Source organism: Bacillus chungangensis, assembly GCF_030812995.1.
Lineage (GTDB): Bacteria > Bacillota > Bacilli > Bacillales > Bacillaceae_C > Bacillus_CF > Bacillus_CF chungangensis.
Map to the genome: position 1 here is coordinate 57,672 of NZ_JAUSTT010000006.1, position 57,671 is coordinate 115,342.

Annotated in this window: 56 protein-coding genes, 2 pseudogenes and 3 other annotated features (2 of these 61 cut by a window edge); of the genes and pseudogenes, 34 read left to right on the forward strand and 24 right to left on the reverse strand. The window is 36.3% G+C overall.

The window, feature by feature from the left end:
• The 3 genes in view from J2S08_RS06265 to J2S08_RS06275 are tightly spaced (at most 15 nt apart) and all read left to right on the forward strand, a layout consistent with a single transcriptional unit that may run on beyond the window.
• Window positions 1-802 carry the 3' portion of a tetratricopeptide repeat protein gene (locus tag J2S08_RS06265; protein ID WP_307227741.1) on the forward strand. It extends 401 nt beyond the left edge of the window, so the window shows 802 of its 1,203 coding nt (coding positions 402-1,203); its start codon lies off the left edge, out of view; its stop codon occupies window positions 800-802.
• Between the two features lie 15 nt (window positions 803-817).
• Entirely contained in the window at window positions 818-2,059 is a 1,242-nt protein-coding gene (locus J2S08_RS06270; RefSeq protein WP_307227743.1) for an MFS transporter, read from the forward strand.
• Window positions 2,060-2,073: 14 nt separating this feature from the next.
• Window positions 2,074-3,327, forward strand: a complete 1,254-nt coding sequence (locus J2S08_RS06275) for a tetratricopeptide repeat protein (protein ID WP_307227745.1) — start codon at window positions 2,074-2,076, stop codon at window positions 3,325-3,327.
• 210 nt (window positions 3,328-3,537) lie between these two features.
• Here J2S08_RS06275 and J2S08_RS06280 read toward each other — a convergent pair whose 3' ends face one another.
• The 3 genes from J2S08_RS06280 to J2S08_RS06290 all read right to left on the reverse strand — a co-directional run bounded on the left by J2S08_RS06280 (window position 3,538) and on the right by J2S08_RS06290 (window position 5,908).
• Entirely contained in the window at window positions 3,538-3,885 is a 348-nt protein-coding gene (locus J2S08_RS06280) for a hypothetical protein (RefSeq protein WP_307227747.1), read from the reverse strand.
• A gap of 473 nt (window positions 3,886-4,358) precedes the next feature.
• The gene (locus J2S08_RS06285) at window positions 4,359-5,453 is read right to left on the reverse strand and encodes a DUF1648 domain-containing protein (RefSeq protein WP_307227749.1); all 1,095 of its coding nucleotides are present in this window, start codon (window positions 5,451-5,453) and stop codon (window positions 4,359-4,361) included.
• Window positions 5,454-5,521: 68 nt separating this feature from the next.
• A complete protein-coding gene (locus tag J2S08_RS06290; RefSeq protein ID WP_307227751.1) occupies window positions 5,522-5,908 on the reverse strand; it encodes a GntR family transcriptional regulator in 387 nt (128 codons plus the stop codon).
• A gap of 643 nt (window positions 5,909-6,551) precedes the next feature.
• Here J2S08_RS06290 and J2S08_RS06295 point away from each other — a divergent pair.
• From J2S08_RS06295 to J2S08_RS06345, 11 genes are all read left to right on the forward strand, one after another.
• On the forward strand, window positions 6,552-7,604 hold the full coding sequence (locus J2S08_RS06295; RefSeq protein ID WP_307227754.1) for a DUF4179 domain-containing protein: 1,053 nt from the start codon (window positions 6,552-6,554) through the stop codon (window positions 7,602-7,604).
• A gap of 319 nt (window positions 7,605-7,923) precedes the next feature.
• Window positions 7,924-8,226 carry a sigma factor gene (locus J2S08_RS06300; protein WP_307227755.1) on the forward strand — a complete coding sequence of 101 codons (303 nt, stop codon included), beginning with the start codon at window positions 7,924-7,926 and terminating at the stop codon, window positions 8,224-8,226.
• A gap of 57 nt (window positions 8,227-8,283) precedes the next feature.
• On the forward strand, window positions 8,284-8,991 hold the full coding sequence (locus tag J2S08_RS06305; RefSeq protein ID WP_307227757.1) for a DUF4179 domain-containing protein: 708 nt from the start codon (window positions 8,284-8,286) through the stop codon (window positions 8,989-8,991).
• A gap of 590 nt (window positions 8,992-9,581) precedes the next feature.
• The gene (locus J2S08_RS06310) at window positions 9,582-9,971 is read left to right on the forward strand and encodes a MerR family transcriptional regulator (RefSeq protein ID WP_307227759.1); all 390 of its coding nucleotides are present in this window, start codon (window positions 9,582-9,584) and stop codon (window positions 9,969-9,971) included.
• A 17-nt stretch (window positions 9,972-9,988) separates the two neighbouring features.
• Window positions 9,989-10,669, forward strand: a complete 681-nt coding sequence (locus J2S08_RS06315) for a zinc metallopeptidase (protein WP_307227761.1) — start codon at window positions 9,989-9,991, stop codon at window positions 10,667-10,669.
• A 324-nt stretch (window positions 10,670-10,993) separates the two neighbouring features.
• Window positions 10,994-11,668: a response regulator transcription factor gene (locus tag J2S08_RS06320; RefSeq protein WP_307227763.1), complete on the forward strand. Its 675-nt coding sequence runs from the start codon at window positions 10,994-10,996 to the stop codon at window positions 11,666-11,668.
• Window positions 11,661-12,698: a sensor histidine kinase gene (locus J2S08_RS06325; protein ID WP_307227765.1), complete on the forward strand. Its 1,038-nt coding sequence runs from the start codon at window positions 11,661-11,663 to the stop codon at window positions 12,696-12,698. The genes J2S08_RS06320 and J2S08_RS06325 overlap by 8 nt, the downstream gene beginning before the upstream one ends.
• A gap of 169 nt (window positions 12,699-12,867) precedes the next feature.
• Entirely contained in the window at window positions 12,868-13,194 is a 327-nt protein-coding gene (locus tag J2S08_RS06330) for a DUF1093 domain-containing protein (protein WP_307227767.1), read from the forward strand.
• Window positions 13,195-13,412: 218 nt separating this feature from the next.
• A complete protein-coding gene (locus J2S08_RS06335) occupies window positions 13,413-14,180 on the forward strand; it encodes an ABC transporter ATP-binding protein (protein WP_307227769.1) in 768 nt (255 codons plus the stop codon).
• Window positions 14,167-16,098: an FtsX-like permease family protein gene (locus tag J2S08_RS06340; protein ID WP_307227771.1), complete on the forward strand. Its 1,932-nt coding sequence runs from the start codon at window positions 14,167-14,169 to the stop codon at window positions 16,096-16,098. The genes J2S08_RS06335 and J2S08_RS06340 overlap by 14 nt, the downstream gene beginning before the upstream one ends.
• A 186-nt stretch (window positions 16,099-16,284) precedes the next feature.
• Window positions 16,285-17,370 carry a DUF418 domain-containing protein gene (locus J2S08_RS06345; RefSeq protein WP_307227773.1) on the forward strand — a complete coding sequence of 362 codons (1,086 nt, stop codon included), beginning with the start codon at window positions 16,285-16,287 and terminating at the stop codon, window positions 17,368-17,370.
• 114 nt (window positions 17,371-17,484) lie between these two features.
• Here the strand turns inward: J2S08_RS06345 and J2S08_RS06350 are convergent, their stop codons facing one another.
• The 4 genes from J2S08_RS06350 to J2S08_RS06365 all read right to left on the reverse strand — a co-directional run bounded on the left by J2S08_RS06350 (window position 17,485) and on the right by J2S08_RS06365 (window position 20,650).
• The gene (locus J2S08_RS06350) at window positions 17,485-17,862 is read right to left on the reverse strand and encodes a CPBP family intramembrane glutamic endopeptidase (RefSeq protein ID WP_307227775.1); all 378 of its coding nucleotides are present in this window, start codon (window positions 17,860-17,862) and stop codon (window positions 17,485-17,487) included.
• Between the two features lie 48 nt (window positions 17,863-17,910).
• Window positions 17,911-18,126: a hypothetical protein gene (locus J2S08_RS06355; protein ID WP_307227777.1), complete on the reverse strand. Its 216-nt coding sequence runs from the start codon at window positions 18,124-18,126 to the stop codon at window positions 17,911-17,913.
• Between the two features lie 260 nt (window positions 18,127-18,386).
• Entirely contained in the window at window positions 18,387-19,613 is a 1,227-nt protein-coding gene (locus J2S08_RS06360; protein ID WP_307227779.1) for an MFS transporter, read from the reverse strand.
• A complete protein-coding gene (locus tag J2S08_RS06365; protein ID WP_307227781.1) occupies window positions 19,610-20,650 on the reverse strand; it encodes an ArsR/SmtB family transcription factor in 1,041 nt (346 codons plus the stop codon). Before J2S08_RS06365 ends, J2S08_RS06360 begins: the two co-directional genes overlap by 4 nt.
• Before the next feature lie 717 nt (window positions 20,651-21,367).
• On the opposite strand from J2S08_RS06365, the pseudogene J2S08_RS06370 reads away from it, so the two are divergent.
• From J2S08_RS06370 to J2S08_RS06400, 7 genes and pseudogenes are all read left to right on the forward strand, one after another.
• A pseudogene (locus tag J2S08_RS06370) lies at window positions 21,368-21,697 on the forward strand (VOC family protein).
• A 181-nt stretch (window positions 21,698-21,878) separates the two neighbouring features.
• Complete coding sequence (locus tag J2S08_RS06375) at window positions 21,879-22,361, forward strand: hypothetical protein (RefSeq protein WP_307227783.1); 483 nt, start codon at window positions 21,879-21,881, stop codon at window positions 22,359-22,361.
• Window positions 22,362-22,394: 33 nt separating this feature from the next.
• On the forward strand, window positions 22,395-22,556 hold the full coding sequence (locus J2S08_RS06380) for a hypothetical protein (protein ID WP_307227784.1): 162 nt from the start codon (window positions 22,395-22,397) through the stop codon (window positions 22,554-22,556).
• Between the two features lie 435 nt (window positions 22,557-22,991).
• Window positions 22,992-23,318 carry an ArsR/SmtB family transcription factor gene (locus tag J2S08_RS06385; protein WP_370875642.1) on the forward strand — a complete coding sequence of 109 codons (327 nt, stop codon included), beginning with the start codon at window positions 22,992-22,994 and terminating at the stop codon, window positions 23,316-23,318.
• A 58-nt stretch (window positions 23,319-23,376) separates the two neighbouring features.
• Window positions 23,377-24,264, forward strand: a complete 888-nt coding sequence (locus J2S08_RS06390; RefSeq protein ID WP_307227965.1) for a permease — start codon at window positions 23,377-23,379, stop codon at window positions 24,262-24,264.
• Between the two features lie 172 nt (window positions 24,265-24,436).
• Window positions 24,437-25,603, forward strand: coding sequence for a methyltransferase domain-containing protein (locus tag J2S08_RS06395; RefSeq protein ID WP_307227786.1), 1,167 nt, complete (start codon window positions 24,437-24,439; stop codon window positions 25,601-25,603).
• 359 nt (window positions 25,604-25,962) lie between these two features.
• Window positions 25,963-26,118: a hypothetical protein gene (locus J2S08_RS06400; RefSeq protein WP_307227788.1), complete on the forward strand. Its 156-nt coding sequence runs from the start codon at window positions 25,963-25,965 to the stop codon at window positions 26,116-26,118.
• A gap of 132 nt (window positions 26,119-26,250) precedes the next feature.
• Here the strand turns inward: J2S08_RS06400 and arsC are convergent, their stop codons facing one another.
• From arsC to J2S08_RS06415, 3 genes are read right to left on the reverse strand one after another with little or no spacing between them, the layout of a single operon-like run.
• A complete protein-coding gene (arsC, locus tag J2S08_RS06405) occupies window positions 26,251-26,670 on the reverse strand; it encodes an arsenate reductase (thioredoxin) (RefSeq protein WP_307227790.1) in 420 nt (139 codons plus the stop codon).
• Window positions 26,671-26,688: 18 nt separating this feature from the next.
• Window positions 26,689-27,984, reverse strand: coding sequence for an arsenic transporter (locus tag J2S08_RS06410; RefSeq protein ID WP_307227791.1), 1,296 nt, complete (start codon window positions 27,982-27,984; stop codon window positions 26,689-26,691).
• Between the two features lie 28 nt (window positions 27,985-28,012).
• A complete protein-coding gene (locus J2S08_RS06415; protein ID WP_307227793.1) occupies window positions 28,013-28,345 on the reverse strand; it encodes an ArsR/SmtB family transcription factor in 333 nt (110 codons plus the stop codon).
• Window positions 28,346-28,513: 168 nt separating this feature from the next.
• Between J2S08_RS06415 and arsD the strand changes: the two genes are divergently transcribed.
• The 4 genes from arsD to J2S08_RS06435 all read left to right on the forward strand — a co-directional run bounded on the left by arsD (window position 28,514) and on the right by J2S08_RS06435 (window position 31,675).
• Window positions 28,514-28,861 (forward strand): arsenite efflux transporter metallochaperone ArsD, encoded by a 348-nt coding sequence (gene arsD, locus J2S08_RS06420; protein WP_307227795.1) that lies wholly within the window; start codon window positions 28,514-28,516, stop codon window positions 28,859-28,861.
• 18 nt (window positions 28,862-28,879) lie between these two features.
• A complete protein-coding gene (gene arsA / locus J2S08_RS06425) occupies window positions 28,880-30,658 on the forward strand; it encodes an arsenical pump-driving ATPase (RefSeq protein ID WP_307227797.1) in 1,779 nt (592 codons plus the stop codon).
• Entirely contained in the window at window positions 30,658-30,939 is a 282-nt protein-coding gene (locus tag J2S08_RS06430) for an iron-sulfur cluster assembly accessory protein (protein WP_307227799.1), read from the forward strand. Before arsA ends, J2S08_RS06430 begins: the two co-directional genes overlap by 1 nt.
• A gap of 349 nt (window positions 30,940-31,288) precedes the next feature.
• On the forward strand, window positions 31,289-31,675 hold the full coding sequence (locus tag J2S08_RS06435) for a serine hydrolase (protein ID WP_307227801.1): 387 nt from the start codon (window positions 31,289-31,291) through the stop codon (window positions 31,673-31,675).
• A 782-nt stretch (window positions 31,676-32,457) separates the two neighbouring features.
• On the opposite strand, the pseudogene J2S08_RS06440 reads toward J2S08_RS06435, so the two are convergent.
• Window positions 32,458-32,955: pseudogene (locus J2S08_RS06440) on the reverse strand (O-acetyl-ADP-ribose deacetylase).
• Between the two features lie 186 nt (window positions 32,956-33,141).
• Between J2S08_RS06440 and J2S08_RS06445 the strand changes: the two are divergent.
• Window positions 33,142-33,579, forward strand: a complete 438-nt coding sequence (locus J2S08_RS06445) for an NUDIX hydrolase (RefSeq protein ID WP_307227803.1) — start codon at window positions 33,142-33,144, stop codon at window positions 33,577-33,579.
• Window positions 33,580-33,668: 89 nt separating this feature from the next.
• Here J2S08_RS06445 and J2S08_RS06450 read toward each other — a convergent pair whose 3' ends face one another.
• The gene (locus J2S08_RS06450; protein ID WP_307227804.1) at window positions 33,669-34,796 is read right to left on the reverse strand and encodes an MGDG synthase family glycosyltransferase; all 1,128 of its coding nucleotides are present in this window, start codon (window positions 34,794-34,796) and stop codon (window positions 33,669-33,671) included.
• A gap of 146 nt (window positions 34,797-34,942) precedes the next feature.
• On the opposite strand from J2S08_RS06450, the gene J2S08_RS06455 reads away from it, so the two are divergent.
• The 4 genes from J2S08_RS06455 (at window position 34,943) to spoIIP (ending at window position 38,891) form a co-directional block, all read left to right on the forward strand.
• Window positions 34,943-35,506 carry a YkoP family protein gene (locus J2S08_RS06455; protein ID WP_307227967.1) on the forward strand — a complete coding sequence of 188 codons (564 nt, stop codon included), beginning with the start codon at window positions 34,943-34,945 and terminating at the stop codon, window positions 35,504-35,506.
• Between the two features lie 77 nt (window positions 35,507-35,583).
• The gene (locus J2S08_RS06460; protein WP_307227806.1) at window positions 35,584-36,399 is read left to right on the forward strand and encodes a metallophosphoesterase; all 816 of its coding nucleotides are present in this window, start codon (window positions 35,584-35,586) and stop codon (window positions 36,397-36,399) included.
• Window positions 36,400-36,765: 366 nt separating this feature from the next.
• Complete coding sequence (locus J2S08_RS06465) at window positions 36,766-37,110, forward strand: hypothetical protein (protein ID WP_307227808.1); 345 nt, start codon at window positions 36,766-36,768, stop codon at window positions 37,108-37,110.
• Window positions 37,111-37,778: 668 nt separating this feature from the next.
• On the forward strand, window positions 37,779-38,891 hold the full coding sequence (gene spoIIP / locus J2S08_RS06470) for a stage II sporulation protein P (RefSeq protein ID WP_307227810.1): 1,113 nt from the start codon (window positions 37,779-37,781) through the stop codon (window positions 38,889-38,891).
• A 316-nt stretch (window positions 38,892-39,207) separates the two neighbouring features.
• Here spoIIP and trpA read toward each other — a convergent pair whose 3' ends face one another.
• The 8 genes from trpA to J2S08_RS06510 form a co-directional block, all read right to left on the reverse strand.
• A complete protein-coding gene (gene trpA, locus J2S08_RS06475) occupies window positions 39,208-40,002 on the reverse strand; it encodes a tryptophan synthase subunit alpha (protein ID WP_307227812.1) in 795 nt (264 codons plus the stop codon).
• Window positions 39,995-41,200: a tryptophan synthase subunit beta gene (trpB, locus tag J2S08_RS06480; RefSeq protein ID WP_307227814.1), complete on the reverse strand. Its 1,206-nt coding sequence runs from the start codon at window positions 41,198-41,200 to the stop codon at window positions 39,995-39,997. Before trpB ends, trpA begins: the two co-directional genes overlap by 8 nt.
• Window positions 41,178-41,831 carry a phosphoribosylanthranilate isomerase gene (locus J2S08_RS06485; protein ID WP_307227816.1) on the reverse strand — a complete coding sequence of 218 codons (654 nt, stop codon included), beginning with the start codon at window positions 41,829-41,831 and terminating at the stop codon, window positions 41,178-41,180. The genes trpB and J2S08_RS06485 overlap by 23 nt, the downstream gene beginning before the upstream one ends.
• 22 nt (window positions 41,832-41,853) lie before the next feature.
• Complete coding sequence (gene trpC / locus J2S08_RS06490; protein ID WP_307227818.1) at window positions 41,854-42,627, reverse strand: indole-3-glycerol phosphate synthase TrpC; 774 nt, start codon at window positions 42,625-42,627, stop codon at window positions 41,854-41,856.
• A gap of 1 nt (window position 42,628) precedes the next feature.
• Window positions 42,629-43,654, reverse strand: a complete 1,026-nt coding sequence (trpD, locus tag J2S08_RS06495) for an anthranilate phosphoribosyltransferase (RefSeq protein WP_307227820.1) — start codon at window positions 43,652-43,654, stop codon at window positions 42,629-42,631.
• Window positions 43,620-44,237, reverse strand: coding sequence for an anthranilate synthase component II (locus J2S08_RS06500; protein WP_307227822.1), 618 nt, complete (start codon window positions 44,235-44,237; stop codon window positions 43,620-43,622). Before J2S08_RS06500 ends, trpD begins: the two co-directional genes overlap by 35 nt.
• Entirely contained in the window at window positions 44,234-45,640 is a 1,407-nt protein-coding gene (trpE, locus tag J2S08_RS06505; RefSeq protein ID WP_307227824.1) for an anthranilate synthase component I, read from the reverse strand. The genes J2S08_RS06500 and trpE overlap by 4 nt, the downstream gene beginning before the upstream one ends.
• 134 nt (window positions 45,641-45,774) lie before the next feature.
• Window positions 45,775-46,033, reverse strand: a binding site (T-box leader).
• A gap of 58 nt (window positions 46,034-46,091) precedes the next feature.
• Window positions 46,092-46,380 (reverse strand) — a binding site (T-box leader).
• 52 nt (window positions 46,381-46,432) lie between these two features.
• Window positions 46,433-47,077, reverse strand: coding sequence for an MOSC domain-containing protein (locus J2S08_RS06510; RefSeq protein ID WP_307227826.1), 645 nt, complete (start codon window positions 47,075-47,077; stop codon window positions 46,433-46,435).
• Between the two features lie 166 nt (window positions 47,078-47,243).
• Between J2S08_RS06510 and J2S08_RS06515 the strand changes: the two genes are divergently transcribed.
• Entirely contained in the window at window positions 47,244-47,393 is a 150-nt protein-coding gene (locus J2S08_RS06515) for a hypothetical protein (protein ID WP_307227827.1), read from the forward strand.
• A gap of 288 nt (window positions 47,394-47,681) precedes the next feature.
• Here the strand turns inward: J2S08_RS06515 and J2S08_RS06520 are convergent, their stop codons facing one another.
• Window positions 47,682-49,307, reverse strand: a complete 1,626-nt coding sequence (locus tag J2S08_RS06520; protein WP_307227829.1) for a 2-hydroxyglutaryl-CoA dehydratase — start codon at window positions 49,305-49,307, stop codon at window positions 47,682-47,684.
• Between the two features lie 63 nt (window positions 49,308-49,370).
• Window positions 49,371-52,844, reverse strand: coding sequence for a BadF/BadG/BcrA/BcrD ATPase family protein (locus J2S08_RS06525; protein WP_307227831.1), 3,474 nt, complete (start codon window positions 52,842-52,844; stop codon window positions 49,371-49,373).
• An 821-nt stretch (window positions 52,845-53,665) separates the two neighbouring features.
• Between J2S08_RS06525 and J2S08_RS06530 the strand changes: the two genes are divergently transcribed.
• Window positions 53,666-53,926 carry a hypothetical protein gene (locus J2S08_RS06530; RefSeq protein WP_307227833.1) on the forward strand — a complete coding sequence of 87 codons (261 nt, stop codon included), beginning with the start codon at window positions 53,666-53,668 and terminating at the stop codon, window positions 53,924-53,926.
• Between the two features lie 14 nt (window positions 53,927-53,940).
• Window positions 53,941-54,681, forward strand: a complete 741-nt coding sequence (locus J2S08_RS06535) for an ABC transporter permease (RefSeq protein ID WP_307227834.1) — start codon at window positions 53,941-53,943, stop codon at window positions 54,679-54,681.
• A 99-nt stretch (window positions 54,682-54,780) separates the two neighbouring features.
• Here the strand turns inward: J2S08_RS06535 and J2S08_RS06540 are convergent, their stop codons facing one another.
• On the reverse strand, window positions 54,781-55,542 hold the full coding sequence (locus J2S08_RS06540) for an alpha/beta fold hydrolase (RefSeq protein WP_307227835.1): 762 nt from the start codon (window positions 55,540-55,542) through the stop codon (window positions 54,781-54,783).
• A gap of 323 nt (window positions 55,543-55,865) precedes the next feature.
• On the opposite strand from J2S08_RS06540, the gene J2S08_RS06545 reads away from it, so the two are divergent.
• Window positions 55,866-56,090, forward strand: a complete 225-nt coding sequence (locus J2S08_RS06545) for an IS3 family transposase (protein ID WP_307227836.1) — start codon at window positions 55,866-55,868, stop codon at window positions 56,088-56,090.
• Between the two features lie 35 nt (window positions 56,091-56,125).
• Here J2S08_RS06545 and J2S08_RS06550 read toward each other — a convergent pair whose 3' ends face one another.
• On the reverse strand, window positions 56,126-57,340 hold the full coding sequence (locus J2S08_RS06550) for an MFS transporter (RefSeq protein WP_307227968.1): 1,215 nt from the start codon (window positions 57,338-57,340) through the stop codon (window positions 56,126-56,128).
• An 85-nt stretch (window positions 57,341-57,425) separates the two neighbouring features.
• Window positions 57,426-57,671: a binding site (T-box leader), on the reverse strand; it runs 18 nt beyond the window's last position.

A 57,671-nucleotide genomic window follows, 5' to 3' on the forward strand; every position in this document is an offset into this window, starting at 1 on the left:
GGGTAAGATAACATATTTAGCTACATTTTCAGACTATATACTAAAAATAAAAAAGATAGATAAGTATAATCCAAAATATACTGCAAACCTTGCTCAAAAATCCCTCTTAGGTAGCAAAGTTAGATTCTCGGCCTGTCTAAGAATGTTAATCTATTACTCAAAAGATAATGTTAATATAAATTTAGTTGAGTATTGGAGGGAAGAACTATACAAATCCCTATTAGCCATGGATATTCCGCAATATTCATTTAATTATTATATAATGTGGAGTCGATTTTATAGAGCCTCAAGTTTTTTACCTTTCTTAAGACAAGATAAACAGAAAACTGAATATGAAATTCAATTAGCTTTGGAGTTAGGGGAATGTGCTGTTCCAGGAAATGTTGAAGAAGAAATAGTTTGGAAAACAAACCTTATTCCTGCATATCAAACTGCTGCTAAAGTTGCTTCTATCTACAATAAAAAAACGAAAATGTTTAATTTATATAAAAAAAGAGTGGATATTGACCCTTTGGATTCCTTGGGGCTAATTGAATTAGGATATGCATATAAAGAATTAGAAGAAATCGAAAAAGCAGGTAATATATTTGAGAAGGCAGCTTTACTTGGTCCTCCTGGAACACCTATTGCTTGGTTTTTAGCAGGATGTTGCTATGAACAAATTAATAATAAAAATGAAGCCCTAAAATGCTATATTAATTCACTTAAAGTAGATCCAAAAGGAGTTAGTCCTAAAAAAAGGATCGAGGAATTAGGGGTTAAACATTCAGATTTAGATATTTTAGTGAAAAGCATACATTAGAAAGAGGGGCAAAAAATGCAACCTTCTGTTAATATTAAAAACATTTTCAGACTAAGATATGCAAGTGCTTTATTTATATTTATCTCAGGACAGTTTATTAGTGTTTTAGGTACACAAATATCTATGGTTATACTCCCTTGGATTCTAATCAAAGAATTAGGCCAACCAGAATTTGTAGGATTACTTTTTTTTGCACGCATGCTACCACAAGTAGTAGCTGGACCATTAGTAGCTGTATGGACACAAAATATATCTGTAAAAAAATTACTTGTATTCAGTCAAGTCCTTCAAGGAGCATGTCAAGTGACTATAGTTTTATTGTGGGTATTAGGTCATTTAGGCGTAACTATAATGTTACTTCTAGTACTTTTTCAAAGTATATTTAATACTCCATTTCAAATGACTCGTGCAAGTGTTATAAGAAATATTGCCGATGACGGAGGGCCAAGTGTTACTACAAGCAATTCTCTACTCCAATCATCCCTTCAAGCGGCAAACATAATTGGTCCCGCTATAGCAGCCTTTATAATAGCAATTTCTAAAGTTTCACTTATTAGTTTAATTCTTATAGATTCCTTTACATTTTTATTAAGTGCTTGTTTAATTGCTTTTGGAAAATTCCCTAAAGTGGATTCTGTGAGTACAAAAGGTTCAAATTTTTTTAAAGATATTAAAGAAGGTTTTTTATATTCAGCTAAAAATAAAGTGATTTTTGCATTATTATTACCGGGCTTTTTTGGGTCTTTAATATATTTTCCTATTTTACAAGTAATACTACCTTTATATTTAAATAGTTCACTCGAGTCGAACGGTGCCTCAATTTATGGTGCGGTTTTAACATCTCTAGCATGCGGAGCATTAATTGGTAGTTTCCTTTTTGGTTTCATTAGAAAGAAGATAAAAATCAATTATTTATTTTGCATTAGTTTCACAGGGTATCTACTACCTTTTTGGTTAATGGTTATTTTTCCTAGTAAAACTGGAATTCTTATTAGTGCCTTTATAGTCGGTATTTTTTCTGGCCCAGCAATGATAACTATTACCAGTATTGTCCAAACGTCGATAAAAAGAGAATTTGTAACAAGAGTTTTTTCAATACAAAACATGACAATTAGTCTTGCGGTACTATTAGGATATCTATTTAGTGGATGGGCGGCAAATGTGTACCCAGTAGAAAATGTTCTGATTATATTACTGTTAGTTGGATTTATTGGTATTATCCTATCTTGGAGATTTATTAAAATTAATATTGATTAGATGAGGTGGTATTTTTGAATACATCAAATTTCTCTGAATACCTTTTTAAACCGTATTTTGATTTATACCAACAAGAAGATGTTGCATTAAATGCTTATGGGCCACCTTTAGCATACAAAAGGCTGATAAATGGTTTAGATACGGAAACTGACTATTTATTAGTTCAGCGATTAATGCCAACAGCTTTTAGGTATGAACTTGGAAAATTCACAAATAGAACAGACGGACACTTCAATCCTTTTCAAATTTCAAAGGATAAAAGAAGTGAACGATGGCAAATTCTCTGTGAATATATAGAAAAGTTTCCGATACTTAATAGTTTAGAGAAGCATTCTGTATCACATATCTTAATATCATTAGGGTATTATGAATTTACAAATATTCTCCTTAAACCTTATGCACAAATAAATGTTAATCCTTCTATACATGAGGCTTCCTTATCATATAGATATGCTTTTACTCGTTTTATGCTATTTGTAAAAAGTAAGCATTATAGTCCAGATGATTTAATAAAAATCGCCAATAATTCTCCTTTAGGTTCAATGGCAAAAGTTTCTGCTACCCTTAGACTTTTAGTATACTATGGAAGATTTAAAAAGGATTTAAATAGTACACGTTTCTGGAAAAATGAATCCACCAAAGCCATCAATTCTTTACCTTTAGATACAGGATCATTTACTTATAATATTATATGGAGTAGATATTATAGAGGTACTTCTTTCTTACCATTATTGGAAAAGGATTTGAAAAATACTATATTTGAGATGAAGCTATCCGAAGAATACGCAATGGCAGCTAAATATAATAATAATGAGGAAAAGATATTATGGAAGGCAAATATTTATCCTGTTGTACAATCTCAGCAACGGCTTGCAGATATTCAAAATGATATTAATATGTCTATTGAAAGAGGGCATCAGATGATAAATTTAGACCCTTGGTATTCCAACGCACACCTAGATTTAGGAAATTCACTTTTCAAAGCAGGTAATTATAATGAAGCTCTAAAAGAATACCAGATATCATCAACTTTAGGACCGCCTACATATTTATATGCTACTTTTTTAGCCGGTAGGTGTTACGAAGAATTAGGAGAAATGGAATTAGCTACAGAGCTTTATATCAATACTTTAAGGAAAGACCCACAGGGAATATCAACGAAACAAATTTTAGCAAATATAAATGTTAAAAAAGCGTCATTATTTTCAAAGTTGTATAAGGAGAACTACTCAGATTATACTAATAAGGAATACCAACAGATTTACTAAAACATTTTAGTTATTTTAATTTGATCACTAGTGTTGCATTAATTTAACTTCACTAATATAAATACCGATACTCCCAAGCCAAGTTCTTCAATTTTGTGCATTATAATGTAACAGTAATAACCTTATGTAACATAAAAAAGGGTCATATGCAAAGAATGGAAAGTAAATTCCAGCATGTGACCCTTTTTTACACGTATCTCGGTCGTACCCCTACATTGTTCCATCTTTTAATTGCAATTGAACAAGCTCTCCTTCTTCAGCTTCAGCTTTTTTGCTATTTTTCACTAATTCAAATGGAAAAGAATGGTCTTTCTGTACGAACGTACCTGAAATCTTATCTTCGTTAATTTTTCCCTTAAATGTAATCTGTTTCCCCTGTATATGCATATCAAAAAATAAGTCTGATTTGTTTACTTCTACACTTGTTAATGGATATTCTTCTAAGCCTTGAGCAGGGATGCTAATCGTTCCGCCTTCCTTTGTAAATTTAATCATAACCTGAAGTCGTTGACTTGGAATTTGAATCGCACCTTCCCAATTTCCTTTTATATTTTCCAACGAACTCATCCCTTTCTGATTTATCCCACATCTAACTGGCAGTAAGACCACACCTCGGGGAGTAAGAGGAATCAAAGAAGTCTAGGTGGGGGATAACTGAAAGTCAAATGTCCGATTGGTTCGGGCCGACAGGATAAGGAAAGCTTCTTGAATCAACATCGCACGAAGAAAAAGTGCTTTTCTTTTTCGAGGATGTCGGTCACAAAGGCGTTGCAACAGGACAAGGAAAGCTTCGGCAGCGATACATCGCACCGAAGAAAAGAGTTTCCTTTTCGAGGACGCCTGCGATCTTAGCATTTGTTCTACTTCTTATCAGTGGGGGATGAAAGAACCTCCCCCACTCATGGAAGGTTCACTTTATTTTTAATCTTTTTCCTTCTTGTTATAACCCCCTATAAAGAATTAACGCTCATCATTGCACATCAAATAATAAAACGCTTCTTCATTTAAGAAAATCACCGAAAACGTAGAAATTATGCTAGGAACGCAATAAGAAATATAATGACAAGTGGTCCAAAAATAATCAAATATCCGATTGGATTTGCCAAGTTGATCGTCCAGCCAACACCAAATCGTTTTTCTACGAAAATGGAAGGGTCATTTTTATTGAAATAAAAGATACCAGCTCTCCAATAGAGATCATCATCAAAATCGGAAATTCCTTCCACAGGATGAGTTTCTGTATGTTCTCCTGCTGTCCCAACTTTAATGGCAAAAACAGCAGTTCCTATTAAAATGATAAGTAAAAAGATAAATGGAACTGCAAACATCACAACGCTACCAACCAAACCTTCATGAATCGTTGTTAATTGCAAGAATGAAAAAAGCATGGTAATAAGCGTGCTCGTCATAAACATAAACCAGCTAGAATATTTTCTTAAAGCCAATTGACGAATACGGGAAGCTTCCGTATTAGCCACGCTTAATTTAATTCCTGAGCGCTTTGTCGCTTCGTTAATCCCCAAGAAAAGCAATTGCATGATGAATAAAATAATCGGAAGCACATTAACCGAAAAAGGATTCTTCGCTTTAAATGAATCTGGCATCCCATCAGCTCCCCAATGAAAAGGAATTTGCTCTGGTAAAATACGATATTGAACAGCTGTATAGGCAATCAATCCAACCGTTACCGCCATCGGAAGCACGAACAGATACCAAGGTAGCATTTCATCCTGTGAGCGAATCGCCAAATCAGCCATCTTTACTTTTTTAAAATTTTCTCCCCATTTTTGCTCTTTCTTTCTTTTCATCGTCTTGGCATGAAAATAAAAGTATAAAGCCATGCTGAGAAATATAATACCCAGTTGAATTGCTGTACCATATAAAACAATAAGTTCTTCTACAGGATTGTCATGATTTATCCATAACAAATAGAAGGCTATGGAAGCAACTGAAATAAAGAATATTGATAACGAATACCTTCTTTTATATGAAGCAAGTTTTGCATCTTTTATATGCCCTTCTGGAATGGATACACCGAATACAACATCTCGTTTCACTAAAAATGGAATCGATATTTCAATGGCTGCTAGAAATAAGATAATGGTTAGAAAAATCATTAAAGTCATGTACACTTCCTCCTTTTTAAAGGATTAAATAAAACTCAATCTTCAGAATGAAGTCAGTTTATTCTTTACTAAGAATCCCCTTTTATATCGTGAATAATGGATCCCAAGAGTTCCAGCATCTGTTTTTTCTCCATTCCTAAAACGAGGGCCTCTGCAGCCACTTGTTTAAACTCATTTAAAAGACGGTTATAATGAACTGTTTTCAGCTCTAATGGATTCGGAGAACAAATCACAGCACCTGATTTTGGCACAATGCGAATGATTCCCTTCTTCTCTAATTCATGATAGCTTTTATTAACTGTATGCATATTCACGCCAAGGTCTGCCGCAAATGCCCGTACAGAAGGAAGTGAATTACCTGGATGCAAATACCCTCTTGCAATTCCTTCTATAATTTGATTCGTTATCTGAGTATAGATTGGAATATCAGACTGAGGTTCAATTTGAATAATCATTTTTTCCCCTTTCTGTTCTATCTAAAGTATAACAAAACTGTTCTAGTATGTATAGAACAATAATTGTTAAGCTAATCGATATTAAAAAACTGGCATAGCTCAGTATTTTTATTTTTGTCACCAGTTACTATCATTTATAAGATATCTATTTCATGAAGCAGAAAGAAAATATTAATATTCCCATAATTCAAAAAGACGGTGTAATTGTTCAAAGTTTTCTGTGCTAGAGCTATAGAATCAAAGTTGGTTTTACATTTATACTTATAGTAAGGATGGCGTTTTACACTCTCAACAAGAAAATACAGGGAACCAACGTGTGTTAATACAATAATAATAATTATTTTATAAGATTAATGAAATGGATAGATTACTATCCATTTCAAACGTAATATATTGTGAAAGGACGTTCTGAGGAAGGAGAAACATTGTTAATGGATTCATGAAAATGTTGTACAACAATTAAAAAAGCTCTCTATTAAATTATCAATCATGATGAGTGTATAGACGATAGCTTAGTAATTTGGGAACATTTACCCATAGTAGAATAGGGAATGGGTGAAGCGTCCTGTTATTTAATTCGTATATTTTGTGAAAGGAACAAGCTTTTACATTACTATTAAATAATTTCTTTGAGAGGTTAAGCATGAAAAAGACATTTAAACGTTTACATGATGAAAAAATTGATTTATCTATATATGAAAATGTTCCATTAACAGACGATGAAAAAAAAGCAATAAAAAAACGCATTAAAAACAAGCTAAGAAGAAAAAAGAAAAGTAGAAAAATACTGTTAGTTGCTGCTTCTCTTGTAGTACTGGCATTTTTGGCAATGAAATCTCATTTATTCATATTCCCAGACATCCCAATGATCGGAAGTAAGATAGAAGAATACATACCATGTAAAGGTCAGTCATTAAAAGATTATCAATCAGTCATCGGACAAACAGTCACCGATAAAGGATTTGCCGTGATTTTTAACGAGGTTATACTAGATGATGAGCGTCTTATCATTAGCAGTACATTTCAACCAGATCAAATGAATTTAAATCCACTAAATATAGAAGATATATTATTTCCACTTCCAAAGGTCTGTCTAAATGGCAAAGAAATGAAAGTAAGTGAAAGTGAGAGCATAAAAATCACTGATTCAGTTTACATTCATTTAGCTGCCATCAGTCTAGAAAATGTTCATTTGGAAGATGAAATGAATATGAAGATTGTTTATCAAAATCTAGAAGTGATCAATCCAAAACCTGTTCAATTGGGAGGGAAATGGAGATTTTCGTTTTCTGTTTCAAGAGAAGAACTAGCAACAAAAACAAAAAAAATGACTCTCAATAAGATATTAACGTTAGATGACGGGCAAAAAATAACGGTAAAAGAGCTGATTATTACTCCAGCATCTATAAAACTAAATTATAAAATAGAAGATGGGGAATATGATATTCATTTTAATATAGAAAATCAATATGGCGTACAATTCTTTTTAAAAACGGCTGGGATATTAAATGAGATTAGATATAATCGGTTTGTAGCGGTAGCTGGGATATTAAATGAGATTAAATATAATCGGTTTGTAGCGGTATATGAAAATACAACAAAACTAAAGATCACACCGTATATTACAAGAGAAGCAGGAGAGAAGGGGACGAGTCAGGTCTTATATGATAAGGCTTTTTATGTCGACATTCATTAATTGATTTTAGTACTTAAACCCTTTCAAAGTTAAAACCAAATCATTTAGAGGGTGATGGTACTTGAACATTTACAGCTCGGTTTCGTTGTATTTGAGTATTCATATGTAGAAGCAAAATAGGGAACCGCTACTGCAAAAATGCTTAAATTCCCCTCCAGTAACACAATATACTTGCAAAGATGGTAAAATCAAAAATAAGAATGTTACAAAGTAGTTTAAATAAATAATAAAAATATCAATTTATGTCGAAACCTTTCCTGAAGAAATAAAGATAAATAGAAGAGTAAAAGGGTGTTCTAAGAATGGAGAAGTGTTATGAATGAAGATTAATGAACAAAATGTTGTACAGCAATTAAAAAAGCGAAATAAAAAAGCGCTCTATTACATCATTGATCATAATGGAGGTTTGATAACAAGCATCATCCGCACGCATCTATATGACCTTGAAGCTGTTCATGACGATTGTATGGACGATATCCTACTAACGATTTGGGATCAAATTGATACGTTTTGTCCAGAAAATAATACATTTAAAAACTGGGTAGCGACCGTTGCGAAATATAAAGCAATTGAATATCAAAAAAAGTATTCGAAGCATTATTTGTCAAACATTATGTGTTAATTCTATAAAAGGGGCTTCTTACATTATTAATGGATAATTTCTCTGAGGAGTAAGCACATGAAAAACACATTTAAACGTTTAAATGATGAAAAAATCGAATTATCTGCATATGAAGATTTTCCATTAAGAGACGTCGAAAAGAAAGCAATAAAAAAACGGATAAAAAGCAAGCTAAAAAATAAAAAAAAGAGTAGAAAAAAACTGCTTGTTGCTGCCGCTTCCCTTGCAGCATTTATGTTTTTAATAGTAAAAGCTCATTTATATATATTCACGGATATCCCAATTATCGGAAGTATGATAGAAGAATACATACCATGTAAAGGACAGTCATTAAAGGATTATAAAACAGTTATTGGAAAAACAGTAGTCGATAACGGAATTATCGTGAAGTTTAACGGAGTCATTCTAGATGATGATCAACTTATCATTAGCAGTACATTTCAATCACATCAAGTGAATTTAGCAGATGTATTGTTTCCATTTCCAAAAGTCTGTATAAACGGCGAAAAAATGGCAGCTGATATAATAAGAGATAACATAAAAATCAATGATTCAACTTATACATATTTAGCTGCTATTAGTTTAGAAAATGTGCATGTAGAAGATAAACTAAATATGAAGATTGTTTATGAAAATATAGAAATGATAAATCCTTACAATCCTTATAATCCTAATAATCCTGTTCAATTGAGCGGCAAATGGAGATTTACGTTTACTGTTTCTAAAGAAGAATTAGTAGCAGGTACAAAAAATGGCTCTAAATAAGATATTTACGCTAGAGAACGGACAAAAAATAACGATAGAAAGAGCTTATTATTACCCCTGGTTTTACAAAATCAAGATGGAAAAGAAATCTTTTCAACATTCTCAGGAATAAATAATGAATTCTATTATCGGTTTCCAGTGTTAGACAACAAAACTAAAGATCACACCGTATATTACCAAAAATAAAGGAAGATGGCGGACGCTGCATCCCTTAAATGATGAAGCTTTTTATGTTGATAAGCTCTCATGGATAAAACTCATCCAAAACTAAAAATTCGTCTTATGATGAGATCACAAATATTTTCGGTAATCAATAAAAAAGCCAATCCTTGTAAAGTTATGGGAGATTGGCTTTTTCTATTTTTAAAGAAGGCCATATCTTTAAAGGTTTACGTTCGACATAAACACACCTTAAAAGAAAGAAATATGCATTTTGACGTAGTTTTAAACGACTCACACGTGCTGACACAAACCTGTGACATGTTTCCAACAGTTCATTCGTCTTGCTTGTTAAATCGGACATAAAACTTTATAATATGATTAAACCATCACGTTATGGTTAGGGGGGAGCTAGCCATGGGGTAGTAAGATTGAGAATTGGAGAATTGGCAGAGATCACCAATGTTACAAAGAGAACGATTGATTACTATACGAATATTGGTCTTCTAAAGGCGGAACGTTCTACTTCCAACTATCGCTACTATGATCATTCTTCAATAGAAAGACTTTTGTTTATTGAAAGATGCAAAGAAAAAAAGATGTCATTACAATGCATCAAAAAATTACTATTAGATAAGAACGTTGAAGAGATTGATGTAAAAGAACTTAGTTTAAAAATGAAAGGATTAAAAAAAGAAGTGGACAAAGTATTATCCACTCTTCATAAAGGGAATGCTAACAGTTACGAATATATTAAAAAAAATATATCACCTGAGGCTTTGTCATTAATACAGACATTGCTTCTATTGCTTAGTGATTAATCGGAGGTATCACAACAATGTTCTTCCATCCTATGGATTTTTTAATATTTATTGCATTAGGTATTTCAATGTGGGCACAAACGAAAGTGAAAGGAAACTTTCACAAATGGTCTGAGGTTGCGACTAGAACTGGTTTAACCGGAGCTGAAACAGCACGCAGAATCCTTGATAGCAATGGCTTGCATCACATACCAATAGAAGTCGTTCAAGGGACGCTTTCAGACCATTATGATCCAATAAAAAAAGTTGTCCGTCTATCACAAACAGTACATGATGGCCGCTCTATTGCATCGGTGTCCGTTGCAGCACATGAAGTAGGGCATGCGATTCAACATCAGCAATCCTACGGGGCCTTAATGATTCGTCATCGCCTCTTTCCGCTTGCTAATCTGTCATCTGGTATAGCGCCGTTTCTTTTCATTATAGGGATATTGCTGCATCAGTCTTCTCTCATTGGCATTGGGATTCTCTTTTTTTCGGCTGCCGTTGCTTTTCAACTCATTACATTGCCTGTAGAATTTGATGCGAGCAATCGTGCACGTCAATTAATGCTCTCAGAAGGCATCTTGTACAACGAAGAAGAAAAGGGAGTAAAGGAAGTATTAAATGCCGCAGCATTAACTTATGTAGCTGCAGCCCTTATGGCACTATTAGAATTGTTGAAATTTGTGATGATCTTCGTGCAAAGAAGAGAATAATAAAGAAATTGTTGTATGGAAACAAAATAGAGTATAAATTTGAATGTAAAAAAAGCCTAGTTAAAAGGCTTTTTTTATTGTTAAAATTAATGTTAGTGTTAATAATTAACGATAATGACTGCATTCTGCAGGGAAGACTATTGCTGAACGTCTTTGACATGACGAGTAATTAGGGACTTTTATCCTTTTCCTATCTAAAATACAGCATATTTCAGACAATTGAGGTAGCAAAAGCTACCCCTTCTCTCATCCCATGTATAAAGACGGGTTAACGCCCTTCATAGGCTTTCTCGTTCGGAAAATCGGTAAAAAGGAGAAAATCATATGCTTAAAATTATGATTGTGGAAGATGACGAAACGATTCGAGATCTTTTATTAGAAAATGTTGTGAAGTGGGGTTTTGAAGGGATCATTGTGAAGGATTTCCAAGATGTGATGGAAACATTCGTACAGTCTGAACCACATCTTGTCCTCTTGGATATTAATCTGCCATTGTACGATGGTTTTTATTGGTGTGGAAAAATGCGTGAAGTTTCAAATGTACCTATTATGTTTATTTCCTCCAGAGATACGAGAATGGATATGGTAATGGCGATGAATATGGGCGGCGATGACTATATCCAAAAACCGTTTTACGTCGATGTCCTCATGGCTAAAATTAATGCGTTAATAAGACGTACCTATTCCTATATTGATACCGATTTAAGTGTGATCGAGCATGACGGTGTCGTGTTAAATGTAAAAGATGGAAATATCATGTATCAGGATAAAAAAATTGAATTAACAAAAAACGAATTTAAAATCTTATATATCTTAATGGAAAACAAAGGACATGTCGTTAGCAGGGAAAAAATGATGAGAAGCCTTTGGGAAGATGAAAGCTTTGTTGACGATAATACGTTAACGGTAAATATCGCCCGAATAAGAAAAAAATTAGCTGACATAGAAAAGACCGACTTTTTAAAAACAAAGAAAGGGCAGGGCTATATCATTGTATAGTGCAATTCATTTTCTAAAAGATAAAAAGTTTCTCATTCTGTTTTATATCCTGTTAATGACTTTTATTTCATTGGTTCTGTTTTTAGACGGTCTTGCAAACGTAGGAATCGATAATATTTTGTATATTGATGGAGTATCAACGGTGTTCTTTGCCTTCTACCTGGTAGCAGGCTATCTTTATCGAAGAAAATATTATCATGCCTTTCAAAAACCGGTCGTTCATGGAGATATGGGTGACATGATGTATGTTTTTCCCGAACCGCAATCAAATGAACAACGTTTTTTTACCGACATATTAAAACAACTCGATCATTATCAGCGGAAAAAAACAGAAAAACTCATTCTTGATTTAAAAGATAATCAGGAATTTATTGTGCAATGGGTACATGAGATTAAAACGCCCATTGCTGCGAGTAAATTAATTATTGACAATAGTGCTGGCAAGCCTAAAGAAGCTATTTTGGATAAACTTGAAGACGAGTTAGCTAAAATCAACCGTCTCGTTGAGCAGGTATTGTATTATTCGAGAGCCGACTCCTTTTCAAAGGATTATTTTATTAGCGATGTTCATTTAGATAAAGTCGTAAAAGAAAGTGTAAAAAATCATGCAAAAATCTTTATTAATAAGCGTATTCAGATTCGCTTGCATAATCTTGATACTAGCGTACTTACAGATAAAAAATGGCTTAGCTATATTGTGGATCAAATCATATCAAATGCTTTGAAATACACAGATAAAGAAGGAACGATTGAATGCTACTGTGAGAAGGATAAAAAAGAACAGCGGCTCATTATCAAGGATAATGGAATTGGCATTAAAGCAGAAGACTTAGAAAGAGTATTTGAGAAGGGGTTTACCGGAACTACCGGCAGGATCAATACGACTTCTACTGGTCTAGGTTTGTATTTGGCGAAAAAATTAGCACGGAAGCTCAGCCATGATATTTCTGTTCAAGCAGAAGAAGAAAAAGGTACAAAGGTGACAATTCATTTCCCTCACCCAGGCAATTTTTATATGACGAGAATGTAAGGTTGAACGTGATAATGTAAGATAATTCAATGGAAGCGATCAATATCTTCTTTTAAACTTAGTCATGACAGGCATTACATTCTAAGCGTTAAAAGGAGAGTATGATGATTCAATTTGTTTGCATTTATATGAGAAAACAAAGGGCACCAATATGCCGAGGTCGGGGAAAATGAGGAAGAAATTTATAATATCTATCTTTGTTTTGCTTGGTCTCATATTCGTCGGCAAGTTAGTATATGAAGTAGCTAATCCTAAGACATATTATTATGGCATTATTCCAAATGATGCTGCACCACTTGAGTATGGAAGAGTCGAATATACAGTTCCTACAGTAGATGAACATGGCAATATGCGTACAGAAACATTCAGTGCGATAAAAAAATTAAAAGAAGGCGCTATTTTTAAGTTGACCATCAGAAATAACATTGTCAAGTCTTATGATATTATTGATGAAGAGCAACTGTCTTCATCCATTAAAAAACACTTAAAAAAGTGAACCTCCAACCACTAGACTAGTGCTAGTGGTTTTTTGTAATCACATTACTGTGTATTGCATTAGTTCATACGCTTATCTAATTTATCTTACTGCAACCTTATAAAAATGTAAGGTTCGCACTATAATTGTAAGGTTGGTAAATGGATTGAACCATCTGCTTCTTGTAATATGGAAGCAGAGATTGCGATATCATTGTACTTCTTCAGGAGGGAACATAGATGAAGAATGTGTTAGAGGCAAAAAATATTACGAAAACTTATGGTGTGAAAGGAAGTATGACAATGGTTCTCCATGCCATTGATTTGCAAATTAAAGAGGGCGAGTTCATTGGAATCATGGGGCCATCTGGTGCCGGAAAAACAACTCTGCTCAATATTCTCTCTACGATTGATCAACCTACATCTGGAGAGGTGATCATTGATGGCGACAAAATTGGAGAGATGAACGAAGACCAGCTGTCAACCTTTCGGAGAAACAAATTAGGCTTTATTTTTCAAGACTACAACTTATTGGATACGTTAACTTTAAAAGAAAATATCGTGCTTCCACTTGCGCTTTTCCATACGAACACAAATGAAATTGAAAAACGGGTAAGTGAGATTGCCGATAAGTTTGGAATGAAAGATATCCTTAACCAATATCCTTATCAAGTGTCCGGGGGTCAAAAACAAAGAGCTGCCGCTTCAAGAGCAATCATTTCCAAGCCAAGCATCATTATGGCTGATGAACCGACGGGAGCATTAGATTCTAAATCAGCAACGGATCTTTTACAAAGCTTGAGCAATTTGAATGATGAGGATCAGGCAACCATTATGATGGTCACACACGATGCCTATGCAGCCAGCTATTGCAAACGTATTTTATTTCTTAAAGATGGAGCAATCTTCACTGAGCTTGTAAAAGGAAATACGTCTCGAAAAGCATTTTTCCAAAAGATTTTAAATGTGCTTTCTGTACTTGGAGGCGGAAACGATGACATTGTTTAACATTGCAGCAAAAAATATTCGGAGAAATTTTTATCGCTATTTCATTTACTTTACTTCTATGATCTTTAGTATTGTCATCTATTTTACGTTTGTATCATTGCAATACAACAAACAAGTATTAGAGGCAACAAAAGATTCGTTAAAATTGGCGGTCGCATTCAAAGGAGCGTCCATTATTTTAATGATCTTTGTCGGTATATTCATTTGGTTTTCTAATGCTTTTTTTACAAGAAAGCGAAAAAAGGAAGTAGCGCTTTACTCGCTCCTCGGTGTTAAAAAAAGAGCGATAGCTAAAATGCTCTTTTATGAAAATTTTGTCATGGGAATCTTGGCGCTGGCTATTGGAATATTCATCGGAACACTCCTTTCTAAATTGTTCGTGATGCTGCTCGTTAAATTGATGGGATTTTCAATGGCCGTTGCATTTTCTTTTGAACTAAAAGCTGTTTTGAATACCATATTTGTGTTTGCCATCATTATATTAGTCACATCTTTTCAAGGCTATCGCCTCATATATCGCTTTAAATTAATTGAATTATTTCAAGCAGAAAAGAAAAGCGAACCCGTGCCGAAAGCATCTTTGATTGTGGGCATTTTAGGCATTGTTTTCATGGGATTCAGCTATTGGCTTGCTCTACATCCAACAATAATATTTAGAAATTTACTTATGTTTGCAATGACAATTCTTCTTGGCGCCATTGTCGGAACTTATTTGGTTTTTCATACGTTAACAGTAATTGTGTTGAAACGATCAAGGAACAATAAACATCGTCATTACAAAGGCATTAATATGATCGGAACGTCACAGTTGTTATACAGAATAAGAGGAAATGCTCGAACATTAACAATCATCGCTATCCTTAGTGCAGTGACATTATGTTCAATTGGGACGAGCTACAGTGTTTATTATTCTAGTAAAGAAAATGCAGAACATCAAGAGCCTTTTAGCTATACGTATCTGTCACAGGGGAAAGCACTTGATGAAAAAGTAAAAGCAACAATTTCTAAATATGACCAACATCACATCATTGGCGATCTTCAGATTCAATATGTGAAAGTACGAGGAAATTTGGAAACATTTGACATGCTGCCAACCGAATTTTTGGCAGACGATGATCAGTTCACATTGATTTCTGAAAGCCAATTTAACAAACTGGCAGCTCTTACAGGGATTAGGCAGCAGATACATTTAGAAAAAAAGCATGATGTGCTTATCATGGATGGCGGATATATCGACTTATTGTCAGGAGACTATACAGGGAAAAAAGCAGTATTTAAAACAACTGCAAACCAAATGGAAGAGATTCAAGTGATTGATTTCGAAAAAAAATATCCATTTAGCAGCCAGTTTGCGCATTTCACAATTGTCATTAGCGACTTATTATACGATCAAGTAGCTGCTACAGAAAGTGAAACGACTTTAACAGCATGGAAGATTCAAAACGAAGAGCAGGCTGAAAAACTAACAAAAGAATTGACGAATATCATTCCAGAAGAAGCTCAGCTTTCTTCCTTTTATGTAACATATAAAGGTTACCTAAAACCGTCAGGCTTATTAATCTTTTTAGGCGGTTTCCTTGGATTAGTATTTTTATTAGCAACTGGAAGCATTATTTATTTCAAACAACTAACGGAAGCTACCGATGACAAAGACCGTTATCTTATTTTGCGAAAAATTGGTGTCAGTAAAAAAGAAATTAAACATTCGATTGCCAAACAAATGTTATTTGTTTTTGCGATGCCTCTTATTATCGGGATTTTGCATAGCGCTGTGGCATTGACAGCATTATCTAGTTTGCTTAGTCAAGATATCACAATCCCTGTCGTTATCAGTATGGGCATCTATAGTTTGATCTACCTTGGCTACTATTTTCTAACAGTAAATGCTTACAATAAAATAGTGAATAGCTTAAAGTGAAGCAGCCATCAGCGGCGCTATGAGAAACTGCCGCTGATGGTCTGAGTTTTTATCTGTTTGAACGTTTAGCAACACAGGCTAAAAGAGGGATGCAGGTTCGCAAAAAAACTAGGGTAAAAATAATCATACGTTGATACATTTCATATATTAGCCCGTAATATCCAAGATTGGAAAGGAAACAAAAAAATGAAATCACAACCAATTACAAAAAAAGATCGAATTATATCTCTTGATATGATTCGTGGATTAGCGCTTTTTGGCATCTTGTTCATTAATGTGCCAGCATATCTGGTCTTGATAGAGAGTAGCCCTGAACCAGACTTAACTGGAATAAACGGAGTAATAAAACTATTAATTGTTATTTTAATAGAGAAGAAATTCTTTTCGATTTTCTCCTTTTTATTTGGAGTGGGCGCTTATATTTTCATGTCTCGTGCAGAACAAAAAGGAGATCGGTATTTGTTAAGATTTTTCCGTCGGATGCTTATCTTGCTTCTGTTTGGAGTTATCCATGTTTTTATATGGTTCGGTGATATTTTGTTCGTTTATGCTATTTTCGGTTTATTATTAATCCCTTTTTACAATCGTAAACAAAAAACGATTCTTTCATTTGCAGTCATTTTAACGGTGCTTTCTTGGTTAAGTATGGGCGTTAATATGATTTACTTTAAACAAGGGATGGATGCACCACAATGGATGCAATTTTTTAGTGGAGACCAGAATACTATATTTGCGATGTTCTTATTTGGCATGTATGCAGGCAAGTCTGGCATCATTAAAAACATAGCAAACAATGCAGGAATCTTAAAAAAAATCCAAGTCATAACGTTTTTGCTTTTTATGTCATTTACAGCAATCATTACATGGCTAAGCCTTATTCCGCAAACAGATCAGGTTAGTTTGTTCACCTCCGCGGTAGTGGGGATGGGGGCAGTACCAATGACATTCTTTTATTTGACGACACTATTCCTTTTGTTACAAAAAAGTGTTGTTCAAAAGTTCCTTTCTCCAATTGGATTCGTTGGCCAAATGGCGTTTACGAACTATCTATGTCAAGATAGTATTGGCCGATTCATACTAAATCAAGCTGGCATTGAAGTTGTATCTCCGCATCATACGATAATTGTCGCTATTGTTATTTTTGTTATCCAACTAATATTTAGTGTCATTTGGCTTAAGGTATTCAAATTCCGATATGGTCCATTAGAGTACGTATGGCGCACCTTAACATATGGTAAATTAACTAGAAAAAAAACGAACATATCGGCATGATTTATGGAAAGAGCTGCAGTGTGCTTCAAAACTTCGAAGCACACTGTTTATTTAGAATAAAAGACTAGAAATTCTCCTAAGTTGCTTCATTATCATCAAAAAAACAATCTTTACTCAAAAAATCATCATTAATAAAACAGCAACAATATTAGCAGCTGCATGAGCGATCCAGGAAATATAAATATTCTTCGTTTGATAGTAGATGATTCCAAAAATAACGCTGTCTATGAAAACGGTTGTTAAGTCAATAAAGACTATAATAGGAGCTCCACTAGAGATATGCACTAATGCAAAAATGATAGATGATAATAAAATGGCATAGCTAGGCTTTATGATCCAGCTAAGTCTCTCTTGTACTAATCCCCTAAAAACAATTTCCTCTCCTAAAGCTAAGACGAGTAAGCCGATAATCAATTTACCATTCATTGTTTGAATGAAATCAGCTCTTTCTAGAACATGTTCTAGCACTTCTGGAAATATATTTGTATACAAAAGGAAATATGCGACTTGTAAGAATACACTCACGAATAGGACAAGCGGTCAAGATTTTTTCAAACCGCTTAAAAATGTTTTATGATGAAAGCCGATACTCTCACTTGATCTCTTTCTGATCCATCCTTCGATGATAAAATAGATAATTGGCAGTATTGCGATTAACCCTTTTATTTGTGGAATAAAAAAGGAACTAACTAGCATGGCAGTGACAAGCAGTGCCATCTCATAAAACGGTCGTTTCTCGAACAAAGTTGACTTCATTTGAACCCCCAGCAACAAATAATATTTTTCAAATTTACTTGCATTTATTCCGTATTTAATAGTAGATGCCTAACCTCAGAAATGAAAGGACACAAAGAAGTATAGGTGAAATGCTAAGATGTAGGAAGAGAGGTGACAGCAGGATTTTGAACAATCTAATAAGACATTTGTACTGCGACGCCCATTAAGCAAATGATACTATATTTTGATTTACAGAAGCTTACCGGCATCTTACCTAAATTATTTTTTCCCTACACATATTAACTTGTTTTTTGTTTATTATTTGAAAACATATCTTTTTCAGATTGTACATTTGAAAAAAAGAAATAAAACAATCCTGGAAGCAAAATTACCATGCCGACAACCGCATATGTCTGACGTAAACTTAAGTCTAAAAACGCAGTCGAAGCAAACAAAATTCCTAAAGGCATTGTGACTCGAATGAAAAGCAGACGAACTGCACTTAATTGTGTTAAACGTTCTCGAGGGGCCTCACGTTGGAAAAGTGCTGCACTTTGAGAATGAAAAAAAGGGAACAAAATTCCTCCAGCTAGTTCACAAATCCATGCAAGCGGAACCGTACGGACAAAAAACAAGAGCACGAATGAAAGACCTCCTCCTATCAGACCGACGTACATTGTTTGATACGTTCTTGGCATCTTCGTAAGTAAGACCGTTCCAATGAAATAACCGATTGGGAAAATGCCTGAAAAAATTGCATATTCCCAATACTCTCCACCTAAATCACTTCGGATGAAAGGAATATTGATAACCATCGCAGCTCCGACCGCAAATTGTACGGTTGAAGAGAGAATCGTGAGACGCAAGAGATGTGGATACTTAAAAAATGTACGGTAGCCTTCTTTCATTTCAGCCCACCAAATCTTCTTTGTCCAAATTGGCATTCTCTTATTGCTTAATTGTGGAATCCGTGAGAGTGCAAGATAACTAAAAAGGAACATAGCAGAAGAAAAACCATAGATGAAGTACATGGGACTAACTAGCAAAAGCAAGGAAGTTGCTCCGGGAGCAATAAAACTCATCAGTCGAATGGTTCCATCTAGTAAACCATTTACTTCGACAAGCTCTTCCTTTTTACAGATTTGAGGTAGAAGCGCAAAAGATAGACTTGCGTAAATCGGCTGCATGAGTCCTAAAATGCATTGTAAAACGATTAATCCCAAAATAATTCCTGTGTCAGTACCAATTACATAACCAAGTAGTGGAAGAAGGTAGGCTCCAGCACGAATCAACTGTATGTTTCGAATCATTTTTTCCTTTGCGACATAGTTTAGAAAGGGGGCACTTATCCCTTGTAAAATCAGAGAAGGAAGAAAGTATACAAGCCAAAGTGCACCCATCCATTCCTTTGATCCTGTCAATTCATACAATAATAATCCGTTTATGATTCCTCCTGCTGCTCCACCAAATTCTGATACAATTTCGCCTACCCAAAGTGCTTTAATTGATTTAGAGTACTTTTTCATATATCAGCTCCAAGGTACTGAGTGAGTTTCTCAGAAAAAGCATTAACCCGCGTTAGATTCGCTGAATAGATCCCTTTATCAACACGAATAAACTTTGCAGCTCTTAATAAAGAAAGTTGATGATGCAGTGTTGATTTAGAAATATGAAACTGACCGCTCATCTCTTGAAGAGATAATGGTCCCTTTACTAGCTGATAAAGCAGTTTCAATCGGAGTTCATCTCCTAACACCTTATGACCGCGAATTAACTCAGTTGAGGGGATACCTGGCTCTATTAAGTATTCTTCCTTCAAAGGATAAAAGAAGATTTTAGTATCAGGTGTACGTTTTTCTAGTATCCAGGGACGATATGATACATGTGGAATTAATTTCACATTCCAAACAGAAGGTTCAGGTAAATACTTAACTCCACCCGTAATTCGTTCAATTTCCTCCATGGGATTTTTCACATTTAGTAAGCTGTATTGCTTCTGTTCAAAGGCAAGTGCTTGCGTCCACTTTTCCCATTCCTCTCGTTGGTTTATCCACTCGTACCATTCATTTAATGTACGGATGAATAGGTCACAAATATCGTGATGTGAATAATGACTAACTGCACGAACGTATCCACCTAAGTATTCGTGGCTTTCAAAGCAAGCAGCGTACTTCAATAATTCACCTTGCTCATGTAGATGGGCTGTCGCTTTTCTTATTGGCTCAGTATCTCGATCCTTGTAAGGTAAAAGTGTATCGTAGAAACAATCCATCGACAATTCTGAAAGACAGTTCGAAAAATCTTGAATAGACGAAGCTGATAATTTGTTTTGAAGCATAATAAGACCATACCAGAAGTTGGTTTCCTCTATTACTTTTAAATGTTTCACTAAAGAAGCCGACATGGAATCTTCATGTGATTTCCATTTATCGTCCAAATCAAAAGTGTGGCGAATTTGTCTATATGTATATCCAGCAATACCAAGAATGACTTCCCAAACAGGCGACCATTCTACTTCCAAAGAAATTGTTTCAACTGGTTGAGGGGAATAAAGATGCTTCATTTAAGTACCTCCTTTATTATTGTTATTATCATTCTAAAATAAATGAATTTTAAATTCAACATTTTTCGAATTAATTACTAGAATATATTTCGGTACTTAAGAATAGGGGAGAAATACTAAGATCAATTCAAAAGAAGAACTTATAAGAATTTATGTTAATATAGGCGAATGTGAACTAGAAAAAAGTTTGTACAAAATAATCGTATTATAATACCGATTTAACAAGCATGTAAATTTGAAAATATTCATATTTTTCGCCCTAGATTTTAGGCAAGAATCTCTGTATAATTATAACTAAAGATAAAAGAATTTGTACTTTTATGGAAAACTATTCTTCTTCTGATTTAGCTTCAGTTTATCCTCGTTCATAATACCATTTTCCAGCTTTGCTTAAGATTTGGTCTTTTTGGCAAAATTTTAGAAAAACATATTTAGGGAATATTTAAATATTATGCAACGCAAGTGGAGCTATATATAACTTATAAACTGATTGGTGAGTAGAATAAATCGCCATCAAAATGTAGATTTTTATAATTCTAAACAATAAATGACGATGGCCGTTGTTAAAATTCACCAAGCTTACCATCTTTTTTATGGTAAAATACAAATAGAATGGTAGAAGTCTTTTTTTCACTAAAGGGTGTGGAAAGGATTAACGAAAAGAACATAATTATTTCTCTCTACTTATAAAACTAATACCAGGAGGATGAAGTTGATTTGAAAAAAAGTACTGGAAAAGTAGTTGGTTTCGAATTAAATAGTCAAGAACCTGAAAAAGCGTGGAATTTTATTCTAACGTTTTCGGTTGGAAGGTAGCTGAACCTCGTTGGGATTATCGGTTTGTTTCAACAGGTGGAGGTGATAATGGTGAGATTGCAAAAGGGCCAGCTGATTTTCCCCAAGGTACTCGAATTCAAATTGAAGTTAATTTAAGCAATAGAGAACGGGGCTATGGTCGTCAGAGACAAAATGGAATTTGATGAGTTTTACCTCGCGTATTTAGTAGACCCCACTGGAAACGGAATTGGTTTAGTCCAATACAAATAACGGTTTATTTAATAAATAGAAAGCTAAATGCATATGATTAAACAAATTAAATGGTCTTGAAGAAGCATCTACGAAAAAATACTCCTAGAAATTAAATCTTCAGTTATACAAAGCTAACACTTAATTTTTGCTTCAATTTCAATCACATCGACTATAATATTTCATAAATGGGAGAGATAAAATGGGAACTTTCTATTGCTTAGGTATTATAAATAAATTTACCGCAATGAGTCAGAATTCTTTGTTAAAAAATGAGTGGGAAAATCTTTTAAACGAAAGAATAGATTTAAATCTTTATGAAACATCAATACAAGGTACAAGAGTAGAAGGGAGCCTTATTGATGATATTTTCAAAGAAAATATCATTGAATTTTATCAAATATTAAAGGAAATTTCGGGTCCAACTCGTAGTAGCAATATTGATTATTACGAAAAAGAATTTGGCACAAACATAAATGATTATCAAACTTCTCAAACCGAACTTATTCTTGAAACTTCAAATGGTAATTCTATAAGCCTTAGTGTTACTTATGTATTGCTATTTATCGAAGGGAAAGTAAGTGTGGAAGAGTTTAACACGGAACCACATTTAATTAATTGGTTATTTCGTAATAGTAGAATTGAAAATAAATTGTCCGGATGTGTTATTAGCGATATTGTGTAATAATTTTAAATATACAAGAAAGAGGAATTTTTCATGAGAAAATCTAAAACGAATTCAACGAGTCTTGGTGTTGCTATAACAAATTGGGAGCATCATCCTGATGTTCGCTTTAATGAGGTTGATTCTATTCCTGTAGAGTCAAGTTACCTTGATCTATTTGATAGAAATGAAGTGTTTATTACTATAGAGGAATGAGAAAGCCAATTGTTTATTGATTGAATCAAATGATTGTAGGATTGGATTATTAAGTCCTAGTTGTTATCAATATGAAAGCATCATAGTTAACACCGTCCATACTTGTGGGCGGTGTTAATAATTTTAAAAATAAATGATAAGACCAATCATGTGATACTAGAAACTTTTTTGTCTTTGGATAGAAGGGCTAATTGTAAAAGGACAAAAAAGTTAATACAAAATAATCGTGTTATCATACTGATTTAATGATGTGTAAAGTTGAAATGTACATATTTTTTGTCCTGATTTTAGACAAAAATAGAAAGCTTTTTATGAAATCCTTTAGTGTAAAGTTTTTTAAAATATAAAAAATGACTTAAGTAAGGGTTGCAATTATTTTAAAATGGATTACAATGGAATAAATCAAAAAAATTTGATGTATTGGAAGTGAACAAAATGCCATTAATAAAAAAGATGAATGAGTCTAATCAACAAGAGATGTTGAAAACTTACGAAGCTAAATTTAAAGCTTTGGCAGATCAAATTCGCTTAAAAATTTTATACGAATTAAATCAAAGAGGCCAAGTGTGTGTTTGTGATCTGACAGAAATCGTCGGCTTATCCCAATCAAAGTTATCTTATCACCTGAAAATATTGCTTGATGCGAATCTGATTGAAAGAGAAAAAAAAGGTATATGGAACTATTACAGTTTAAATGAAATCGAAGTTAGAAATCTTTTATCAGAAGAGTTATGTTGCATTTTTTACCCTAGAAAAGGGTAAAAAATTTAACCTATATATCAAAAAAAATTGATTTATGAAAAATAACATGGGGAGGAAAATCATGAATAGTTTATTTAGCTTTTTGCAAACATTTTTTACACTTTTTATAGAATTAACCGTATTATTTATTTTTATCAGCTTTCTGGTAAGTTGGTTACAACAAACAGTTACAGAAGATCGAATCAACCGAATCCTTCATAGGCCAAATAAGTGGAGTAGTTATCTTTATGGCACAGGACTAGGTGCTCTAACTCCTTTTTGTTCTTGTTCTACAATACCCATTTTAGCTGGACTACTGTCATCTGGAGCTCCATTTGGTCCATCCATGTCATTCTTAATTGCTTCACCTCTATTAAATCCAATTATTGTTACATTGATGGGAACGCTGCTAGGTTGGAAATTAACTTTGTATTACGTAATAATTGTAGGAATATTCTCAATTCTAACTGGTGTTGTTTGGGAAGCTCTAGGTCTTAAAAGTTCTGTTAAAAATGTTACCGTAAGAAAAAACTCTCTTTCAAGCAAACATCAAAACACCTCTAAATGGAAAGTAGCGTTGCAAGATGCTTGGTCATTCTTCTATCCTTTATTACCGTATTTAGCGATTGGCGTATTTATTGGAGCGTTTATTTATGACTTTATTCCCCAAGACTTCATTGTTAAATATGCAGGAGGAGACAAACCGTGGACAATTCCCATTGCTTCCTTAATCGGTATTCCAATGTACATTCGAGCTGAAGCAATCTTGCCTATTGGTGGTGCTCTAGTATCCAAAGGAATGGGAATAGGGACCGTTATTGCCCTTTTAATCGGTGGAGCAGGTGCGAGTATCCCTGAAGTCATTTTATTAAGTAAATTATTTAAAAGGAAATTAGTTGTAGCGTTTGTCATATCTATTTTAATTGTTGCGATTAGTACAGGACTTATTGTGCAAATCATCCTTTAATGAAAGGGGGGATTCATGATAAAGGCAAATTATTTCATAATTGAATCGTAAAAGCACTCTATCCAGCTAATTTTAAAATAATTAAAGCTATACAATTTTCCTTCAAAATTAAATATTCAATAAGCAGAGTGCTTCAATCAAAACACAAAAATAATGAGAGAGGAGTAATACGATGAGTAAATCCATTGACGATGCAGTTAAGGAAAGATACAGTAATGCTGCCAAGGAATACGAAAAAGGCCTATGCTGTCCTGTAGATTATGATCCCCAATATCTAAAGGTCATTCCACAAGAAGTACTTGAAATAGATTATGGATGTGGAGATCCGCTATCTGCTGTAAAAGAAGGAGAGATTGTCCTCGATTTAGGCAGTGGGGGAGGTAAAGTAGCTTTTATCGTTTCTCAAATTGTTGGTCCAAAGGGAAAAGTTATCGGTGTTGATATAAATGATGAAATGCTTAAGTTGTCTCGCAATGCTACCCCTATCGTTGCTGATAGGATCGGATATAACAATGTTGAATTTCGAAAAGGAAAAATTCAAGATTTGCAACTCGATTATGAAAAATTAGATAGTTTATTAAAAACAAATCCTGTTAAGACTTCAGAAGACTTAGAAAATCTGACGAAAAAAATAGAAAAGTTAAAAAAAATTGAACCTTTGATAGAAGATAACAGTATCGATATCGTTATTTCCAATTGCGTATTGAATTTAGTTTCCACAGAAGATAAGGAAAAATTATTTAAAGAAATTTATCGCGTTTTAAAACCTGGAGGTAGAGCTGTTATCTCTGATATTGTATCAAATAACGATGTACCCATTGAGATGCAACAAGATACTGAACTTTGGAGTGGTTGTTATTCTGGAGCAATCAGAGAAGATCGCTTTTTAAATGCTTTTGCTAATACAAATTTTTATGGGATAACTTTGGATAAAAGAGAAGAGACTTGGACTACTATTCATGATATTTCCTTTAGAAGTATTACCATAACCGCGTACAAAGGGAAAGAAGGCCCTTGTCTTGACCGCAAACAATCAGTTATTTATCGTGGACCTTTTAAAGAGGTATTAGACGATGATGGTCATGTCTTTGAAAGAGGTAAAAAAAGCAGAGTTTGTGATAAAACATATAAAATAATGAAGAGAGAGCCATACAAAAAGTTTTTTGACTTCGTAGATCCTATAGACCCAGTAGCAATAGAAGATGCGTTGCCAATGCAAAAAGGTCATGCTCAAGAGCTACAATCGCCTGGAAACGATAAACTAAAAAGTAAAAATGATGAATATATTCTGACTTCAGAAACTGTCACTTCTGACTGTAATTCTAATTGCGATTGTTAATTGGTAGACATACTCTGAATGCTTGAAAGGGGTTTCACTCTAATTATATTTTAATTAAAAAAAATCTTGCTCTCTAAAAACATCATTTACTAAGCAAAATTGTTGTAGTGTGGAGATTGAAGAGGTTAAAGCCAATCAAGAGGATTGCTTTGTGTCCAACAAACAGGAAAAGTCTAAATCTCAGTATTAAAGTTCAGCATAAGTTAGTAAGCAAAGGAATGAGTATGGGGCTGTAATTGCATTAATTGTGGCAATACAGGGGGCTAGTCTTCCGGAAATCCTATTATCAAACAAATTATTAAGCCATGATTATTAACGGCCTTTATTATTGCTATTGATTTAAAGGAGGTGAATGGAAAGTGAAAAAAGAATCGATATTTAAAAAGATTTTTTCTTCCAACCAAGATTGTTGTTCTGTAGATATTGAAGAAGTGGGAGAAAATAAAGAAAAGGTGTCAGATAAAGACTTAGCGATTAAAAATGATTCTACATGTTGCTCCTCCAAAACCGAATAATCTAAGAGGTACAGCGTTTATTCAACAATCACTCTCATGAATTTGGAAACAAAATGTATCAACACTATCTACAAGCGTATAATGATTTAGCTCAAAAATGATAAAATCCGAGGGGCGATGTCCCTCGGATTTTCATTTACCTTCTTCTACAAACTTTTTGATACGCTGTCCAATCTCATCTCGTACTCGTTGAAAAAAAGCCCATTTTTCTTCTTCTGTTCCTCCTGCTTTCGCTGGGTCGTCAAATCCCCAATGCCATCTTGCAATATGTGAGGGCGTTATTGGGCATTTATCATTGGCATCACCACATAACGTAATGACATAATCAGCTTTATTTAAAATCTCTGGATCAATGATATCTGAAGTTTGCTTAGAAATATCAATATCAACTTCCTTCATTACTTTAACTGCATTAGGATTTAGGCCATGTGCTTCAATACCTGCTGAATATACCTCATATTCTTTACCTAAATATTTTTTACCAAAACCCTCAGCTATCTGGCTTCTGCAAGAGTTTCCAGTACACAGAAAGTAGAGTGTTTTTTTAGACATATTCGCCACTCCTTTATTTTAATGGATAAATTGCAGCCAAATATATAGACCAATCAATGTGATAAAAAGAGTAGGTATCGTTAGGATAATTCCCACTTTAAAGTAATAACCCCATGTTATTTTGACTCCTTTTGTATTTAATACATGTAGCCAAAGTAGGGTAGCAAGAGAACCAATAGGTGTAATTTTCGGTCCTAAATCCGAACCAATGATATTCGCATAAATGAGTGATTCTCTTATCATATCTGTCGTGTTCGTATCGGCAATAGCTAATGCATCAATCATCACAGTTGGCATATTGTTCATCACAGAGGAAAGAATTGCTGCGATAAAGCCCATACCTACAGTAGCCACAAATATTCCTTGATCAGCTATCGCTTGAATCATATCTGCCAATACACTGGTCAATCCAACATTTCTTAACCCATAAACAACAACGTACATACCAATAGAGAAAAAGACAATGGCCCAAGGAGCCCCTTTTAAAACGTTCATTGTTTCTACAACTGGGCTTCTGTGCGCAATGAGTAAGAAAATAATAGCTACAGCTCCAGCTATAAAAGATACTGGAATAGCGACAAATTCGCTGATAAAATAACCAATTAATAAGACGGAAAGGACGCCCCATGATAGACGGAACATGGATAAATCCTTTATTGCTTCTTTTGGACTCTTTAATTGAGCGACATCATATTGCTTTGGAATACTTTTACAAAACATAAGGTAAAGAACAAGCATGCTGGTACCTAAACTGAATAGATTAGGTACCAGCATGCGAGATGCATACTCTACAAAACCAATTTGAAAGAAGTCTGCAGAAACAATATTCACCAAGTTGCTTACTACTAATGGAAGGGAAGTCGTATCTGCAATAAATCCAGATGCCATAATAAATGGCAAAATCATTTTATCTTTGAAATTCAACGCTCGAACCATTGCTAAAACAATCGGTGTTAATATGAGTGCGGCTCCATCATTTGCAAATAGCGCTGCAACAACGGCTCCTAAAATGGTAACTAAAAAGAACATTTTTAATCCATTTCCATTAGCAAAACGAGTCATATGCAATGCCGCCCATTCAAAGAAACCAATTTCATCTAGAATTAATGAGATAATAATTAATGCAACAAAAGTTAATGTTGCATTCCATACAATCCCTGTTACATCTATTACATCTTGAAAAGATACAACACCTATGGCAAGTGCCAATAAAGCACCACCACAAGCAGACCATCCTATGGACAATCCTTTCGGCTGCCATATAACAAAGACTAAGGTAACGATAAAAATGAATACAGCTAAATATAGGAACATGCGAATTCCTCCTCGAGCGTTCCAATTATTACTCACATAAAATTCTTTTCCCTTTAACCACAAGTGATCCAATATCATCCTGCAATGAAGGAAGGGTACTAACTAAATGGAGAAGGAAAGGATATAAATTGTGATGCTTGTTAAGATAATAAAACACCCATTTTCCTCTTTTTTCTTCTAAAATAATATCTGCTCGCTTTAATTTTCTTAAATGCTGACTAACAGAGGGCTGGCTCATTTGAAGAAGTTCAACGAGCTCACAAACACAAAAGGAATCAAGGATTAAGTAAGCAATAATTTTTAGTCGTGTTTCCTCACCAACAGCCTTTAAGAAGACTTCTGCTTGGCTAAACGTTACCATTTAATCACCACCTTCATATAACCAATTGCTAATTAATATCATTATAAATATGTCTCATCCCTCTCTATAATGTTGACACAAATTAAACTTAGGAATATTATATAACCAAACGATTATATAATCAATAACTTATATGATCTTTTATAAAAATGAGTAGGAGTGATTATTTTGAAAAAAATCGAGATTTTTGATCCTGCAATGTGTTGTGCCACAGGTGTATGTGGACCTAGTATAGATCCTGAATTAATACGTATGGCTGCTGTCGTTCACAACTTGCAAACAAAAGGTTATGATATTAAACGTTATAATTTGGCAAATGACCCAGATTCTTTTGCCAATCATACCGTAATTAGCCAACTACTAATGGAAAAAGGGCCAGATATTCTTCCTATTACACTTGTTAATGGGAACGTTGAAAAAGAAAGAGTATATCTAACAAATGAAGAATTAATGAATCTGACAGGATTAACAGAACAAGAACTTACTTTAAAACCTCGGATTCGATTAAAAAAATAAAAGAAAGAAGGCATCATGATGTACACTCTATTTCATCCAAACAAGTTGGAATTAACACCCTATCTGTTTTTCACAGGTAAAGGAGGAGTAGGAAAAACATCCACAGCTTGTGCTACGGCTGTGACTCTTGCTGAAGAAGGGAAAAACGTATTACTTGTCAGTACAGACCCAGCTTCAAATTTACAAGATGTGTTTGAAATAGAATTAACAAATAAGCCGACTGCTATCCCTATAGTTAACCATCTCTACGTAGCGAATCTTGATCCTGAAACAGCTGCAAAAGAATATAAAGATAAAGTGGTCGCTCCATATCGAGATAAACTTCCTGATGCTGTAATTAATCAAATGGAAGAACAACTTTCAGGTGCTTGTACTGTTGAAATTGCCGCATTTGATGAATTTTCGTCTTTACTGACTAACAAAGAAATTATTCATACCTATGATCATGTTATTTTTGATACGGCGCCAACTGGACATACTCTTCGCTTGTTACAATTACCAACTGCCTGGAGTGGTTTTCTAGACGAAAGTACACACGGTGCTTCTTGTTTAGGTCCATTAGCAGGGTTAAACGCTAAGAAAGAAATGTATGAAGCAGCTGTTCAGGCGCTTGCAAATCCAGACCAAACAACATTATTTCTGGTGACACTTCCTGATTCTTCACCTTTGCAGGAGGCTGCTAGAGCTTCAAAGGAACTTGGTGAGATCGGAATCAAAAACCAAGTACTAATGATTAATGGCGTGATGAAAAGCTATGTTAAAGAGGATGAAACGTCCACAGCTTTTTATATACGTCAGCAACAGGCTCTTTCATCTATGCCAGGCAAATTAAAAAGTATTCCAACTTATGATATCCAGCTGGCACCATTTAATATCACTGGAATTCATAACATCCGCCATCTTTTTGATGAAGAGTTCTCAAATAATAATCATAAAGAAACATTCAGCCGTAAAGATGCACCAAATTTACACACCTTGATTGATGATTTATATGAAAGAAAACAGCGCATCATTTTTACCATGGGAAAAGGTGGAGTAGGGAAAACAACGGTAGCTGCAGCTATCGCCGTCGGATTGGCTGAAAAGGGACAACGGGTTCATTTAACGACAACAGACCCAGCAGCACATCTTGATAAAGTACTCAATCATAATACTGGTAACATCACCGTTAGTCGAATTGATCCTAAAATAGAAGTCGAAAAATATCAAAAAGAGGTTATCGAAGCATCCAAAGATCAGTTAGATGAAGAAGGAATCGCTTATTTAGAAGAAGATTTACGTTCTCCATGCACTGAAGAAATTGCGGTATTTCGTGCATTTGCTAATATTGTAGAGAAAGCAAACGAAGAAATCATTGTAATTGATACTGCACCAACAGGGCATACACTTTTATTATTGGATGCGACCCATGCTTATCATAGAGAAATGGAACGGTCTACAGGCGAGGTACCTTTATCAGTTCAGCAACTGCTTCCACGTTTAAAAAATCCGAAAGAAACCACTGTCGTAATTGTAACCTTGGCCGAAGCAACACCTGTTCATGAAGCTAGTCGTTTGCAGGAAGATTTAAAACGAGCTAGTATTATGCCTAAATGGTGGGTGATTAACCGGAGTTTATACGCAACTCATACATCAGATCCTATTTTGCATGGACGATCACGTTCAGAGATGGAATGGATAGAATTAGTCCAAAAAAAATCAAATGAGCAATATGTTATCATCCCTTGGAAAGCCAAAAATCCTGTAGGATATGAGATGTTAAAAGAGTTGGTTAAAAATACGAAGGAGGCTCACTAATGATTATAACAGATCAAGCTAAAGTATATATTAACAAAATGATGGAGGAAAACGGAGAATCCAATTTGCGTTTTACCTTTGAAGGTGCAGGCTGTTGTGGCCCAAATTTCGGTGTAACTTTATCCAATCGACAAGAAGGGGATAAAGAGGATATCATTAATGGAGTGAAAGTAAGTATTGATGAAAGGGTCTTTAACGCTGTTCAAGATATTATATTAGATTTCGAAGGAGAAGGGGAAGAAGGAGGCCTTGTTCTTAAGGGAAACAATAGTTGTTGTTAGATGAAATTATTGGAAAAAAGATAACTTTTATGTGGAAAACCTTTTTTGATAGAAATGAAAGGATCTTTATTTCCTACAGAGGGTTTTTATCAATATGAAAGCATAAATAACACCGTCCATATTTGCGGGCGGTGTTAAAAATTTGTAAAATAAATGATAAGAACAATCATGTTTACTAGAAGCTTTTTTAAACTTTATCAATCCATTGGATTTGAAATTAAAAAAGAAGAAAAGAGATTTTGGATCAATATATAAGGGGGATCCCCAAGAGAATGAAATCTTTAACCGATTTTGAAAAAATAATAAAAAAGATAAAATTGATAGTGTCCTTGTACAGAAGAATAATACCGTGATTTTTGAATATTATCGAAACAAAAAAATGAAAGAAAAACAACATAAAATATATTCTGTTTCAAAAAGCATCTTATCCGTACTGATTGGAATTGCGATTGACAAAGGTTTTATCGAAAATGTTAACACTCCAATAATTCATTACTTTCCGGAATTTAATAAAGATAAAGAAAATGAGAGAATTACAATTAAGCATCTACTGACAATGACTTCAGGATTACACTGGCCGGGTAATAATGGTATGATACCCAGCAAAAATTGGGTCAAAGGACAGTATATTATTGTCGCACCTGACTATCAATTGGTAACGGTTTTCACAAGTAGTTTTAAAGATGGTGCAACAAGACCTTTACAATATTTTAAGGAATATCTATTAGAAGGGTAGATGAGAAATCAATTACAAACTTTCTTGTCTCATTTGTACATAGTTTTTTGTCCTCGAACAAATGATATAGGGCAAATTTATTTCTCTTTTCTAGTTTACATAATATATATTATAGGAAGTTGTAGCAACAAAAGCGAAAATATCTCATAACTTAAGTATACTTGTAATATTGAGACGAAACGTAAAAATTTTCTTTATTATTATTAAACCTATTCCGCTCATATCTATTCCATTTAAGATCATGTTTCTTATTTGTTTAGTTTTAGCAAGTTAGCTATCATTTATCAAAACACTATGCTCACTTCTCTTTTATGTATTTGAAATTCTAAAAACGAAACACTCTATCCTGCACTTTGAACGAAGTTTTTTTATGGTAAAGGCAGATAATATATCATGCACCCTCAATCTAATCATTTTTTAGAGGTAAAGGTTTTTAAAAAAATATGCAAAAGTACCCGTATTTTCCAAAGTCATCTTTTGCATATTTCTTTATGTTCCTCCCTTTTATTTCCTGTAATAAATGTTATCGTCCCAATCACTGTATATATAAGCTAACATAATATCTTTATGTGCTGATTTTCTCTAGCAAGCCAATTTTCTGTATTTATTAACCAAGCTAGGTATTTCAGTTTATTTTAGAAAACTCATCTTTGTTGACATAATATTATTATGAAAAACAAGAATGAAATAACTTTTCATTCTTGAATAAACTGAATACATACTTCCCTTGTACTTTTTAATTGATAGTATCTATTTTCTATTACCTCCCATCCCTTCCTTCATTATAAAAATTGTTGATATAGTAAGTAGTTTTCCATATCAAAGCAAACGAAGATAACCTTCTTAATTGAAGCATGTTCTTTTAAGCTCCTTTACGGTTTTAATCGCAATACCAGCTGCTTGTTTTTTAGGAAAGCGATACACTCCAGTACTAATATTCGGAAAGGCAATCGTTTTTAAGTCACGTTTCACTGCAAGCTCGATAGCATGTATGTAACAATTGCTTAATTGCTTCTCTTCACCATGCTCTCCTCCATTCCAAATTGGTCCGACTGTGTGAATAACCGCTTTCGCAGGAAGCTTTCCTGCCGTTGTAATCACTGCTTTTCCTGTTTCACATCCGCCAATTTTTTTGCATTCTTCTAGTATTGAATTACCACCGGCTCGATGAATGGCACCGTCTACTCCCCGCCGCCAAGAAGTGTATGATTCGCAGCATTGACAATTGCATCAACCGAAAGCTTGGTAATATCACCATGTACGATCTCGATACGCTCCATTCATTTATCACTCCTAATGACTATAAAATGTATAGCATAATTCTTAGAATTTCTCCTTTATCTTCATATTACAATACATAACCTGATTGTCCAGTCTGTTTACTGAAAAATGAAACAAACAGGAGCAGGAAAAGGAGCTTTCTTAATCGAAAGAAATATAATATGACTATTTTGGAGGTAATATGAATGTTTATTGTAAATGTAGAGGGAGCTATTTTTAAAGAGGAGCACTGGTTAATCATTGAAAGAAGCAAAAAAGAGGAACATGCAGGGGGATTGCTTTCATTTGTTGGAGGAAAAGTCGAATCAGAAGGAAATGTATCACAGATATTAGAAAAAACGGTGATACGTGAAATATTTGAAGAAGTCGGTATACAAGTGAAAGATTCTCCCCAATACGTTCATAGTACCTCTTTTATTTCTGACTCAGGTGAAAGTGTGGTAAATATTGTTTTTCTTTGTACATATGATGTTGGGATCGCATTCGCTAAAAGCCCCGATGAAGTGGAGATGATAAAATGGATGACATCGAAAGAAATATTCAGTCATCCAAAAGCACCTTTATATTTAAAAGAAAGTATAAAGCTTGCTGAATCTTTCATAAAAGCTAATCATATACGATAAAGCAACAAATATAAAGAGATAGTGGTTTCATTCTTGGCTAAATTAACGCCTATTTCTGATAAAAATCGATCAAGTGATATTGCCATACTCTATTCACCAAATAACCGCTTATGAATATCTTGGCTAAAAAGCTGTTTTATTACATCCATCATATCTACTTGGCTTTTCATATATTCGTTCAATTTTTCCTGGTGTTTTTGCCTTTTATCTGTATTCTCTAAAAACGATAATAGCGTTTTATCAAGTTGATCCTTTTGTAATGGATAGATTTTATTGAGGACTAAATCATGTTTAAGAAGAAAAGCTTCATTTAATTCCTCTTGGCCAGGCAGCGTATGCACAATAAACATCGGGATATGCTTTAGAAGACATTCGCTTATCGTTACACCGCCAGGCTTTGTTAACACTAGATCCATTTGATCATATAATGAATTCATTTCTTCTTTGCAAGAAATATAAGCGATTGGAATAATATTTGGGTTTCCCAATTGATTTATTTTCTTAAATAATTTCTTATTTTTACCGCATAATACATGGTATTTAATTTTAGTTGACGGCTTATTTTTTTGAAAAAAGGATTCAATCGGAGCCACACCAAGATTTCCTGCTGCAATTAAGACATGAAATTCAGATTTCTGCTCGAATCTTTCCTTTTTCTTCTTAATTTTTGGATGTACAGGTATACCTGTTACAAAAATCCTATCCGGTTTAACGTTTTTAGATTCTAAATATTGTTTTATTTTTACACTAGGCACAAAATGTACATCAATATGTTGAATGCCCCATAGTATGTTAACAAAAAAATCGGTATAAACATTAATCACTGGAATCGATAAGTTATTTTTATGCTTAAGATGATTTAACAGATGTGACGGTAGTGAATGTGTACAAATAACAAGATCAGGCTTTTCCTTTTTCAGAAGATTTTTCAAACTATTTAAAAACAATAACTCATAAAAGTAAAATGTTTTATTACTTTTAATACGATCGTATGCTTTATTCTTGTAAAGCCAGCTGTAAAAAGCAGGCATCGTTTGAATAGCATATAAATATAAATTTGAAATGACTTTTTCTCCGTAGCCAAATGTATGATGTAGTATATCTACTTTTTTGCACTGAATGGAAGGATCAAGTTGTTTAAAATAGCTGCTTATTGCATCTGCTGCATGATGATGTCCAGAAGGTATTTGTAAAAAAGGTAAAAAGAGAACCTTCATTCTCAACACCCCTTTTACCCTTATTATGATTAAAATCAATTCTTTCATACCGTGGTCATTTATCCTTTCATTCCCATTATTAAAATTGTCTAGATTTATTAATCATATTAGTGATGGTACTTGAAAGGAGAAAGTGCAACATGTTTATTCGATTATCTATTTTATCGATATGGAGGGTTGTTGATCCGATTTACTATTTTATGACTCGATTACAATACGTTAAAACAAATGACAATAAAAAGGCCATTTTTAGAGTGAGGTTAACCAAATTTAAGGGCAATGATGTAGTTCTATCTGATGGCACCATCATTCATAAAAATGATATGTTATTAAAAATCCATTTGCATAACGTTCAATTGTTAAAAGAAATGCTAAAAAAAGAAAAGCACCCTCTTAGAGAAATTGCTATATATAAATTGGTTATGAGCTCTATGCCATTCTTAGCGAAATATGTTAAAAATCATGCTGAAGAGCAAAATATTAAAGGCATCGTTGGTATTACGATGATTAATAAAGGTGTTAAGAAATTAGGATTTGATAGTGTTTTTCCGAAAAACCCAATATATAGATGGTTCAAAAAAATATCACAGCTTCCTATCTATATGTTGTCAAATTCCCCATTTTCTATTTTTAAAATAAGTAAATACCAACCTGTATATTTATTGATGTCTAAAGAAAAGTTATTAGACAAGTACGACCCTAATCCTTAAAAAATAACGTTTCCACCATCTACCACTAGGAACTTTATCCTATCCTTACTATAATGAGACAGTAGGGAGGGTATGTTATGTCACTAACGATATTTATTTTCGCAGTTGTTGCTTTCATTGCGTTTACAATATACAAGGCTAATCAAAATACGAAAGATGTCACGATCAATACAGTCTCTATTTCACAATTAAAGCCTAATCTTTCTCAAGAAAATTTCACAGTTCTTCACTTATCAGATTTGCATCTTGAAAATATTTCTATTGCTCCTCATGAACTTTATGAAATGATTTCAAAACAGCCAGTAGATATGATTGCTCTAACCGGTGATTTCCTTGATCGAAAAAGAAGTATCCCAAAGCTTATTCCGTATTTAAAAATACTTAAGAAGGTAAATCCTTCTTATGGAATATATGCTGTATTTGGCAATCATGATTATGTTCTAAGAGAAAAGCACTTTAAACACCTAAAGAACACAATGAAAGAAAACGGTATTGTTACGTTGCAAAATGAACATATTACGTTAGATATCAATGGCAATAAAGTAAATATTATTGGAATTGATGATCATAGTACACAACGAAGCAATATCGTTAAATCTTATAAAGGACTGCCAGCAGGATACAATTTAATCCTAACGCATGATCCAAATATTGTATTAGATTTGCATAATGTTCCATTCGATTATTTATTATCCGGGCATTTTCATGGCGGCCAAATTCACTGGCCGCGTCCATATCACCTCTTTAAAATGGGAAAGCTTGTTCAAATGAAAATGATAAAAGGCTTGCATTATTATAAAGGCAAACCTTTTTACATTAGTGAAGGATTAGGACAGACTGGTGTGAATATTCGAATCGGCAGCCGTCCTGAAATTACTTTTCATGAAATATAAAGTAAAACTTCCATCTGATGGTTTTTTTCTCTCATCTCGTTAAGAAAATCACTTTTTTTCATGAGAGGCTGTTTGAAGAAGCTTTCCTTATCCATTTGGACATTTAACTTTCAGTTATCCCTCGTATAGACTTCCTTGATTCCTCTAACTATTCAGGCCGAGGGTTACTGCCAGTAGATGTTAAATAAAAAACTCTTCTTGCAACTCCAGAAATACCCTTATGAAGGCAATTTCGTTAGCACTCTAAAAATTGGCTATTATACTAAGTTTACCAGCATAATGACTATCGTTTATTGTAAAAATAACATTGTTGAAAGAAGCTATGTTTTTTCTTTCAATCATTTTTTGCCAAAGGAGTGCTAAAAATTGAATAATTTTCGCAGGATGATGACCCTTTTTAATACTGGGAGAAATCAACCATTCCTTAGAATGTTTGGAAGACGAAGAAATAACAGAAATGGATTGTGGCTTTCATTATTGGGGCTAGGAATTGGCGCTGCAACTTTCGGATTAAGCAGGTTTCAAAATGGAAAAATGAGGCGCCCAGTTCAAAATCTTATGCAGCAATTTAGACAAAATACACAAAACGCAAATCCTATGCCAAATAAGACTGCCTTTGCCGAATTCGCACAAGAGATTGCACCTAATAAGCAAAACTCAAATGAAATGGCACCCAATCAGCAAAAAAATCAAACAAATAATAGCAAATAAGTTCTTTTGGAGTTGGACTGACCTTTTACTCAGTTCAGCTCCCTTTATATAAGCAAGGTTCCCCTCACTTATCTCACCTCCAGAAAATAGTTGATCCTCTTATTTCTCAACTCAATAAGTATGTATACTTACTTCCACTCTACTAATAGCTATTTTATATCGTAGAATACGGATTAGACGTTACGTCTATCATCATTGTTAGTAGAAGTTCCATCGTTCTATCCTATTCCTTTCTATCCTATTCCTTCAAAAATCCCGTAAATAACGAGTTCATTTGCAGCTAGAAATGTTAATAGCCCTCTTTTTTCAAAGTATACTCATCTTATGTTCGATACGTGCTTCCTAATCTAGGAAATGCTCTTCTTTTTTATCATCCTTGCTCTAATGACTTGACATAATAAGGAATGGCTTCTATTTCTTTCCTTAACATATCATGAAGACTAGCACACTCATATAATAACATGGGATCACGAGGATAAATTGCTAGAAGGGAGATAGCAGTCTTTCTTGCTTCCTCTGACTTCCCTTCATCTGTTCATTTTCTATTGCGGTAATCAATCTCGTCCACTTTCCTTTTCTTTCTTCTCCCTATCAATTCTTGTATTTTTCTCTTCTAATTTCAGTTTCTATTCATAGAATAGTAAAACAAAGATTGAAGAGGTGAACAAATGAAGTTTAAAGCAATGATTCTTGCGCCTATTTTTTTCGTTGTTATTGTCTTCTTATCTTCTAGTTTCTTAACATCGATCGGAGGAAAATTCCTAGCTTCTTCCTTTGTTCAAAAATCTTTTCAGCATTTTCCAACAGAACTGCTTCTTTATACTATTGGAACCGAATCTCATTTTATGCAGTCCTTCTTGCCAGAGGATAACAAAATACCAAAGGCCTCCTCTATTATTTTTCAATTTGCAACAAATTTAAGGCCATGGGACGTCCGTAGTTTTTTAGGTCGAGAATTACCTGGTTTTTTTACGTTTGATGGGGAAATATATATAGCTGGAAAAGGTACAAATTATACAAACCTGCCAATTGAATCTTCACCTCCCATGGATGAATTGTTGCAAGAGAGCGAAATTGACGAAGCACAATTAATAACAGAAGAACAAAATGAAAACATTTCTCCAGAAAATACAACAAACGGAAGAAAAGTCCTTTATATTTATCACTCACATAGTTACGAATCTTTCAAACCACTGTTAAAAGACGGGGCTGTCAACAGTTCTAATGAAAAAGTGAATGTGATCGCAGTTGGAAAGAAAATGAGTGAGGAATTGGAGAAAAGAGGCATCGGAGTGATTCAAGAAGGAACCAATATGACAGATGCTCTACATAATAGAGGCTGGAATGCAAATAAGGCTTATATCCTTTCGAGAGAATTGGTGGTGAATGCATTAGCCAATCATAGTGATTTGACAAATATTATTGATATTCATCGTGATTCACAGCCAAGAAACGTTACAACAACAACAATTAATGGCGAAGAATATGCAAGATTGTTCTTTGTTGTCGGGAAAGAACATCCTGATTATGAAAAAAAGCTCCAGCTTGCAGAAGAGCTTAATAATAGACTGGAAAATAAATATCCGACCATTAGCCGCGGGGTCATGATCAAAAGTAAATTTGATGGCAATGGCTTATATAATCAAGACCTTGCACCTAATGCACTGTTATTAGAAGTAGGTGGCGTTGATAACAACTTAGAAGAATTATATCGGACAGCTGAAGCCTTTGCAGAAATATTTAGTGAATATTACTGGGAAGCAGAAAAAGTAAATCACTAACCATTTCTTTCCCAGCTGTTGGCAACTTGAGATTTTTAAAATAAAGTGAAACTTCCATGAGTGGGGGTTTTCTCTTATCCCACTGATAAGAAGTAGAACAAAGGCTAAGGTCGCAACGTCCTGTTGCAACGCCTTTGTGACCGACATCCTGTCGGCCCGAACCAATCGGACATTTGACTTTCAGTTATCTCCCACCTAGACTTCTTCGATTCCTCTTAAATCTTGAGGTGGGGGTGTTACTGCCAGTTAGATGTGGGATAAACACCCCACTAGTAGAAAACAACGATTTTGCTAGTGGGGCTCGAGTAAACCTATTTTATAAAATCGGAAGATTAGATTTTTTAGCAGCGGCAATGAGTTCTTTGATTTGCTCACGCTCGTCTTGATGGAGCAGCTCAACAATCTTACTGCCAACAACGACACCATCGCAATAATTGCTGAGCATACGCACTTGTTCTGGTGTAGAAACGCCGAATCCTGCAAGCACTGGCGTTGCTGTCATTTGTTTTAACTGTTGTAAATATTGGCCAATCTCTGTATGGTAAGACGTTCGTGCTCCGGTCGTGCCGGTAACGGTAACAGCATAGAGAAATCCTTCTGTCCGCGCCGCGATTTCTTGTTGTCTTGCAGCAGGGCTCGTAAGAGAAACGAGGCGAATAAGGGCTATTTCATATCTTTCTAAAGCGCCTGTTACAAGTATTTCTTCTTCTAATGGCAAATCAGGAATAATGAGTCCATCGACACCAGCTTTTGCACAAGCTTGTGCAAAATCATCAATGCCATATGCATAAATCGAGTTGATATACATCATCATGACTATCGGAATTTTTCTCGTTTCTTTAAATCTTTCCAGCTCGTGAAGAATATCGGTTAAAGTTGTTCCGTTTTCTAACGCACGCTTTCCAGCAGCTTGGATCGTAGGGCCATCTGCAACAGGATCAGAAAATGGAACACCGACCTCGACTGCGGCAGCGCCGCTTTTTTCTAGTAAGAGTACTTGTTCTTCTAGTTGATCGACGCCGCCGTCGCCTGCCATGATATAAGGAACAAAAGCTTTATGACCTTCGTCTTGTATTTTTTGAAACGCTGTTTCTAGTTTTTGTTTACTCATGTTCTCCACCTCCAATAATTGATTTTACAGCTTCAACATCTTTGTCTCCACGTCCAGATAAACAGATGACAAGCGATTGCTCCTTCGTCATTTCCTTCGCTAACTTTAGACTGTAAGCAACAGCATGAGAACTTTCCAACGCAGGGATAATTCCTTCTGTTCTTGACAGCATTTGAAACGCAGCAAGTGCTTCTTCGTCTGTAATCGATGTATAATGAATCCGTCCCGTCTCCTTTAGATAACAATGTTCTGGTCCAACACCAGGATAATCTAGCCCAGCTGATACAGAATGTGCTTCTTGAATCTGCCCGTGCTTATCCTGCAGCAAATACATCAGTGTTCCATGTAAAATACCGATTTTGCCTTTCGTCAACGAAGCCGCATGCTTATCTGTATCCAGTCCAGAGCCTGCTGCCTCTACTCCGTATAGCTTCACCGCTTCGTCCTCCACAAATGGATAAAACATCCCCATTGCATTACTTCCGCCTCCGATGCAGGCAACGACAGCATCGGGAAGTTTTCCAGTCTGCTTTACAATTTGCTGCTTTGTTTCTTCTCCAATGACACTTTGAAAATCGCGAACTATTTTAGGGAATGGATGCGGCCCTAGAACCGATCCCATAATATAGTGTGTATCCTCTACATGTGCAACCCAATAGCGTAAGGCCTCATTTACAGCATCTTTCAGTGTTCCGCTCCCTTGCCTCACCGATTTCACAGTGGCTCCGAGCAGTTCCATACGGAATACATTTAGTTTTTGGCGGCGAATATCCTCTTCCCCCATAAAAATGATGCATTCAAGTCCTAAAAGTGCACTAACTGTTGCTGTTGCAACACCATGCTGTCCTGCTCCCGTCTCTGCAACGACCTTCTTTTTCCCCATGCGCTGCGCTAATAGTGCTTGACCAATCGTGTTGTTAATTTTATGAGCGCCTGTATGATTTAAATCCTCTCTTTTTAAAAAAATGTTAGGTCCACCAAGTTTCTTTGTTAGATTTTCAGCAAAATAAAGCGGAGTTTCGCGGCCGATATATTGCCGTAAATAATCGTTCATTTTCTCGGCAAATGTTCGGTCTTTTATTGCTTCTTCATATGCTGCTTCTAATTCCAGGACTGCTTGTATCAACGTTTCTGGAATAAAGCGTCCACCGAATTTTCCAAAATGTCCATGTTGATCAGGAAGTGTATAAGTCTTCAAGATTTTTCCGCCTCTCTAATAGTTTGTAAGCTTGCTTTGCTTTATGAATAAATGCCTTGATTTTATCAGGGTCTTTTTTTCCGTTTGTTTCAACACCACTGGAAACATCGATTGCAGCTGGCTGCACGATGGAAATAGCGGTTTCTATATTCTCTGCATGCAATCCCCCTGCAAGCATCACCTGTTCGCGAGCGATTCCGTGATCTTTCATAAGCGACCAGTCAAAGGTTGTGCCATTCCCGCCTCGATATCGTCCAGTTGGACTGTCGACTAAATAATAATCACAATCATATGATGATAATCCCACGATATCTTCCTGACATTGAATACCAAATGCTTTAATCGTTGGCAGTGGGATCTGCTTGCAAAATGCTGCAGGTTCGTCCCCATGCAACTGAATGATATCTAAATCAACCTCTTTTGCAATCTGGAGGATGTTTGTTAACGACTCGTTGACAAACACACCGACTTTTTTCACATTGTTTGGTATCGTGCTGGCGATTTCTTTCGCTTTATAAGGGGCTATTTTTCGTTTGCTATCAGCAAAAACAAAGCCAATGAAATCAGCTCCAGCCTTACTCGCTGCTTTAGCTCCTTCCATATTGGTAATCCCACAAATTTTAATGATCACCCATCTTCTCTCCTTTCCTGCCTTAAATCGGTTGTTTGAATTGTGCAAAGGAGTGCCGCAGGTTTGTGGAACGCATGAACGTTTCACCAACTAATATCCCTTTTATACCGACAGCCTTTACTCGCTCTACATCCGCTTCTGTTTGAATGCCGCTTTCACTGATGAGAAGTATATTGCTGTTCTTTATCTTGCTTGCTAGTTCCTCCGTCACCGCTAAATCAACAGCAAATGTTTTTAAATTTCGGTTATTGATTCCGATAATATTAGCGCCGATATCAAGTGCAGTTTCCAGCTCTTTCTCATCATGAATTTCTAATAATACTTCCAACTGCTGCTCTCTTGCATGTGCATAAAGTGCTTTTAGCGTTTCTTTTGATAAAGCAGCTGCGATTAACAAAATCACGGTTGCGCCATAATCTTTAGCACGATCAATTTGAATCGGATCAATAATAAAATCTTTGCATAAGAGCGGAAGCTGGATGGCGCTTCGAACTGCCGCCAAATCTGCCATCGAACCTTTGAAAAAATGTTCATCTGTTAACACAGAGATTGCTCCAGCACCATACTGTTCATATTGAAGCGCTTGTTTCATAGGATCGACGTTCAAATTTAAGTCCCCTTTTGAAGGAGAAGCTCGTTTTATTTCTGCAATAATATTCATCGTATTTGCTTGTTGAAAACTGTCATATAAGGATGGATAAATTTGAATATGCGGTTTTCTCTGTCCTTGATAAGCGGTCTTTAAATATGCAACTTCCTTTTCTTTATGACGTAATATTTTTTCTAAAATTGTCATCTTACATCACCTTCTTTCCTGAAACTTGACTATCTCTAATTAAATACTCCAGTTTTTCTCGGGCTGCACCAGAGTCGATGCTTTCCTTTGCTGCCTTAATTCCTTCTTGAATGGTTTCAACAGAGCCATGGGCAAAAATCGCCAACCCTGCATTTAAAAGGACGGTGTCCCGATAAGCGCCTTTTTCTCCTTTCAACACCTTTAATAAAATTTCTGCATTTTCAAGCGACGTACCACCTTTAATTGCGTCATTATCATATACTGGCAACCCTACTTCCTCTGGATGAACCGTAAAGGGGATCATCTCTCCATTCTCTAAAAGGACAAGATGATTTTCTCCTGCCAAAGAGGCTTCGTCCATAAAGCCAGCCCCATTGACAATAATAGCGCGCCTTCTTCCGAGACGGTCGAGAACTGCCGCCATCATTAAGAGCATATCTCTTCGATAAATGCCGAGCAGCTGCGAATCCAGTTCAAGCGGATTTGTCAATGGACCAATAAGATTAAATACAGTCGGAATTTTTAAATCGTGCCTAATTTTCATGACACGTTTTAATGTTGGATGGACAGCTGGAGCAAATAAAAAGGCAATCCCATTATTCGCCAACAACTCTTCCATCTTGTCGGGATGAACATTGAGCGAAACGCCTAAATGCTCTAGGACATCCGCACTCCCTGTTTTACTGGAAATGCTGCGATTGCCATGCTTCGCTATTTTAATCCCAGCCCCTGCAATGACAAATGCCGATGTCGTACTGATGTTAAAGCTTTGGGAACCATCTCCTCCTGTTCCGCAATTATCCATCACCGAAAATGGGAGATGCTGAGCCATGACTGATTTCTCACGAATGACTTTGACAAGACCGGCAATTTCATCTGCACTTTCCCCTTTTGTTTTTAAGGCTGTTAGAAAAGCACCTATTTCCGTTTCGGAAATGTGTTCAGAAAACATGCTTCGTGAAGCGCAGATCATTTCTTCAAATAATAGCGGTTTATTCTCCGTTAATTTTTGTAAATATTCTTTCATTTTTCTGTACCCTCCCCATCTCATTCAAAAAATGTTGGAGTATCCTTTTACCGGATTTTGTTCCAATTGACTCTGGGTGAAATTGAATACCGTACAATGGATAATCTTGATGCTTAATGGCCATGATTTCTTCATCATCCATAGATTTTGCAGTAATTGTAAAAGCCGGCGGCAACGTTCCCTTCTTAATGACAAAAGAATGATAGCGCATCACAGCGAGCGGCTGAGATAAATATTGAAATATCCCCTCGCCATTATGTAGAATCGGCGACTGCTTGCCATGTTTGATACGTGTTGCTTGCACTAAATCCGCTCCAAATGCAGCTGCGATCACTTGATGTCCTAAACAAACACCAAGAATTGGCAGCGTTTGATAGCATCTTTTGACGATTTCAAGGCAAACACCGGCATTAACTGGCAGCCCTGGGCCTGAGGAAAGCACGATTGCTTTTGGAGATAAAGCGAGAATTTCCTCCACCGTCATACAATCGTTTCGGATCACTTTTACCTCTGCTCCTAACTCTGCAAGATATTGATACAAGTTATACGTAAAGGAATCATCATTATCGATCAGTACAATCAAGAGCCTTCCACCTCCAATAATGCTTTTGCTTTGTTCATCGTCTCAGCATATTCTGCCTCTGGATCAGAATCGAGTACAATTCCTGCACCCGCTTGCAAGTATGCTATTTGCTCCTTAATGACAAGTGTGCGAATTGCAAGCACGATATTTGCATCTCCGTTGAGATTGATATATCCAACTCCTCCGCCATAAACCCCTCTTTTTTCTGTTTCAAGCTCGTTAATGATTTCCATTGCTCTTATTTTTGGCGCCCCAGATACTGTCCCCGCAGGAAGACAAGCGACTAGCGCATCTATGCTTGAATAGCAAGGCGCTAACCTCCCTTTCACTTCCGAGACGATATGCATCACATATTGATAGCGTTCGATAGCCATGTACGTTGGAATGGTGATACTGCCGATTTCACATACTTTGCCTAAATCGTTGCGGCTAAGATCAACAAGCATGTTATGCTCAGCGATTTCTTTCTCGTCCTTTATTAATTCTTTTTCTAACGCTTGATCGATTGTTCGTGATCTCCCTCGCGGCCTCGTGCCTGCAATTGGATTTGTTGTAATCTGTTTTCCGGTTGTTTTAATTAAGCTTTCAGGAGAGGCACCTAACACAATATAATCTTGGAAATCGAGATAAAACATATAAGGCGATGGATTCGTTCTTCTTAGCCGTCGATAAAATTGAAATGGATCAACTGTAAATTTCGCTTTGAAACGTTGTGAAAGAACAATTTGAAAAATATCCCCTTTTCTAATGCTTTCCTTTGCTTTCTCTACCATTTCCATAAAAGTTTGTTTGTCTATAGAGGGCTGAAAACATCGCTTCCAATCTACTTCTTCCTTCTCTTCTTCAGCAGGAGTAAAAATCTCCTTTTTCATTTCTATCAGTCTTGCTTCAAGCGCCTGCTTATTTCTATTGCCATCAAGATTGATAGCAACGAACGTGAGTGTTTGTTTTACATGGTCAAAAATAATCGCATCTTGATACACCATGAAATGAAGATCAGGCATATTGATTTCATCTGCCTTTATATGGCCAATATCTTCATATTGGCGAATCATATCGTAGCTAGCATAGCCAACCGCTCCACCGTAGTAAGGGAATGGAATCGGGAGTTCCACATTGGGAAGGTGTTCTCTTATAATGTCTAAAATTTTCCCTTTCCTGATGGAATGTTCGTTTAAGCCTAGCGACTTAATTGTTATTTCATTGCCAGTACCGATGATTTCTAGATATGGATTGACGCCAATAAAAGAGTATCTGCCTTTTTCCTCATGCTTCAAAGAGCTCTCCATTAAAAACTTTTTATTGCCAGACAAGCGATTAAACACACTAATGGGAGTGGCGCTGTCTCCATTTGCCTCCAATGTCTTATAATCAACCTTAGACCTAAGATTTGTTGTATCCATTAACATTTCTCCTTTTATAAAATAAGTGAAACAACCACTCACTCGTTTTTAAGAACAACAAACCCTAGCTGGAGCTTACTGTCCTGTGGAAAAAATAAAAACGTCCTCTATGAACACGAACTAAACTCATGTTCATAGAGGACGTTTTTAACGTGGTGCCACCTCTTTTTGGAGAAATCTCATGATTTCCCCCTCTTCTTCAAGTACAGGATCTTATCATTGATCCGATACTCTATCCTTTTAACGGCGGAATCCCGGATTTCCCTACTTTACATTGCATTCAGGAAACCTCTCGCAAGCCCATTCCATTTACCATCACATACTAGGTTTCCAGCAATCCCCAGCTCTCTGTTATGATCCGATATATGTACTCTTCTTGCTTAACAATTTCAACGATATTTAATTATCCTAAAAAGATGCGAAATAAACGCAAAAAAGGGGTTCTCCATCCAAAAAGGACGAGAAACCCCGTGGTACCACCTTCATTAGCTGTTCGAAAACAGCTCACTTTCAACGCATAAGCTTATTGAGTCTGTTCAAGTTTCTTGAACACGCACTTATCTTCGCTTTTATGCTGTCTTAGATAACGATAAGACATTGTCGCCAAAGCCTACTGCTTTCATTAAGGTTCGGTTTGGGGCTCGAAAGTCCATTCATCTGCTCGATCACACTGGTTCACACCAACCACCAGCTCTCTTTTCGTTTCGTCACAGATTACTTCTCTTCGTCTACGCCATTTTGTTTTGTTATTTGTCGGAACTTTATTTGTTACTTATCTTAGAGTGCTTTTTTTTATTTGTCAAGGGTTATTTTTAATTTTTTCACAAATTTTTCTCGCATAACTTCTGCTAATGATTCTATTTCCACCACTGATTGCAGCAAGTCCTGATTGTCGCGATCGTGAAAATACAGCTGGTTGACTGCTAAAACTGTGGCGGTCTTTTCAGGGCGATCCAAAAGGTGAATTTTTGCATCAAGTGAAATGCACCCTGCTTCTAATACTCTTGCAAAATAACCAGTATAACCTGTTTCTATGACCCGTTTTAACAGACTGTCAATCCCGTTATGTTGTGAAATCGTTGCACAAGGAATTCTGTTTTGGCTTATTTGGACAGTTGCTTCCCCAATTTTGTAAATATCACCAATACAAACATCCTGCTCCAACATGCCTGCTACTGATACATTTTCACCAAAACCCGGCCGCAATAAATCTTTTCCAAATTCCATTTGCCATTGCGAATAATGCTCTACCGGATAAAAACAGACAGCCCGATCAGGTCCGCCATGATGTCTATGGTCTGCTACACCATCTTCTTGAAAGCCACCCTTCGTTAAGTAGATTTGATCCTTGCTATTTTTGCTAATTGCAGATGTATACATTTTCCCCTTATATACATATTGTTTTGGTTTCCCTATGTAAAGACTCTTTAATTGCAATGTCATCCCTCCTATGTCATTCGTTTAATTTAAAAACAGCAATCTTTCTCTATAGCATACAATAATTCCTTTCTTGCGCCTACAATTGACTAAGGATGCCGCACCCGCTTCCTTCAAACGATTTATCGAAAACATCATTCAGTGGCAGGAGTACGCTGAATTACATTTGCAGAACGCCAAACAATTCAGTATGCAATTGACCGGTCCTGCTGCGTGGAGAGAAAACCAAACGGACGGTGCAACCGCAAGTGATCTTCCTTACAACATTGTAAAAAAAGCCTGCGAAAAATACGAAGGTGTTGCACTGTCTACGTAAAGGGATTTACGGGGTAAAATAGTCCCGTAAATTCTATTATTATTCAGAATTATTGAAGGGGAAGGCTGTAGAAAAGTATGTAAATGGAGAAGGCAATTACCAGACTCTTTCTGATAAACTGGATCTTCATTGTCCATTCCAGCTAAAATAATGAATAAAACTAATACAACTATCAATAAAGCAACTAAGCCATCGTGCATCGATAGAATAACGAGTCACAATGGCTTTCAGGAACGTCTACTTGATAGGGATATATTTAGTCTTTTTTGCTAGTTTTTTGTCGAAATGTCAAATCGTTTGTTCCCGGTTTCTTCTGAAGAAAGGCCGATTGAACATTCGGCTCGCCCCATATACCATATTGGCCGCTGTACAAGCAACGACATGACGACTGGCGGTTAACGGATTGCTCGTTTTGGAACACCGAATTCGCAGCTGTTCGACAGCCAGACCTTTTTTCGACAAGGCTTCGTCAAATTCCTTCTGTGCGGTTTGTTTAGCCTTAAACAGCATCATCTGCACCCTGCTATATACATTGATCGCTCCGTCCCCAGTTGTTTCAATCGGAAGGAAAATCGCTTCGGGAAATTTTTCAGTGATAAGAGACTGAACCCCGTCCGAAACACCAGAAGACGGCATGCAGCCAAATGGCTTGACAGAAATGGTCATGTTCACCTTCCGCTTTACCACATTAAGAATCAATTTCCCTACTTCCATATGGCCTTCTCCGCCACGCAATTGGTTGTTGTAATGGTCATGGGCAACCTGGGCAATCTCTTCCATGTCCGGCAAATGATACCGATGCAGACCGATAATATTGGCATACGTCTGGAACAGAAGTCGAATGAAACGGTCAGCCATCCATAACATACGCAGCTTCAGTACAGGGTTCTTCCCTTTCAAACCGTGACGTCCAGAATCCGCCTCCCGTAAATTCATCCGTTTGCGGGTATCATAGCGCCCCGACCAGATAAGGAACAGGATCCAAGCTGTAACCGATTGGACTTCGACCTCGGCTCCTTCGCTTTCCAAAAACCGCTGCAGCTGGTAATTGCCGTCTCCTTCTGTAGTCATCGCCCAAAATTCGCCGATAATGCTCACTTTCGGTTTGACCTTCGTTCTGTCCACCCGAACGGACTCTAGTTCCTTCCGGCATTTCAATAATGCAGGCAGCAGCCACTTTCGAGTGTTCAGGGCATCGTACAAATATCGCTTGCAGCGTTCTAGTGCGGCATCCGTCGAACCGGATTCGACTTCATAAGGACGTATCCGATAAGCAAGTGCATTAAGAATGTCGCCGAGCAATACCGCTTTTAGAAAACCGACAAAAAAAGATGTATCAAGCTTCAGGGCAGATTCCCCGCCGGTTGCCTGTTTCAAACCGTCTGTTTGCTGAAACAGCAGGACGCGAAAACCGGCAAATCCCGCATCACGCAATGCTTTTCGGTATTCAGTCACATAAGTTCCAAAACGGCACGGACCGCATGAACCGCTAGTCACGAACAGGTAATTTTCGACGATTTCCTCCTTCGTTTTACCTTCTTCATCACGAAGGTAATGCAGGTATTTAATCAAATTGCCGATCGTGAAGTAAGTCGGGTTGCATTGCCCGCGGTTGCCAAATTCTTTTCCGTAGCGAAGCGACTCATTATCCGGGCAGTCGAGATGTTTCACCCGATACCCCAGCCCACTGAGTGCCCCTGCCACCAAGTAATCGTGGGCCATCGTCAGCCCGCCAAAAAGAATGGTAGTAGTTGCCTTGTCCTTGAGCAGAAATTGACGGGGTACGGGATCAAACCACTGGTTTATTTCTTGACGTAAACCCAGCGCTTTTTCCTGTTCTTTTTGAAACAACAGCAATTCTTTCTCGATAAAGACGTCATGCTTGTTTCGTTTTTTCTTATTTCTAACAGCCATATTTGCTTGTCCCTCCTTATTGATTAAAGTTTTCTTCGTTTCCTTTCCGGCAGTGATCCGGTTTTATACAGCCCCGGCTTGATCGTCTTGTTGCCTGCTCGACAGTTCGGCGCGTTTTTGTTCAATAAGCTGCTGCAATTCGGCTTTTTTGCGAGCCAAATCCTCTAACCGCTCTTCATGCAGTCCGAGACTGTGTGCATAAGTTTTAACCCGGATTTTGATTGAACCGCTCGGTTTGTTAGCATCGATATCGTGCAGAGCGGAGTAAGGGGTTCCCGACGCCCCGATAATCGAGTCGATTAAACCATAAGTAGGGGCATCATGTCCGCATTTAAAGCTTGATAAATCTAACACCGCTACATTCGGATGACGTGCGGCAAATTTAGCCGCCCACACTTTTTGCACACTGTTGGAGCTAAAGTTTTCCGGCCAGACGTCGCTTACTTCCAGTGCATATTCTACTCTGCCGCTCTGCAAGTCTTCGTGGAAAAAGCGCTTTAGCCAAGCCTCGTCCTTAGGGATAGAGCGCATGGATAGAATGGGATAGCCCAGTACCTGAAACTCCTCAAGCACATTGTGATTGAGACCTGGATCAGAATGATACGGACGCCCGATCAGTAAAATAGCGAGACGATTTTCCTGTTCAATCTGCTCGAAGATCGCTCGTCCCTTCTCTTGCATTTCGTCATCAAAAAGCTGCATCGCTTTCCAGCCCTGATCTACGGCAAAGTCGCTTTCATCCTCCGTGATTTGCAAACGATCTCCGAACGCCTCATACAGCTGTTTCTTCATCAAATGAGGTTCTGTAAAGGAAACCGCCGGATCAAGATAGGAAACTCCTCTTGTCGCAAAGAAGTCAACCTCTTTCGTAAAGGCGGCTTTAATCACATTCGGCGCGCCTGCTACAATAGGACAGCTGGCAGAATCCATCACGTTGTGCAAGTTGGTTGGAATATGCGTGATACACGGGAAAAAGATGTAATCAAGCGGCTTTTTTTCGTGATGCTTGAACAGCAGATTGTGAACATGCGCTTGAGCCACTTTCGAAGGGTAGCATGGATCAATCGACCCATATTTCCCTCCTTCCTGCCACATTTCCTCGCTCGTAAAGTCACTGAATACAAGGTTCCGTTTGTCGATGCCAAGGGATTCAAAATAAGTGCGCCAGAATGGAGCCGTCGACCAAATGTTTAATACCCGGGGAATTCCAATCCGAAGCTCCGTTCGCTGTTCCATCGCTTCGGCGGAAGAGCGTGTAAATTTGCGGGTGTATGAGGTTTTGCGTATCCCTCCTAACCCAAACCAACCGCGCTTCAACTGGACGTCATCGACCAGTGAGTCGGCTTCGGGCAGCGCCTCCGGCTTATAGAAATGCTGGTACATCCGACGCGCCTCGTATTCCACTAGATTAGGGTAATGTTTTTTTAGTTCCTGTCGCTTTCTTGTCAATTTAACGACGGCTTCCTTATCTTCCACCGTTCCTTTTTCGCAGCTAAAACCAGAAATATAACGGGCTGTCTCCCCATCAGGCGTTTTGGAATCAATAAAGGTGCGGCTACAGTGGTTGGGACAAAAGTTGCAGCGAGTCGATTCATCATTCCGCGATCTATACTGTAGGTTAATAGCAGCATCCAAGCCTAAAAATGTAGAATATCCGCGGCGCTTCACCACTCGCAAAGTTTCCATCGCCGCGCCGATAGCTCCCGCTTCCCCCGGATGGGGGTGAACGTACACCTCGGCATCTGGAACTCGCTCTTTAATGTAATCGACCTGCGCCTTTACAGCTGCCAAATTGTATTGAGTCCCACCCTGAAGTACAAATTTTCTCCCTAATTCGGCCATACGTGGAATTTGTACGACATATTGCCAAACGTTTTTCGGTAGAACTAGTGCTAATCCAGCTAACAGTTCCTCTTTGGAATAGCCCTCCTTTTGAAAATTAACCCGATCCCCGTCTAGAAATACAGCACAACCGTAGGAAAATTTCGGGGTAAGCGCTGCATTGAAGGCCGTTTCTGCATACTCCTGAATCGCAATGCCGAACTGGTCTGCCATTGCCTGCAACAGCATCCCATTTCCAGCGGAACATTGATTGGACAACCGAAAGTTGCGGATATCCCCATTTTTTAGAAAGAGTACCTTAATGTCTTGGCCGCCGATATCGCAGATGACGTCGATATCACCAAATTGATGAACCGCGCTCATCATATGGGCGATGGTTTCAACAATATTAACATCCGCCTTTAATGTTTTTTCCAGCACATCGGCGGCATATCCTGTTGCACCGAACCCGATGATCTCTAACTCGGCTCCTTGGTCCCGTACTTTCTCGTCGATCCGCTTCAACATTTCTTTTGTATCTTCAAGCGGATTCCCTTTGGAGAGCTGATACTCCTTAAGTAAAATAGTTCCTTCTTCATCAACAACAACCGCCTTGGACGAAGTGGAACCGCCATCAAGTCCAATCACCGCTCTTGTTTTCTCCCCCCGAACAAAGCGAGGCGGTTCAAAAGCGGGAATGCGATACTGTCGCTTGAAGTTATCCAATTCGGTCCTATCGCTTATTAGCGGCGGACCAGCATTTTCGCCCAGCTTAGCCTTCCGACCGTGAGCGATAAAGTCCTTCAGCCCTTCTATTCCCGAATAGATTCCAACGTCAGCAGGTTCATGCTTGCCATACATCACGGCGCCGTAAGCAGCATAATACTGTGAGTTGTCAGGTACAAAAATTAATTCTTCAATAGGCACATCTTTGGGATAGTCGTACCCGCGTTCTTTCCAGGTTTCGGGGATGCGCTGCCGCCAACATTCTTGTAGAAAAGGCAAATAGGTATTCGGACCGCCGAGTAGAAGCACCCGGTGGCGGAGTGTGTTTCCACGGGTAAGCACAGACAGGTTCTGCATAACGATAGCATCCGCCAAAGAGCACATAATTTCACTTGAAGGAATACCGCTTTTCACCAGATTGACAATGTCCGTTTCCGCAAACACACCGCATTTGGCAGCAACATGGTGCAATTTCGCGTCGTTAAAATGCAATTTGCCCACTTCATCCATCGGCATGCCCACTTTGATCATACACTTGTCAATGGTAGCACCAGTCCCTGAGGCGCATTTGTCATTCATCGAAGTAAGCGCCTGCTTGTCTCCCGTTTCCTTATTCGCTTTAAAAATGATTATTTTCGCGTCCTGCCCGCCTAATTCAATGACGCTTCCAACATCCGGATGAAGAAATTCCACCGCCATCGTTACTGCATTGACTTCCTGGACGAACTTCGCCCCGATATGTGGAGCGATAACATTGCTGCCGGATCCCGTCATAAAGACACGGATATTTTCTTGTGGAACATCCGGAAATTCTTTTCCAATCCTAATCAAAAATTCTAGGACATTTTCTGCTTGCTTCGTATGGTGACGCTGATAATCGGACCAAAGAATGTCGTTGCTGTCCGGATCGACCACTGTCGCCTTTACCGTCGTTGAGCCTACATCAATGCCCATGATTAACGAATCAGCACTACGTTCCTGATCACCCATGCCATTCCTCCTTATTTTCATAAATTATAGTTATTATTACAATCATTTCCGAATACATTCATCATTTTCTGGATAAAAGAAAATTGGTAAAGAAATGGTTCCTCCGTCCTGCTTTTTTGTAAAAGTAAGCGATAACACAAAAGAGGGGCTGCCAGTGAAATAAACCTGTTACTTCACTGGCAGCCCCAGTCTATATTCCGTTATTTGTTAACTAAAAGTCGGCTATTTGGGTTATTGGATATCAGTTTAATCTTCTTGGATTAATCCAGTTAATGATGATATTGTAGAATTATTATTTGGGTATAACGGCAGTGATTTATCTAATGGATGAGTTTGATGAAAAACAGATAGAAACCTATATGAGGTAAAAAAAGCGTTTGAAGTCTTATTTACTAAAGTTGTAGAAACAGATTTGTAGAAAATTTTTAAAATATAGGATTAACAACCATACTATACAACAAGTGTCGGTTTAGAATAAGTTTGATCATTTTTTACTTGTGGTTCTCCATCATCCTGCCAGTTTATTAAGTTATAAAAATGTTAATCAAGATGTCAATTATATACATTTTAAAACGAATGATGTTCTATTAATTATTTTCATATTTTGAAAAATATGCTAATATATTCTTATCTTAAAAAAGTTCAGATTATTTAACTATTTCTGAAGTCATCATCCAAATTACATTGCATAGAAAATGATTGGAAGAATTGACAAACTTAGAAACAATTTTTTCCCATAAACTGAGGCTATTAGTTTTTTTACCATTTTCAGCAAATTTATTGACAATGGAAAAGTAGTGGAACAAGGAAACGTAACCGAGTTGCTTAACCGTTATGCGCAACCAGCTGTATTCGTCAAAGGAGAGATTCCGCAAGCGTGGCTTGGTCCTGAAAATATGATTCAGCCTAAAGACGGAGGATGGCTTTTGACTACACCAAATCCACTTAAAACCCTGTCTAGTCTTGCCGCACGATGTGAAAAACAAAATATCATCCCTATTCAATTATCGTTAATGCAGCCTCGTTTGGAAGAAGTTTTCTTTTCCATAACTGGCACGACTTTACGTGATAATGTTTCTTAAGGAGAGATGAAAAAATGTGGGCAATCGCACAAGTTGAAATAAAAAAACAATTACTAGATAAGTCGTTATTATTTTGGACACTGCTTCTACCTGTCATCTTTATTATCGTGTTTATGATGATCTTTGCTAAGGATGCAGAAAATCCAGCAGCAGTAGCAGGCCAAATTATCACAGGTTTTAGCGTCTTTTTTTCAATCTTTATTATTATTTCGATCGTAATCAGTTTCGTTAAAGATCGGGAAAAGGGATTGGTAGCCCGTCTTGCAAGTACACCTTTGACATCGGGGCAATATTTTGCAGGAAAGTGGTTCCCATTTGTGATTATTGTCTTTGCACAGATTGTTATATTATCGATAGTAGGAATAATTGTATATAACATGCAGATTGATCAACCATATTACTATTTTCTTATTTTAGTCTGCCTTGCAGTTATGGTTACTTCTTGGGGTGTGGCAATTGCTGTTTTCTCCAAAACAGAAAATACTGGGATTGTTGTAACGCAGCTTGTTGCCTTTATTGGTGCAGTACTTGGCGGCCTATGGATGCCCTTTGAAATATTACCTCAAATCATTCAAACTATCGGTAAATTTTTACCTCTATATTGGGCACATCAAGCGCTTATCTCTACAGTATCAACAGCGACAGGTGGCGAAAACATTGGCATAGCATTACTCGTTTTATTAGGTTATACAATAGCTGGCTTTTCCTTAGCTTTTGCAGGTTACCGGAAATTTTTGCGTCATTCAAGGAGTTAAGACGGTATCTCATAAAGAGTACCGTCACATATCGATCAATCCAAACAAGAGTTTATACTAGAGTAAAATAGTACTCAATCCTCTAATGTGGAGCAAGCCTCAGCCGTTATGCAAGATAAATTGCTCAATGTAATTATTTACTTGTTTATACCTTCTAGTTGGCAGCTGATGGCTCGCTTTTTTTATAAAGTGTACTTCTTTATTCGTGATGTCCTCATAAAAGCGGACGTGCATATTAATACTATCTGATTTTTCTCCGTATAAGAGCATAAGCGGCGCCTGTAATTGCAATAATCTTGGGAGACAATTATATGTTAAAGATGCTTCATAGAATTGCGCCCAAATACTAAGATTCGCTTTCAACATTTCCTTGTATAGCGCCTGTTGCAAATCTTTTTCGTGAAAATGGCTCATCGATATTATCTTCGCAAGTAATTTTGGGAAATGGTTTACCATAAAAATCCCAAGATGATGCTCTACTTTAAATAATTCACTAGCAACTAGCGGAAAGCCGCCAGATAAGATCAAGCCTTTTACATTATTTTTATATTGCAGTGCATACTCTTGTGCGATTGTACCACCCGATGAATAGCCAAAAACAAAGAGCTGCTCAATTCCTGCATGGAGCCGTATCGCCTCTATTTCGTTTGCATAATCTGCAATAGTACAATAACCTGTTGTTTTCTTGCTTTCTCCATTCCCGCTTAAATCTGGTAAAATAAGGCGGAACTGCTGCTGCAAAGGCAATTGCCTTACAAACGTTTTTCTGCCCATCCCAGGTGGATGAATAAAAATCACACACTCTCCTTCCCCGATATCATCATAATAAATCGATTGTTGGTTATACATGGCATAAGGCATCGTTGTACTCCTTTTTTTACATCGTAGTTGTTGTATCTAGTATGGCCTTACCATGATAGAAAAAAACTCAAAGTAAAAAATTTGGGTTGATATTATCCTCTTTAAGTAGACAGTGTAAAAAACCATTCTTTTGAGAATGGTGATACTTGTAGGGGATTTTTTGATGGGACGAACAAAAAAATGTATAAATAAATTGAAACAAGAAGTAGTACAAGGTATATTTACGTGGAGAAGGAATATATCAAGGGCTTGTGGTATTCGAAATGCATCACAGGTGAAAGCATAGATAGAAAAATACAAAGGTCATTACAAATGGCTAAAGAATGGGTAAAAAAATACAAAGAAGTTGGGAGTTGGGAAGACATCCCTACGCTGCTACGAGAGATCATGTATTAAAGCAGCATATTTTAGAAATTCATAAAAAACATAAACAATATGGGCATCCTCTTATGAAAACTGCTTTACGTGAACGAGGTTTCTTTGCCAATTACAAAAGAGTAGATGTATGTAGAATTAAGTGTACAATCCATCATCCGAAAAAAGGATAACCTTCAGGAAAATCTGAATATTACCATTGAAGATATTATCTATAAAGATTGCTTTTTTCTACAGACATTTTTTGGTTGTAATAGTTACTCTTTGATTTTCGTTGTACAATAATATTAATTATCAGTCCAAGGATTAAAAAGACAGCAGATCCGATGATATAAACTGGTCTAATTTCAAATAATTCTGCTGAAAGTCCAATTGTAATAGTAAACATAATGATCATCATTGCTTCTATAATACCAAAGACACTTGAGAACCTTCCCATAATGTTAACAGGTACATTGTTTTGATAGAAAGTGAAGAATCCAGTATTTGCAAATGATAATGAAAAAGTTAATAAGAAAAATCCAATAGCTGCTATTGCAAACTTATTTGAAATTGAAAATATTAAATAACCTACAGGTGTAAAAATTACTCCAAGGCCAATTAGTAAATTTATTTTAAGATATTTTGATAGGAAAGCATTGATAAGGGAACCAACTACTATACCTACTCCTGCAATACTAACTAAAAAACCATAAGTACTCTCAGATAGTAAAAGGACTTCTGTAGCAAATGCTGCTTCTAGAGAATCTAATGCTGTCATAAAAACAGTTACTCCACCAAATAAGAGATAAACGACTGTTATATGTTTATGCCCCTTCCCATAACTAAGTATTACTTTCCAATCATTTATGATAGACTTTAAGTTGAATTTTTCTTGACCTTCGCCTTCTTTAATAACTTTTAAATTAGGCAGTAACATAATAATCATCGCTGAAATAAATAAAGCAATTGAGTTAGTGTAGATCGCTAAGTATGGAGAGCCTATTAAGAATAAAGCTCCTGCAATTGATGGTCCTAAAATGAATCCACAAGAATTTATAAAATTCCTTAAAGCATTGAACCTTTGTCTATCACTCTTTGGGATTAATTTTGTCATGTAAACCATTGAAGTTGGTTCAAAAATAGAACTGGCTACATTTATAAAAAACACAAAAATATATATTAAAAACAGTGACTCGAAAAATGGTAAAGCAAAAATGAATAAGGCCCTAAAGACATCTAATAAAATCATTAATCTTTTTTGGTACAATCGATCAACAAAACTCCCTGCCCAAAAATTAGTGAAAAGTGTCGCGACAGGTATTAGTATGTATAGAACTGATACAGCTAAGGGAGAACCTGTCATATCCAAAACGATTAAATTTAATGCAATTAGATAAATCCATGCTCCTAAATTTGAAACTCCAATTCCGAATAAAAGCATTAATGGATTCTTCCATCTTAAGAAACTCAAAAAAACACTTCCTCTCTTTTTTATTAAAAAAAGTCTCGCCCTCAAAGTTTAGAACTTTGAGGGCGAGACTTCTTCTTATTTAAAAGTTCGCGGTACCACCTCAATTTGTTTCTGCATTACTACAAAAACCTTTTCAAGCACTATTTTAAATAAAAATATATGCTCTATCTCTATAACGGGAGAACCCGGTACATAATCATTAAACAATCCTATGTACAGCTCAGAGGCTTGCTTCAGTATACTAGTACATCCCCCTTCTCAGCTAACGGAGTTCTCTGTAATGCTTTCATATACTTACTCT

What these genes read in the sequence shown, in the direction of transcription:
- J2S08_RS06270 (WP_307227743.1), top strand. Translation starts at nt 818, where the DNA reads ATGCAACCTTCTGTTAATATTAAAAACATTTTCAGACTAAGATATGCA.
- J2S08_RS06285 (WP_307227749.1), bottom strand. Translation starts at nt 5,453, where the DNA reads ATGACTTTAATGATTTTTCTAACCATTATCTTATTTCTAGCAGCCATT.
- J2S08_RS06290 (WP_307227751.1), bottom strand. Translation starts at nt 5,908, where the DNA reads ATGATTATTCAAATTGAACCTCAGTCTGATATTCCAATCTATACTCAG.
- J2S08_RS06295 (WP_307227754.1), top strand. Translation starts at nt 6,552, where the DNA reads ATGAAAAAGACATTTAAACGTTTACATGATGAAAAAATTGATTTATCT.
- J2S08_RS06300 (WP_307227755.1), top strand. Translation starts at nt 7,924, where the DNA reads ATGAAGATTAATGAACAAAATGTTGTACAGCAATTAAAAAAGCGAAAT.
- J2S08_RS06305 (WP_307227757.1), top strand. Translation starts at nt 8,284, where the DNA reads ATGAAAAACACATTTAAACGTTTAAATGATGAAAAAATCGAATTATCT.
- J2S08_RS06315 (WP_307227761.1), top strand. Translation starts at nt 9,989, where the DNA reads ATGTTCTTCCATCCTATGGATTTTTTAATATTTATTGCATTAGGTATT.
- J2S08_RS06320 (WP_307227763.1), top strand. Translation starts at nt 10,994, where the DNA reads ATGCTTAAAATTATGATTGTGGAAGATGACGAAACGATTCGAGATCTT.
- J2S08_RS06330 (WP_307227767.1), top strand. Translation starts at nt 12,868, where the DNA reads ATGAGGAAGAAATTTATAATATCTATCTTTGTTTTGCTTGGTCTCATA.
- J2S08_RS06335 (WP_307227769.1), top strand. Translation starts at nt 13,413, where the DNA reads ATGAAGAATGTGTTAGAGGCAAAAAATATTACGAAAACTTATGGTGTG.
- J2S08_RS06340 (WP_307227771.1), top strand. Translation starts at nt 14,167, where the DNA reads ATGACATTGTTTAACATTGCAGCAAAAAATATTCGGAGAAATTTTTAT.
- J2S08_RS06345 (WP_307227773.1), top strand. Translation starts at nt 16,285, where the DNA reads ATGAAATCACAACCAATTACAAAAAAAGATCGAATTATATCTCTTGAT.
- J2S08_RS06355 (WP_307227777.1), bottom strand. Translation starts at nt 18,126, where the DNA reads ATGAAGTCAACTTTGTTCGAGAAACGACCGTTTTATGAGATGGCACTG.
- J2S08_RS06360 (WP_307227779.1), bottom strand. Translation starts at nt 19,613, where the DNA reads ATGAAAAAGTACTCTAAATCAATTAAAGCACTTTGGGTAGGCGAAATT.
- J2S08_RS06365 (WP_307227781.1), bottom strand. Translation starts at nt 20,650, where the DNA reads ATGAAGCATCTTTATTCCCCTCAACCAGTTGAAACAATTTCTTTGGAA.
- J2S08_RS06375 (WP_307227783.1), top strand. Translation starts at nt 21,879, where the DNA reads ATGGGAACTTTCTATTGCTTAGGTATTATAAATAAATTTACCGCAATG.
- J2S08_RS06380 (WP_307227784.1), top strand. Translation starts at nt 22,395, where the DNA reads ATGAGAAAATCTAAAACGAATTCAACGAGTCTTGGTGTTGCTATAACA.
- J2S08_RS06385 (WP_370875642.1), top strand. Translation starts at nt 22,992, where the DNA reads ATGCCATTAATAAAAAAGATGAATGAGTCTAATCAACAAGAGATGTTG.
- J2S08_RS06395 (WP_307227786.1), top strand. Translation starts at nt 24,437, where the DNA reads ATGAGTAAATCCATTGACGATGCAGTTAAGGAAAGATACAGTAATGCT.
- arsC (WP_307227790.1), bottom strand. Translation starts at nt 26,670, where the DNA reads ATGTCTAAAAAAACACTCTACTTTCTGTGTACTGGAAACTCTTGCAGA.
- J2S08_RS06410 (WP_307227791.1), bottom strand. Translation starts at nt 27,984, where the DNA reads ATGTTCCTATATTTAGCTGTATTCATTTTTATCGTTACCTTAGTCTTT.
- J2S08_RS06415 (WP_307227793.1), bottom strand. Translation starts at nt 28,345, where the DNA reads ATGGTAACGTTTAGCCAAGCAGAAGTCTTCTTAAAGGCTGTTGGTGAG.
- arsA (WP_307227797.1), top strand. Translation starts at nt 28,880, where the DNA reads ATGTACACTCTATTTCATCCAAACAAGTTGGAATTAACACCCTATCTG.
- J2S08_RS06430 (WP_307227799.1), top strand. Translation starts at nt 30,658, where the DNA reads ATGATTATAACAGATCAAGCTAAAGTATATATTAACAAAATGATGGAG.
- J2S08_RS06445 (WP_307227803.1), top strand. Translation starts at nt 33,142, where the DNA reads ATGTTTATTGTAAATGTAGAGGGAGCTATTTTTAAAGAGGAGCACTGG.
- J2S08_RS06450 (WP_307227804.1), bottom strand. Translation starts at nt 34,796, where the DNA reads ATGAAGGTTCTCTTTTTACCTTTTTTACAAATACCTTCTGGACATCAT.
- J2S08_RS06460 (WP_307227806.1), top strand. Translation starts at nt 35,584, where the DNA reads ATGTCACTAACGATATTTATTTTCGCAGTTGTTGCTTTCATTGCGTTT.
- spoIIP (WP_307227810.1), top strand. Translation starts at nt 37,779, where the DNA reads ATGAAGTTTAAAGCAATGATTCTTGCGCCTATTTTTTTCGTTGTTATT.
- trpA (WP_307227812.1), bottom strand. Translation starts at nt 40,002, where the DNA reads ATGAGTAAACAAAAACTAGAAACAGCGTTTCAAAAAATACAAGACGAA.
- trpC (WP_307227818.1), bottom strand. Translation starts at nt 42,627, where the DNA reads ATGACAATTTTAGAAAAAATATTACGTCATAAAGAAAAGGAAGTTGCA.
- trpD (WP_307227820.1), bottom strand. Translation starts at nt 43,654, where the DNA reads ATGAAAGAATATTTACAAAAATTAACGGAGAATAAACCGCTATTATTT.
- trpE (WP_307227824.1), bottom strand. Translation starts at nt 45,640, where the DNA reads ATGGATACAACAAATCTTAGGTCTAAGGTTGATTATAAGACATTGGAG.
- J2S08_RS06520 (WP_307227829.1), bottom strand. Translation starts at nt 49,307, where the DNA reads ATGGCTGTTAGAAATAAGAAAAAACGAAACAAGCATGACGTCTTTATC.
- J2S08_RS06525 (WP_307227831.1), bottom strand. Translation starts at nt 52,844, where the DNA reads ATGGGTGATCAGGAACGTAGTGCTGATTCGTTAATCATGGGCATTGAT.
- J2S08_RS06535 (WP_307227834.1), top strand. Translation starts at nt 53,941, where the DNA reads ATGTGGGCAATCGCACAAGTTGAAATAAAAAAACAATTACTAGATAAG.
- J2S08_RS06540 (WP_307227835.1), bottom strand. Translation starts at nt 55,542, where the DNA reads ATGCCTTATGCCATGTATAACCAACAATCGATTTATTATGATGATATC.
- J2S08_RS06545 (WP_307227836.1), top strand. Translation starts at nt 55,866, where the DNA reads ATGGGTAAAAAAATACAAAGAAGTTGGGAGTTGGGAAGACATCCCTAC.
- J2S08_RS06550 (WP_307227968.1), bottom strand. Translation starts at nt 57,340, where the DNA reads ATGCTTTTATTCGGAATTGGAGTTTCAAATTTAGGAGCATGGATTTAT.